The sequence below is a fragment of the Achromobacter pulmonis genome (assembly GCF_021733725.1).
Lineage (GTDB): Bacteria > Pseudomonadota > Gammaproteobacteria > Burkholderiales > Burkholderiaceae_B > Achromobacter > Achromobacter pulmonis.
Map to the genome: position 1 here is coordinate 2,263,038 of NZ_JAIFOT010000001.1, position 57,671 is coordinate 2,320,708.

Sequence of the window (57,671 nt, forward strand, 5' to 3'; positions counted from 1 at the left end):
CGCCGGCGACGAGGGGCGTACCAACTTTCAGTTGGTCGCCTTCGCCCACGGACAGCACTTGATCCAGGGTGATTTCTTGCCCAATGTCAGCCGGTATCTGTTCTACCTTGAGTTTTTCGCCAATGGCAACACGGTACTGCTTGCCACCGGTTTTTACGACCGCGTACATGGGGTATTCCTTAAATGGGTAAATGGGTTCATTCGCTTGCCAGCCCTGCGGGGCTGGCGGTACTTGCCTGGCGTTGGAAACCTGCCGGACAACGGCCCTGGATGTTCGGGGCCGCGTCGCATGTGGGCTGGCGCCCTACGGGAATTGCCCCGGAACCCGGGTGCCCATAGCGGTTGCCGCCACATCGGTTGCGCAAGGCGCGTAGTGCGTAATTCACCGACGTAATTCGGCCATCACTGACCGAATCCGGAATATTAGCCCGGGGTTGGGGAAAAGTCAAAAAGCGCTTGCGGTTTAAGGGCTTAGCTGTCGCCTGGGGGGCGCGCCGGACCGCCGGGCGGCGTGTCCGGGTCCCGGGCGCCACCGCGCCCGGCTTTCGTTCCTGACAGCCCGTATAATCGCTGGTCGAATCCCTCCGCCCTGCCGGCGGCCCAGCGGTAAGAGCCGTCACGAATGGCTCGTTTCACACTCCGGATACGTCTTGAATCTCCCCGCGCTCATTGCTCCCATAGTTGACGATATGAAGGCCGTCGATGCGGTTATCCGCGAGCGGCTGAATTCCGATGTGGTGCTGATCCGTACGATCGGCGACTACATCATTGGCGCGGGCGGCAAGCGCATGCGCCCGGCGATGGTGCTGATGGTGGCGCGCGCGCTTGGCTATCAAGGGACGCATCACCAACTGCTGGCCGCCGTGGTGGAGTTCATCCACACCGCGACGCTGCTGCATGACGACGTGGTCGACGAGTCCGACCTGCGCCGCGGCCGCGAGACCGCCAACGCGGTGTTCGGCAACGCCGCCAGCGTGCTGGTGGGCGACTACCTGTATTCGCGTTCGTTCGAGATGATGGTCGAGGCCGACTCGATGCGCATCATGAGCATCCTGTCCGAGGCCACCACCGTGATCGCCGAAGGCGAGGTGCTGCAGCTGCTGAACGTGCACGATCCGGATGTCTCGCAGGAACGCTACCTGCAGGTGGTGCGCTACAAGACCGCCAAGCTGTTCGAGGCCGCCGCCCAGGTGGGGGCGGTGCTGGCCGGCGCCACGCCCGAGCAGGAAGCCGCGGCGGCTGCCTATGGCCGCCATGTGGGCACGGCCTTCCAGTTGGTGGACGACGTGCTCGACTACAGCGGCGATGCCGCCGCGCTGGGCAAGAACGTGGGCGACGACCTGCGCGAGGGCAAGCCCACGCTGCCGCTGATCCGCGTGATGGAAGTGGGCACGCCGCAGCAGCAGCAATTGATCCGCGACGCCATCAAGACGGGCGACGCCGACTTCGCCGCCGTGGCCGCCGCCATCCAGGCGACGGACGCACTGGAACACGCCCGGCTGGCCGCCGTGGCCGAGGCGGACCGGGCGCGCGAAGCGCTTTCTGCTTATCCCATTTCCCCTTTTCTAAATTCTCTGTTAGAATTCTGCGCTTTCGCGGTGAATAGAGATCGCTAGCTGAAAACGGTGCTTGAAAACGGTATCGCAGCAGTGTTGAAGTTCACCAGGCAGGTAGGTCAGACCTTCAAGGTCAAACCCTTCAGGCCGAAGCGGAAAGATGATTTGGTTGCACTGAGCGCAACGAAGTCAGCAGTTGTAGGGCGTGGGGTCGCGCAAGCCATAAACCCCCCATGTCCAGACTCGGGGCGTAGCTCAGCCTGGTAGAGTACTGCGTTCGGGACGCAGGAGTCGGAGGTTCGAATCCTCTCGCCCCGACCACTTATCTGTGGTCGAATTCTTGAAGGTGTTTCCCGACACCTTTGGCTGAAAGCCGGTATCGCGCAAGCGCTGCCGGCTTTTTTGCGTCTGTACGCCTTGAGGCCCGTACGCTTTGAGGTCTGCACGCGTTGGAGTCTGTACGCTTTGAGCCTGGATTGCTTTGGGTCTGGATTCTTTGCATGCGCGGCTTCGCGCAAAAAAAAGCGCGGACATGACAAGCATGTCCGCGCCTTCGGGCGATAGTGCGTCAGGCCGTCGCGGCGACTTCGCGGGCGGCGATGCCGGGGTTGCGTTCGAGCAGCAGCCGGATCATCTTCAGCTGGGTTTCCAGGGCCTGCAGGCGCGCGTCCTGGTGCGCATCCACGGCCTGGTTCCACGCCTGCAATGTCTCCAGGATCGCCGGCGCCTGGGCCAGCCCCTGCACGCAGCGGTCGAGCGCCTCGCGCTGCGTACCCTGCGTCTCGCACAGGTTGGCCAGCAGGCCGGACGTTTGCTGCAGCGTGGTCACGCTGGTGGCCGAGGAATCCGTCAGCACCTGCATGGCCTGGATGGCGGCGTCGCCGCGCTCGAACAAGGCCATCAGCGTGTTCTGCATCGACGCCGCGCGTTCCTTGGCGTCCTGGACCTGCGCGATGGTGGCGTCCTGCCAGTCGCCGATCTGCTCGAAGCGCGCGTCAAGCTGGGCGCGGTTGCGCGCTTCCTGTTCGCTCGCCTGGGCAAGCTGCTGCCGCAGCGCGTCGTGCGCGCGGATCGAATCGGCCTGGCGTTCGCCCAGCCGCTCGACCAGTTCGCCCAGGTGGTGCACCTGGCGCGCCAGCATGTCTTCGTTCACGCTTTCCGAGGCCGTCAGGCTGAGCCGGTTATTGCGCACATCCAGGCGCTGCAGCATGAACTTGCGCACGACGCGCATGTAGTCCTCGACCTGGTTGCGCAGCAAGACCATCATCAGGCCCAGCAGGATCGATCCCACCAAGCCGAACAGCGAGGCCGCGAAGGCGGTGCCCATGGCGGTGAGCGGGCTCTGCAACTGGGCCACCAGCCGGCCGAACACCTGCTCGACCTCGGCCCCATCGACGGAGCCGGAGTTCAGTTGCGACAGCATCGTGCCGACGTCGCCCAGTGTGTAGATCAGGCCGACGAAGGTGCCGACCAGCCCCAGGGCCACCATCAGACCGACCAGGAATTCCGGCAGGATCTGCTGCTGGTAGACCCGGATACGCAGGTTTTCCACATCGCGCTCGATGGCCTCCTGGCTCAGGCCCAGCGACTCCTGGCGCAGCATCACCTGGCCCAGGGTGGTTCGCACGTAGCCCAGCGAGCGCCAATCGCGCCCCTCGACGTTGGCTTCGGCAATGAAGGCGGCCAGCGCCTCCCAGCGCGAGTTGACGCGCAGGCTTTGCCAGATGATGAGCGCGGAGCCGACGCCCAGGCCAACCAGGATCACGAAGGAGATCGCATGGCCGGAGCCGAGCGCCAGCTTGAAGAAGCCCGGCCAGAGGACCACCGCGGCGGCCGCCGCGATCAGGGGAGAAACGACTTTCAGAACGTTCCAGCGCACGGATCGAAATAACGTCATGGCAGTTCCTCAGCGCTCGACGGACATGGAGACCGTCATGTCGTTCTGCCCGGCGGGCGCCGGGTCCATGTGCATCTGGATGCGTTCGGGAGACACGTTTTTCTTCATCAGATAGTCCTTGATTGAGATCAGGTAGAACAATGCGGTGCGCTTGTTCTCGGTCAGCGCGTAGTTGGGAACATGGATCGCCACGTGGATCATGGCGGCGCTGTCGTGCAGGGCGTCGAGCTCCTTGAGCACGCGCTGCAGGTCGGCGTCGATGTGCCGCTGCAGCTTCGGATCGCCGCCGGGCATCATCGGCCCGAACGGGTCCTGCGGCCGGGGCGCGTCCGGCGGCACGGTGGCGCTGTCGATTTTCGAGCCGGCCTCCGCCGCGGGCGACGGCGACGGGGTGGCCTGCTTGCGGCGCAGGGCCGCCAGTTCCTGCCGCAAGGCGTCGTTTTCCTTGCGCAGTTCGGCCTGGACCGCCAGGTCCGGCGCCTTGGGCGCGGCCGGCGCGGCGGCCGCATGCGTCGCATCTGGCGCCGGTGTCCAGGCGTCGTCCGGTTCCGCGGGCGGCGCCATGGCGGTGGCCGTGTCGTGGCGCGGCACGGGGGCGCTGTCCTGCGTGACGGCAAGGTCCTGCGTCGGGTCCGCGCCGGCCTGGCCGGCCTCGTCCGCGTCGTCCTGATCGACCGCGTCCGCTGGGTCGGGCGTTCCGGCCGCGGCGGCCGGCGCCGCCTGCGACTCCTTGAGGCGTTGCTCGACCAGGGCGCGTTGAATCGCCATCTTGGCCATCAGGCCGCTGAACATACCCAGCGACATGGCCAGGATAACGATCACGAACACCAGCGCCAGCACCAGGTTGGAGAAGGCATCCACGAAGCCCGGCCAGTAGTTGATTTTTCCCGAAGAATTGTCCATGCGTGTTTCCTCAGATAACCGGATGGGCCGTCGAACGCAGCACGCCGTTCAGGTCGAGCGCGATGTCGGTCTGGACAATCAACTGCAAGGCCTGGTCGGGCGCGGTGAATACCGTGTACGCGGGCGTGTCCGTCGACGCCGCGATCGTGCCGCTTTCCTGCCACGCCGTGGCGTTGGCGGCATCCGCGAGCCGCAGCACATCGTGCTGGCCGCCCTGCACGATCAACTGGTGGAACGCGGCATTGAGCAGATCGCTGTGCAGATCGGCGGCCGCGCCGATATCGGCCTGGCGCACGTCATTGGCACCGATGACGAGGGTGTTGCCCTGCGTATGGGTGGCATGGTCGGCATCCAGGTCGATCCGGTTGATGGCGCCATGCACCGCCGCGAAGTCCACGGTCTGCCCGTCTCCGGTGACCGCGACCGCCTTGTCGACGATGCCGAACGCGCCGTTGGCCAGGAACACCCTGCTTTCGCTCGCGTCTTCCGGGGCCACGTGGGCGCCGTTGTTGTCGACCACGGCCACCAGGGTATGGCTGCCGCCGTCGTCCACCGTGGTGTCGAAGGAGTAGGCAGTCGGCTGCGCCGCATCGGCAAGGGAAGCATTCCCCAGCACGCCGGCCTCGAACTGGGCGAAGTCGGTCAGCAGCCCATATGCGTTGTCGCCTGGCCGCAGCACGCTGATTCGCCAATCGATGGCGGTATCGGAACCCTGGAACAGGATGGAATCCAGGTGATGCCAACCGGCTTCCAGGTGAGTGGTGGCGTACTGCGCGTGCGCCAATGCTTCGCCCGGCGCTTGCAGGGTATGGCCGTCGATCTTGAGCTGCACCTGGGAGCTGGACAAGGTGGTGCGGAACAGCCAAGTGCCGGCCTGATTCTGCGCCACGTGGAACCAGCCCGAGGCATGCCCCAGCATCGACGCCGCCGACGTGATCACGCCGGTGTCGAACGGATGCTGTCTGTCGTACAGCAGGCTGTCGGCCATGCGCGACACGGCGGCCGGGGTCTGCGCCATCAACGCCAGGGCGGCGTCGAAGCCGCGGTTGGCATCGGCCGGCAGGTTCCAGAACTGCAGCCGCAGGCCGTCGCCGACGCGGTGCGCGGTCAGGTCGATCACCTGCAACTGCTCGTCCTTGCCCAGCGGCGCGCTCAGCGCGAAGTTCAGCTTGACATGATGCGACTTGTCCGTCGGTCCCAGTGCCAGCGCGTGTTCGGTGGGGCCGGTGTAAACCTCGCGGGCCACGGTGTAGTCCGTTTCCCCCGGGCGGCGCCACTGCAGCCGCCAGTAGCCTGACGCCCCGGTATTGCCGACCTCCATGCGCAGATAGTGCCAGCCTGGCGCCAGCTCGGTGCTGCCGCCGCGGCCATTGGCATAGAAGCCGGCGGCGGTAAACACTTCCTGGCCATCGACACTGAGCGTGGCGAAATCGTCGGAGACCGGCGTGCGGAAGGACCACATGCCCGCCTGCTGCGCATCGACGTGGAACCAGCCGCCGCCCAGGTAGTTGGCGATGACCTGGTAGGGAACGCCGGGAATGAACGCGCTGTTGTAGTTGGCGAAATTGAGCGCCGGCACCTGTCCGCTCCCAGTGGGCACCATGTCCGCCGTATTGCGCAATTGGTTGATGTCCCAATACACGCGGGTGGTGTTCCACGCGAACGCCGAGAATCCGTGGGTATCCACGCCCACGGCGCTGCCCAGAGGCGCGCCTTCCTCGATGCCGCTGGTCAACGTGACGAGCTGGCCGGGCGACTGTGCCGCCATATTCAGCGCGAACGCCCCGGAATGCGTCCCGCTGCGGCCGGCGTTGTTCTCGACCACGGCCGTCAGGTTATGGGCACCATTGTTCATGCCGGTGAAGACGTAGGTCCAGTTGCGGCCCGAAGCGCCCAGCGTGGCGTAGCCGACACGAAGGTCGCCGTCATACAGCGCCACCCGCTCGCTGCCGACCAGGTCGCGATCGAGCGTGCCGCTCACCACCACTGCCGCGTTGCTCACCGACGCGCCGGGTTCGACGCCCGCCAGGCCGTCGGCGCGCGGCGTGGCCACCGACAGGATCGCCGTGACCGCGTCGATGGCGTCCTTGTCCAGGGATACGGTGGCCGATTGCGAGGCCGCGACGCGAGTGTGCGTCGCGCCTTCGACTTGCAGCGTCAGCGTCTGTTCGCCCAGGCCCAGGCCGAGCCCGGCGGTGGGCGTGAACGACCAGCCGATGCGCCCTTCGGCATCCGCGGCCTGTTGCACCGTGGCGTCGCCCAGGCGGACCTTCTCGCCGTTCAGGGTGCGATACACGCCCAGCACCTCGTCGCGCCCCAGGGCATGCTGCAACGAGCCGCTCAAGGCCTGGGTCCGGTCGGTCTGGCTGGTGAGGGCGTCAATCCGGATCGCGTCGGCGTCGAACACCTCGATCGGGTAGACGGCGTCGTGGACCGAATCGGGGGGCGGCACCGGCATCCCGTTGATGGTCAGGGTGAGGCGATGTTCGCCAGCAGGCAAGGGCTTGTCAGCGTTGTACCACCAGCGCAGCCCCGACACGCTGGCGGTGCCCAGCAATGTGTCGTTGTCATAGACCTGCACCTGGTCTCCGGCGCGCGGCGCCACGGCCAGCGAGCCGAAGATGCCGATCCGTGCGCCGTCCACGCTCTGGCCGGGCCGGACACTATTGCCAGCCCAGGTATCGAAGGGACTGTTGCCGAGCAGCACTTGGGTTCCCGGCAGGGCGATCACGGCCTCGATCAGGCCCGCCTGCAACGGATCGGACGCCGCTTCGTAGACGTTGATCGAAACAAATTGGAACACCAGTGGCACATTGGCGGGGTTGCCGTTGCCCAGGATCGAGATCTTGAAGACGTGCTGGCCGTTGGTCAGCGATTCACCGATGGGGAAGTGCCAGTTCAAGCCCGCGTCGACGGTGGCGCGTCCCAAGATCGAGGTGCCGTCCCGGATTTCGATGTATTCGCCTTTGACCAGGGGCGTGGCCAGCTTGCCGCTCAGCGTGAACTGGCGCGAACTGGTGCTCGCGTCCACCTCCTTGCCGTCGGCGCCGAGCGCTTGGACGTCTTGGATGTCCTGCAGGCGGAAACTGAATGGCGCCGACGGTCGGCCATGGATAACGCCTTCCTCGTTATAGACCACGCCACTCTTGGCGGCGTTGTCGACCGTGGCAAACAGCCGGACCGAACCAAAGTCCATGTCGGTATCGCTGCGCCACGTCCAATTGGTGCCATTGACCGTGGCCTGGCCCAGATAAGCCACGTTTCCGGCGCCGTCGTCACCCCAGATGCGCACGACCTGCGCATTGGACAGCGCCGCGCTGACCGTGCCGGACACCAGCGGCCGCTGGTACGCGATTGCGCCGTTGGCGGCCACATTGCCCACCACCGGGCCGTCATCGTCACGCACCCGCGTGATCTGCACCGTGTGCCCCGGCGTGCTGCCGTCCATCATGATGGACACGCTGGCGCCGGCCTGCACCCTGTCGTTATTGGTGCCAACCATCTCGACCGAGATCGTATGGCTGCCGTTGGCCAGCGGCGCCGTCGGCTGGAAGCGCCATGCCAGGGGATTGCGCGGGTCGGCGATCTCGGCGCGGCCCAGCACCGTGGTCACTCCGCCCACCGTGTCGGACACGCGCAGGTACTGCTCGCCTTCGCGCACCGGCGCGCTGAGCCTGCCGCTGATGGTGGGCAGGCCGTCATCGGTCAGGTGCCCGGGGGTGTCGAGCACATTGCCACGCTGCGTGCCGACCGCGTCGGTCAGCGATACGATCGTCACATCCTGAAGCTGGATATCCGTGGCGGCGCTGCCGATCTCGTTGGCCACGTGCGTCAGGCGATTCTCGGGCTTGGCGATCAGGGTATAGCCGCCTTGCGGCAAGGGGGTTTTGACCTGGAATTCCCAGGTGGTGGCGGTCAGCATCCGGGCCTCGCCGAGCCGGGTCTGCTGACCGTCGCGGCCGCGGCCATACACCACGATCTGATCCAGCGGATCGAGGGCCTGGCTGATGGTGCCGCGCAGCGCCGGCAAGGGATTGTGGATCGTCGCGTTGGTAGCCGGGACGTTCACGCCCTGGTCGTCGGTCAGGCTGGTGAGCGCCACGTAAAGTTGGGCGTCCGGCCCGCTGTGCATATCGGTAAAGTTCAGCCGCGCCTGGGCCCGCATGAAGGACACGGCTTGTGCATCGGAGACGTCGACATCGGACGGCAAGGCCAGGACGCTGTATCGATGCAGGCCGATAGCCTGCTGATCCGGCTTGATGGCGTAGTGCCAATTGCCGTCTTCGGTGATTTCGGCCTTCCCGAGCACAACGTCATCGCGCCGCACTTGCAGCCAATAGCCCGTCGGCAGCGCGTTGGTTAATCGGCCCGCAAGCGCCACATCCTTGTCGCTGTCGGCCAACATCGCCAAAATCCCGCCGGACAAGGCCAGCGCCCCGGCCGGCGTGTCGATGGTCATCTGGTTCTGGAAGATGGAGGTATGCGCGGCGCCGTCCTCGAAAGCAACGAGCGTGCCGAGGTTGATCGGTCGCGCGGCAACGGCGTGCTGTCCCGGCGACTGCGCCCACAAGGTGTATGACCAGTTCTCGCCGCTGGCATCCACGCCCGCCAGGCCGACATCCTTGTTATCGACCGAAATCATGATGCCCATGCCCGCGGGCACCGGCGAGGAGGCCGTGCCGGACAGCACGACCAGGCCCTGGTCGGTCAGGATCGGCTGGCCGTCGCCGGCCAGGGTCACCGAGAACGACGGCGCTTCGGCGCTGCTTACCGTGAAGACGCGGGGCGCCTCGGTCTGTACCGCGTCGACCGGCGTGCCGTTGTTCAGCAGCACATATTCGACCTGGTGCGTGCCCGCCGTCAGCGGAAAGACCGGTTGGAAGGTCCAGCTCCCGCCGGCCTCCACCGTGGCCGTGCCGGCGTCCACCCCGTCGATGAGGATGCGCACCGACAGGTTCTCGATGGCATCGGTGTTCACCGAACCGTGCATCGTCGGGCGCCCCGACGGCACCGCGCCCCACGCCGACATATCGTCCAGCTCGATGCCGGAGGGGGACACCACATTGACCTTGACCGGCGCCGACAGCACGGCGTCGTTGCGGTCGGTGCTGTTCTCGATCGCGGCCTGCAACGTGTTCATGCCGGCCGGCAGGGAAATCGCCGGGGTCAGCGACCAGTTGCTTCCCGTCGTCGTCGCGACACCGAGGTCATGCTTGCCGCCCTGACTGTCGATGGCATAGACATGGACCGTCTCGGTCGTGGCCAAGGGCCGGTCCAGCGTACCCGACAGGATCGGGCGGGAGTCATCGAGCACGCCATCGGCCAGCACATTGACCGGCGCCGTACTGATTACCTTGTCGACCATGACCGGCCGGTTGTTGGCGTCCTGCACGGCCGTGATCGTGATGGTGTGGTCGGCGCCCAGCCTGGCGATGGTGACATCCGGGGTTCGCGCCGATATCAGCGAGCGGCCGGCAAAGTCGAACAGCGCCGCGCTGAAGGGCGCCGTGCCCTGCGCCACATCCGCGGGCGGCGTGAACGACCACGACAGGCCGTCCGAATCGAACACGGCCTCGCCCAGCTTGGCGTTGCCGCGGAACAGCGACAGCACCTCGCCTGCCTTGAGCGCCACCGCCACGCGGCCGTACAGCGTCGGACGCAGGTCATCGGTGTTCAGCAAGGCGATGCCGCGGCCGGGCGCATGCGCCTGGGCCTGGAACAGGTCCCCGGTCACGGCGCCGTGGTGGTCGACCAGCGCGGTGATGCTCACCGCCTGCTCGTGCACGACGAACTCTGGCGAGCTGGCGCCCTGCAGATGCTGCGGATCGGCCCGGTTGACCGCCCTGGCGGTGAACACCGTGTCGCCGAAGGGCAGTTCGCGGTCCACCTGGAAGGTCCAGGTCGCGTCCGCCGCCACGGTGGCGAAGCCCAGGAACACGGGCGCGTCCTGCCCCGGCATCTGGCCGTACACCGCCACGGCCGCGCCGCCGGAAAGCGGCGCGGAGACGGTCCCTTGCAAGCGCGGCAGCGGGTCGTCGGACGCAACGCCCGACACATTTTCGCCGGTGAACGACAGCCCGCCGGCGCCCTGGTTGTCGCGCGCCGAGCTGATGATCACCGTTTCGACGGGCGCGTTGTCGTCGATATAGACGGTGCGGGCGGTCGAGCCCACCCGTATCTCGGCGCCTTCGGCGCCAACCACCTGCGCGACGATGGTGTGGCTGCCCTGGGCCAGCGGGGTGTCCGCCGGCAGCGTGAACGACCAGTCCAGGCTTTCGGTCACCGTGGCCGTGCCTGCCTGTTCCTCGCCATCGATGAAGATCCTGACTTCCTCGCCCGGGGCCAGCGCCGCGCCCAGGCGGCCGCCGACCACCAGAGCGCCGTGCTTGGCGGCGCCGTTGAATGCCGGCGCGAGGATGTTGACATCCGGCGCGGCCGAGTCTGTGATGGACGCCACGCTCACCTGCTGCACGCGCACGTCGAATGGCTCGGATGAGGCGCCCACGCCGCCTGTCGCGATATTCTCGACCCGCGCCACCAGTGTGTGCAGGCCCGGCACAAAGTGCTGCACGGCCTGAAACTTCCAGTCGGTGTCCGTGACCCCGGCTTCGCCCAGCAGCACCAGGCCGCCATCGGCGGCACGGGCGTACACCATCACGCGGCGGGTATGGGTGTCGATCGGCGCGCTGAGCGTGCCCTGGACCACCCCGCGGGTCTCGTCGGTGCTGACCCCTTCGGTCAGCACGCCTTGCGATGTGCCTACGCCATCCACGTAGCCGGTGATCGACGCGGTCTGGGTCGGCGGCTGGGAGTCCACCGTGAAGTCGGTGATGGCCAGCGCGTACGCGACACGCGAGGCCGTGTCTTCGATGCGCACCGAGAGTTCATGGCGCCCTTCACGCCAGGTTTGCGCCGTGCCCTGGCGTTCAGGCAGACGGAAAGTCCAATCGATCCCATTGCTGGCGACGGTCGCAAGCCCGATCGGCGAGAACAAGGTGGCGTCGCCATCCTTGGCGTAGACGGCCACGCGCTCGGTCGATACCAGCAGCGGGGCGGACAGCCGGCCGCGCAGGGTCACGTCGTTCAGGCCCGTGCCATGGCCGTCGCGGTCCAGCACATTCAGGCCGGTGGAGGTCTCGGCGATTTCCGTCAGCGTGATGCCATTGATGTTGACGGTGGTGAACAGCGTGTTGCTGGTCAGGCCTGAATTGGCGGCCACCACCCGCGCCAGGATCGTGGACGGCCCGAACGGCAGATTCTGCCCGACCCGATAGGTCCAGTTGACGCCGTTCATGTCCGCCGTGCCGAGCAGGCGCTCGGCGTTGCCGGCGGACGATGCGAACACCTGCACCTGCAGCCCCGCCGTGAGCGGCGCGCTGAGCCTGCCGCTGACGACCGGCCGGGCATCGTCGGTACTGCCGCGGAACGTCACGATGCCGGTCTGCGAACCATTGGCCCCGTTGTTGTCGCTGACCCGCAGCTCCAACATGGTCTGCGTGACCGGCACGGCGGTGCCGTCGATGGTGATCGAGGGTGTCGAGGCCGACAGCAAGACCTGCGGCGCGCTGCCCGGCTGGGTACGTTCGAGCCGCGCCTGGAAGGTGTGGACGCCGTCGCTCAGTACGCTTTCAGGGGTGAATACCCAAGAGGTACCCGTCACCGTGGCCACGCCCAGCCGGGTCGCAGGCCCGCCGGCGAGGGAATCGTAGATCGCCACGCGCTCGTCCGGCCCCAGCCCCACGCCCAGTTCGCCGGACATGCTGGGCCGGCTATCGTCGGTGGAGACCGGCTGGGCGAAGATGCGGGCGTCGAGCAGGTTGCCCTGCAACGCGCCGACATGGTCCAGGACGGAAGCGAACGACAAGCGGTTTTCGCGCACGGCGATGCTGGCGCTTTCCGGTCCCAGCTCGCCGTTGGCAATATTGATGACGCGGGCGGAGAAGGCGTGCGAGCCAATCGCCAGGTTCTCCGGCGGCGTGAACGTCCATGTGCCGTCCTCGCCTTCGTCCATGGTCGCCAGGCCGAGCACCTGCTCGGTCACGGCGCCGGAGGGCGAGGTCATGCGGTCGATGATCTGCACCGCGCGCGAGAGCGGCATCGTGGTGGCTCCAAGCAGCATGCCCGAGATCAGCGGGCGCGTGTCGTCGGTGCTCTGGCCAGCGGCCAGCGGGCCGACGAAACCGTTGCTGCCGGCTACCTGGTCGCGCACCTCGGTGATAGCGACAGCGGTATCGGGGATGGCGGTATCGACGACGATTTCGCGGTCGACCGCCAGGCGCACTTCATCGCTGTCGACGTTGACGATGCGCGCCGACAAGGTCGACTGGCCATCCTCCAGTTGCAGGCCCTGGCTGCTGTCCAACGCCAGGTACCAGGTCAGGCCGCCCTCGTCGTCGGCGCTGATGATGGCGTTGCCCAGCACGGTTTCCTTGTCGTCGTGGCGCGCCACGACCTGCACCACTTCGCCATCGGCCAGCGCCACGCCGAGCTGGCCGCCGAACACCGGCGCGCGGTCATCGGTGACGAACGGCTCGCCGTTGGCGAACACGTTGCCGACGATGGGGCCGGCCGCATCGTCCAGGTTGGTGAAGGTCAGGCTATTGATCAGCAGATCGAAGTGCGCGCTGCGCGCGCCCATTGCGCCGCCGCCATTGACCACGCCCGCGGCCAGGTGGTAGTGGCCTACCGGCAGCGCGGGGCTCACCGCCAGCGACCAGTTCAGGCTGTCCTGGTCAAGCTCGGGTTCGTAGGTGAATACCTGTTCAGGGTCGGTGACGTCGGTGACGCGCACCTGCAGCGTCTGCCCCGGCCGCAGGGCCGCGGAAACCGTGCCCGTCAACGAAGGGGTGGTGTCGTCGGTGGACGTGCCGCTGGTGATTTCGCCGGTGTAGATGCCGACGTCGTCCATGACGCGGGCGATGGTTACCTCCTGCTCGGGCAGCTCGGTGCTGACGATGACGGGGGGCGTGCCGGCGCTCAGCAGGGAACGCGGCACGCCGTTGTCGTCATCCGGCTGCTGGATCACGGCGCGCAGCGTGTGGGCGCCATCCCGCAGTTGCGCATCGTCGCGGAACTCGAAGCGCCAGCGCGCGCCGGCGCCGTTCTGCTCCGGCAGGATGTCGGCGGCGCCCAACAGCATGGTCCGGCCGTTGTCGGCCGTGTCGTAGATCATCACGCTCTCGTCCGGCCCGAGCAAGCTGCCCAGCATGCCGGTCAGGATCGGCTGGGTGCTTTCGGTGACCAGGCTCGGCGCGGTCAACAGGTTCAGCGGATCCACGCCGGGGATGATGACGCCATCGAACGTGATGGACTGCACGTTCACGTCCCAGGCGCCCCAGTTGGACTTAGCGTCGGGGGTGTTTGCGTCGACGCCTTCGGGATAGGGCGCCGACCACGCGTTCTGGCTGGGCGAGAACACTTTGACCAACACCTGGTGGCGCCCCACCGCCATGTCCGCCACCGGCGTGAACGACCATTGCGGCAGTTGCCCGTCCTCGCCGGGCGCTACGTTGGCGTAGCCCAGCAGGCGTTCGGGGCCGCCATTGATGCTGTCGACCAGCACCAGCACCTGGTCGCCCTCCAGGTCGGCGCTGACCGTGCCGGTGAAGGTGGGGCGGCGGTCATCCGTGCTCATGCCGGGACGCAGTTCGCCCATGAAATCGTAGGGGTCGGCTTGCGAATCGCCGATGTGGTCGGTGACGGCCTGCACGTCCACCGCCTGGGTCGGTATCACGCCCTCCAGCGAGGCCTCGGTGAATTGATAGGGGTGTGTCTGCGCGGCCGTGACATTGCCGGCCATGTCGCTGACGCGCGCCAGGATCTCGCCCGGCCCGTGCTTGGAGAAGCCGACCGTGACCTGCCAATTGGCGCCATCCGCTTCGCCGGCGATCCACGTGTTGCCGCCGTCGATCGACACCACCACCCGCTCATCGGCCGCCAGCGTGCCGTCGACCGTGCCGCGGATGGTCTGCGAGGCCTGCGAGAACAGGAAGCCGTCGAGGGCGCCCGGCAGGGGCGCGCTGATGCTGTCGATGGACGCCACCACCGCTTCCGGCGGCGTCACGTCCAGCACGAAGTCGTGCGAGGCGCCGGCCAGCGTCAAGGCCTGCTCGCCATCGCCGCCAGACACGCTCACGCGCGTCAGCAGGCGCGCGTCCTCGTCTTGTGCGGTGGCGTCCAGGCGCAGCGACTCCGACACCCAGGTGCCGCCGGCGCCGTCCGCGCCGGCAGTGACGCGGGTGGCGACCCAGGTGCGGCCGCCGTCGGCCGACACTTCGATGTGGGTGTTCTCGCCCAGCGTGCCGCGATAGGTGCCGGACACCGCCTGCACCGGTTGATTGGTGATGAAATCGGAGTTCGACAGGCCGGTGTCCGCGCTCAGGCCAGTGATGGCGTCAACCTCGGCGCTGACCAGGCCGTAGGTATGCAGTTCGGAACGCGCTATCAGCAGGCCGGCGTCGTCGGCCACGGTGACGAACAACCGCTTGACGCCATCGGCGCCCAGAGCCTGTTCGCCGTAATCGGGCGCGTTCAGCGTCAGGTGGCCGGCGGCGATGTCTTCGTCCGACAGCGTGTGCGCCGCGACCTGGCGGCCGTCGAGCAGGTACAGCGCCACCGTCTGCCCGGCGGCGAGGCGGGCGCCGCCGTCGGCATCCCACGATACCGTGACCGACGGCTGCGTCGCCGAGCCCAGCGCGTCGATGCCGCTGACCTCGGACGGGGCGGCATCGGCGAAGGTGGCCGTGACCGTGCTCCACGGCACCTCGGGCAAGACGAAGGCGTCGAACAGCGAGTGGTCGTCCAGCCCGGCCAACAGCGTATTGGCCTGTTGCATCGCGCTCAGCAGGATCGCGCCCTCGACCGACTGCGCCACCCGCAGCGTGCCGTCGTCGGCGCGCTCCAGGCCGCGCGTCAACAGCCGCAGGGTCTGTTCCAGCGCGCCCGATACCGCGTCCAGGCCGGCCAGGCCCGCCAGCGCCCGGCCATAGGCTTGCGCGTCGGCGGCGCCGGCGCCGAAGTTGTCGGCGTTGATGGCGATGACCGGGCCGAGGATATCGTTGATCTGCGTATCGCCGGTGAATGTCTTGGCGAAATCGGCGACGGCGGCGGCCATCGCGGCCACCTGCTCGGCCGTCACGCCATCGAGCGCTTGCGTGGGGTCGGCCGGCGCTTGCAGCAGCCGTGCCGCCAGTTCGGTCAGCGGCGTCACCGAGACGCGCATGTCCATTTGGCCTTCCGCCCGCCAGGCGATGGCGCTCAGGGGCGCGAAGTCGGCGCTGGCGAAGCGTTCAGCCTGCTCCGCCGTCATGCCCTGCCCGAGGGCCATGGCCTGACGGTATTCATCGATGAAGCCGAGGCCGTCGCGCGCGCCGTCGGTGACCACGACCCGCACCGGCCCGACATAGTCGGCCGGCAGTTCGGCGCGGTAGGACAGCACCTGCCCGTTCGGGCCGACCACCAGTTCGCCGCGCGCCAGTTCCTGGCCCTGGGCGCCGTACAGCGTCACGGAGAGCGTTTCGGCGTGGTTGAAGACGCCGGCGGCGATGCCGCCGGTGACGGTCACTGCGGGCTTTTCGCCCTCGGCCTCGGGCGGCGTATTGCTGTCGTCGGGCGCGGCGGGGGTGTCGCCCGCGGGCGCGTCCGGCCGCGCCGCTTCGGCCGGTTTGTCTTCGTCCTTGTTTTTTTTCTTGCTGCTGGACAGGCCCAGCGCCAGTCCGGCCAGGCCCACCAGGCCCAGGATCCAGCCATATTCCTGGTACCAGGCCTGTGGTTCGTCGCCGCTCTTGTCGCTTTCGCCCTTGGATGCGTCGCCGGTATCCAGGCCGTCCACGGCGCCGGCCGACAGGTCGCCCGTGCCTTCTCCGGCCGCCGCGTCGCCGGCCTTGCCGTCTTCTTCCGTCGCGCCGTGCGCGTTGCCGACGTTATCGGATGAGGTCGGCTCGGACACCGGCACCTGCAAGGCCTCGGTGGCGTCCTTGAGCGCGGTGCTGTCGATATCGACCTTGGTGAACAGGTCGGCGCCGGACAGTTGCTGGTCCAGGAACTGCAACGTGGGCGACGGCCGTTCGAGAATCCTGACGGCCAGCCCCGGCAACAGCAACCGGGTGCCGTCCCGCATCAGGGCGACCAGGTCGACGCCGACGATCGCCATGCTCTGGACATCGGCCAGCTTTAGATTCAACGAGATGGTTCCGTTCTTGATGGTGACGGGTATGGTCCTGAGCGCGTTTTTCATTGAGAAGTCTCGGCAGGTTGAAGAATGGCCCCGAGGCACGGCGGCCCCGGTATGTAGGAATCAGCGTTCGCCCAGCGACTGCTGCAATCCCTTGGTGATGGGTTTGGCGAGGTACTGCAGCACCGTGCGTTCGCGCGCCTTGATGTCGACGCTGGCGGTCATGCCCGGGCGTAGCAGGATCTGCTCGGCCGAATGGTGTTTGAATTCCGCCTCGCGGATCAGGATGCGCACGCGGTAGTAATGCGCCGGTCCCTGGCGGGTTTCTTCCTGGAGCACGTCGGGGCTGATGTAGCTGACCTCGCCCTGCATGGCCCCGAAGATGGAGGCGTCGTAGGCGTCGATGCGGACGTTGGCGCGCTGGCCCACCTTGACGAAGGCGATGTCGGCCGGGCTGACGCGCGCTTCGGCCAGCAGGTCGCCGCGGGTCGGCAGGATTTCCATGACCGTCTCGCCGGGACGCACCACGCCGCCGATGGTGTTGACGCGGATGTTGTTGACGATGCCGTCGGCGGTGGCGGTCAGGCGCGTCTGCTCCAGCACCTGGCTGCGGTCGCGCAACTGCTCGGTCTGGGTGGTCAGGTCTTCCTGCGCTTTGGTCATTTCGGCCTGGGCATCCTGGAAGTACTTGTTGCGGCGGTTGGTCATCTGCGCCTGGATGTCGGCCACGGCCCGCTGCAGCCGCAGGATCTCGGCCTGGCTGACGTCGCCGGTGGCCACCAGCTTGCGGTTGATGGCCAGTTCCTGGCGCGACAGCTTCAGCATGTTGCCCAGCGCGGCCAGGTCGCCTTCGATCGCGGTGCGGCGCTTCTTGTAGAGATCGCGCTGGTTGCGGATGTAGTCGTCGTAGCCGCGCAGGTCGTCGGGAAACACCAGCGGCTTGCCGTAGACCTCGGCGTGCAGGCGCGCCAGGGTGATGCGCAGCGCCGCCACCTTGGCGTTGCTGTCGGACACCGCGGCGCGGGCGCGCGCTTCCTGCAAGGTCACCAGCACGTCGCCGGCGCGCACGGTGTCGCCCTCGTGCACATGCAGCTCGGTCACGATGCCGCCGTCGGGCGACTGGATGACCTGGGTGCGCGCCGCCGCGATGATCTGCGCCGGCGCGCGCGTGACCTGGTCGATCTTGCCCACCGCGGCCCAGGCCACCAGCACGCACAGCCCGGCGAACATGGCGCGCAGGCACCAGCGCGCGCGCTGCCGCGGCGGCAGCAGCGACAGCGCCTGCCAGACTTCGCCCACGATCACCGGCGTGCCGCCGGCTTTGGGCCGGGACGGCACCATGGCTGCGCGCTTCATGACGATGCTCCCGCGATGCCGGGCGCGACAGCGGTCACGCGCGGCTCGCCCTGGCGCCTGACGCCCAGGCCCGCCAGCACCGCGTCGCGCGGCCCGTCCTTGACGATGCCGTGGCCGACCATGACCACGATGCGGTCGGCCAGCGACAGCACGGTGGGTTTGTGCGTCACCATCACCAGCGTGGCGCCGGCCTGCGCCTCTTCGGCCAGCACGCCCAGGCAACGGCGCTCCTGGTCGTCATCCATGGAGGCGGTCGGTTCGTCCAGCAGGATGATGCCGGGCTTGCACAGCAGCAGGCGGGTGAACGCGACCAACTGGCGCTGCCCGCCGCTCAGGCCGCGGCCGCCTTCGACGATGGGCCGCTCCAGGCCCTTGGGGTGGGCCGCGACGATGCGATCCATGCCGGTGCGGCGCATGGCGCGCAGGATTTCCTCGTCGCCCGGATCGGGCAGGCCGATCAGCAGGTTCTCGCGCAGCGAGCCCTGGAACAGGCGATGATCCTGTTGCAGGTAGCCGATCCGGCGGCTCAGCACCTGGCGGCTGATGTGCGACAGATCGAGGTCGTCCAGCAGCACCCGGCCCGATTGCGGCAGGTACATGCCGGTCAGCAGGCGCAGCAGTGTCGATTTGCCCGAGCCGATGGGGCCGATCACGGCGATGCGCTCGCCGGGCGTGATGAGCAGGCGCGGCACGCGCAGCGCGGGCGGATTGTCGCCATAGGCAAACGATACGTCTTCGAGCAGGAAGCGGCCTTCGAGCCGCTCGGGCACCAGCGGCCGCCGCACGCCGTGGTTGTCGGTCTGCAATTGATAGAGGCGTTCCAGCCCCTCTTCGGCGGCCAGCGCGTGGGCGCGTTGCACCAACAGGCCGGGCACCTGCAGGATCGGGGTCAGGATGCGGCCGCTGAGAATGGAGCAGGCGATCAGCGCGCCGGTGGTCATCTCGCCATGCATGACGGCCAGGGCGCCCGCGACGATCAGGCAGGCGTAGCTGAGCTGCTGCACCGATGCGCCGAGGTAGCCGACGTTTTCGCTGAGATGGCGCAGCTTGAGATCGTTGACGATGGTCTGCGCGCTGACTTCGAGCCAGCGCGACAGGAAGCGCCAGCCGCCGGCGCCGGCCTTGATGGTCTCGGCGCCTTCGACCGCTTCCACCAGCAGCCCGGTCTTGAGGTTGGCATAGCCGGCGCCTTCCTTGGCCTGGCGCGCCACGCGGCGCTGCGACGACAGGCCGATGAACAGCGCGGCCAGCGCGAAGGCCAGCAGCACCAGGCCCACCAGCGGCGTGGCCAGCGCCATCACGATGGCGATGAACACCAGCGCCATGGGCAGGTCCACCAGCGCGAACAGCGAGGACGCCGTGTAGAAGGCGCGCACCTGTTCATAGCCGCGGATCTGCGCGGCCAACGACCCCACCGAGGCCGGCATCTGGTCGATGCGCACCTGCATCAGGCGATGGAAGATGTCGCGCGACAGCATGCCATCGACGCCGACAACCACGTGGTCCATGACCCGGGCGCGGGCGATCTTGACGGCCAGTTCGATGAGCACGCTGACCAGCACGCCGCAGGCCAGCACGAACAGCGTGTATTCGCCGCGCGTGGGGATGACCCGGTCGTAGACCTGCATCGAGAACATGGAGGTAGCCAGCGCCAGCAGGCCGATCATGACCGACCCCGCGCAGGCCTCGATCAGCGCGCCGCGATGCGGCCGGATGGCCGCGTTGCGGCGCGCGCCGAAGGAGGCCGCCGACGCGTTGCCGGCGGGGCCGGCATGCACGCCTGCGGCCTCGGCGCCGGACGGCGCTTCGGCCAGCCGCAGCCGCATGCAGCGGTCGGCCAGGGCCGGGCCCGCGACCATCACGGCGCCCGTGCCGCAATCGACGGTCCAATCGCCGCCGGGCGCCAGTTCCGTCACGATGCCCCAGCGGTCGTCCTGCAGGTGGCACAGCAGCGGCAGGTGCGCCGGATCGGGCGCGGCCAGCAGCTGCGGCGCGTCCACGCCGAGATGCCGGCACAGCAGTTCAAGCTGGCCGATCGCCAGCGGCGCGGCCTCGCACAGCCGCAGGCCGGATCGCAGCCGCATGGGATCGAGCGCCGTGCCCTGCATTGCGGCCAGCCGGCTCAAGGCCCAGGCGAGCGAGTCGAGGGCGGTTTTTACCTGCGCGGGTCGGCTCAAGGCTGCAACTCCGTTTCGCCCAGGCGCACCTGCAGGCGATAGATCGAGGCGGCAAGCGCAGCCTGGGAGTCGGCCGCGGCGTACTGGTTCTGCGCCAGCTCGCGCACGGCATTGAGCAGGTCGATCCAGGATTTGCGGCCGGCGGTGAATTGCCGGGAATAGGAGTCCAGCACGTGGCGCGAGCCCGCGACCGCGCTTTGCAGCGCCGTCAGCTGGCGTTGCGCTGACAGGTATTGGTCGACGTCGCCGTACATGGCCTCGCGCTGCTCCAGCCAGGCCGCCTCGACCGACTGGCCGGCCGCGGCCACGCGTTCGTTGATCGCATCGGCCTCGATGCCGGTTGCGAAGCCCGCGCCGGGTGTATAGCGGATGCCCACGAATACCGAGGTGCCGCGATCGGTGCCGGCGCCGGGGTAGGAATCGCCCAAGGGCTTGTTGACGCGCAGGTAGGCGGTGGGCCAGCGCTGCGCGTGTTTGGCTTCGAGCTGGGCCTGCATCGCCGCCACGTCGCTGCGCGCCATCTGCACGGCGGCGCTGTCACGCGCCAGGGTGGCGAGGTCCTGGGCGTGCAGGCGCGCCGCGACCGCCTTGACCGTGGCCGGGTCGGGCCAGTGGGGCAAGGCGTCGGCGTCTTCGTCCAGTGCCGGCAAGCCGGTCAATTGTTCCAGGCGTTGCGCGGCCAGGCGCAAGCTGGAGCGCGCGGCCGCCAGGTCGACTTCCGTCTGCCGCAGGCGCGACAAGGCCAGTTCGACGTCCACGGCAGGCGATGCGTCGGCCGCGACACGGCGGCGGATCTGTGCTTCGTAGCCATGCAGCAGGGCGATGGTTTCGCGCGCCACCGCGACCTTGTCGCGGGCGCTGATCAGGGCCTGCCAGGCGCCGATCACCTGCAGCGCCAGTTGCTGACGCTGCCACAAGATGCGCGCTTCGCTCTTGCTGGCGTCGGCCAGCGCGCGGTCGATGTTGGCGTTGAGCTGGCCGCCGTCCCACAGGGTCTGTTCGAGCTGGAGTCCGCGCGCGGCGGGGGAATTAGGCGAGGTGGAGTGCGATTCCATGACCACGGAAGCCGCCGGCCACCAGTGGCGCCGTGCGGCATCCACATCGACGTTGGCGGCCGCCACTTCCTGCGCGGCGGCGCGTGCCAGCGGATGGCCGGTGACGGCGGCGTTGACCAGGGCCTGCAAGGTAACGGCGGGCTTGGATGCCGTGGCTGTCGCGGCGTGGGCCGCGGGCGCCGGTTGCGTGGCGTGGACGGCGCACGCGCCGGCCGACGCGGACAGCGCCGCCAGAATGCGCGCGCAGCACGCCAACTTGCACAGCCGGTCGCCAGGCCGGCGGGGCCGGGCGGGGCGCGGCGCGTGATCCATCAGGGACTCAGAGCGCGAGACATCATCACGACGCCGATATGGGACCGCTTTTTTTTCCTGGTTGCATCCAGGTATTTTTCTATTGGCTTGATGCATGTGCCGGTCCACCTTCTGACGGACAAAGTGATCTTTTTTGGTTGGGTGGATTTGATCATCCACGGTTGGACATTTGCCGCTCAGCCATTGAAGTGGTTTTTGTCTGGCGAGGTCGCCGAACGGCAATTGGCGCCGATGGCCGGGCGCGTTCAACGTTGCTGAAGAACGGCCAGGATTTTTCGGCAGAAGTGAGTCTATGCTCATTAATGCACGGAAAATCCGCAGATCAGTCCGATACTGAATCGATCTTGATGCGAACCCATAGCAGCGGGCTCTATTGAAACTTTCAGCCGCACTTTTTGCTGCGTATTGCACGCTTGCGTTATGTCGGACGGAGTGAGCGGGAATGTCGGGCGCATTGTTGTCAAACATATTGATTTCGCCGCGCCGGGTCGGCAAACATGGTCCCCCACGTCTGTTGAGAATCAATGGGGGAACGCAATGAAAGGCATACGCAAGGTGAAGTACATCGGCAAGCGGGGACTGTTCAGACTGTCGCCCGCGCTGGCCGAACGCTGCGGGGTCGACTTCCGGCTGGATGCGCCCAACCGGGTATTTCTGGAACAGCGCATCTTCGGCTACCTGAACCGGTTGGCCGAAGGCGCGGGCGGATCACAGGACCTGCTGTTCCTCGGCCTGGACAAGCACAACTGGCACTACCCGCGGCTGCTGCGCGCGAACTTCCATTCGCTCGACATCCTGCCGCGCAACGCCGTCTACGGGCGCCCTGGGCGGCATTGGGTCGGCGATGCGCTGGAGATGGCGGCGCACTACGGCGCGGAACGCTTCGACGTGGTGATCGCCAACGGTGTGCTGGGCGCGGGCATTGACGGCGAGGCGGGCCTACGCCGCCTGCTGGCGCAATGCCATACGGTGCTCAAGCCCGGCGGCGTGCTGCTGCTGGGCTACAACGATCTACCCGAGCGCACGCCCTTTCCGGTGGTGGTGGATGGCGGGTTCGAGGAGTTCGTGCCCGACATCGAGGGGGTGCACGCGTCGCGCCATATGGTGGACGACCCTTTCCGGCATATCTATTGCTTTTGCCGCAAGGTTGGCTGACGGGGGGGCCAGCGGTCCGTCGAGCGGACGCGCCGCGCGCGGGCGCGGCGGCCGGCGTCGAATCAACCGGGGTAGAGATCCATGCGCCGGTGTTCCCAGGCCGGCAGGGCGGCGCGCAGCGTGGCCACCCGCTGCGGATCGAGGTCGGCCGTGATGTGGCCGGCGCGGTCCGGCATGCAGGCCAGCACTGTGCCCCAGGGGTCGATGATCATGCTGCGGCCCAGGCACGGCAGGCCCGGTCCGTCGCCACCGATCTGCGCGGCGGCGATCACGTAGCACTGGTTCTCGATGGCGCGGGCGCGCAGCAGCGGTTCCCAATGGTCGCGGCCGGTGTGCAGGTTGAAGGCTGCCGGCACCACCAGCACATTGGCGCCGCGCGTGCGCAGGGCGCGGTAGAGCTCGGCAAAGCGCAGGTCGTAGCAGATGCTCAGGCCCAGCGTCAGTCCGGCCGCGGCGACCGTTTGCAGGTGCGCGCCGGGCGCGAAGTCGGCGGACTCGCGGTAGGGCGTGCCATCGACCACCGCGTCGTACAGATGCACCTTGCGGTAGGTGGCGGCGATGGCGCCGTCCGGCGCGAAGGTGACACCGGTGTTGCCGAGCCGGTCCTCGCCGGCCAAGCGCTCATGCATCGAACCCAGGTGGATCCAGCAGGCGTGGCGTTGCGCCAGCGCCGCAATGCGCGCGGTGACTTCGCCGGGGATCGGGCTGGCGGCGGCGCGCAGCGTGGGCGTGGCGCCGCGCACGTCGCTGTATTCGGGCGTGACGATGAGCTGCGCGCCGTCGTCGGCCGCGGCGGCAATTGCGCGTTCCAGCGCGGCCAGATTGGCCGCGCGATCCTGGCGGCTGTCGAGCTGGAGGGCTGCGACTCGGATGGACATGCGGGTTCCTTGTCAGTGTGCCTGCGCCTGGGCCTTCAGCCCCAGCGCGACCGCGCGCGCGATCTGGCCCAGCAGGGCGGCGCCCGCGCCGCCGTGGAGCGTGTGCGCGGTTTGCCAGTCGGTGAAGCCGTCGGCCAGGACCGCCAACACCACGCTGCAGTCATCGACGGTGAGGATGCCGGCGTCATGGCGCAGGCCGGGCAATTGGCCGGCCTTGCTGGCCAGATGGGCCGCGGCGGGGAGCGCGGCGCCGAAGTGGGCGCGTTCGCGCTGGTCGGCCAGGACATCGAGCGCGAAGGCGCGCAAGGGCGCGGGCAGCGCGCCGTCGCGCAGCAACCAGCAGAGCGCGGCGGTGGCATCGCCGGCACTGGTGAAATTGTCGCGGCCGGCTTCGCGCGCAGCGGCGTCCATCATGCGGCGCTGCAGGCGGCTGGCCGTGAGCCCGGCGGCCGGGTTCCATTGATTGACCGCGTCGAATCCCAGCAGATCGATGAGCGCGTTGGTGGCGACGTTGTCGCTGAGCACGATCATCAGGCGCGCCAGTTCAGCCAGCGACAGGGCGGTGACGCCGGGCAACTGGGCAAGAATGCCGGTGCCGCCGGCGCGGTCGGCGCGCGCGGGCAGGGCCAGCGGTTGTTCGAGCGTGTAGCGGCCTTCGGCCACCGCCGCGAGCAGCGTCAGCAGGATGGGCACCTTGATGATGCTGGCTGCCGGTTGCGCGCGCTCGGCGTGATGCGCGAGCACGACGCCGCCGTCCAGATCGCGCAGGCTCAGCGAGACCCGCGCGGGCGTGGCCGCGAGCAAGGGCGTCAGCGTCGCGTCGAGATGCTGGCGCAAGGCGTCGTGGTCCAGCGGCTGCGATCCCAAGGGGAACATGGTTGATCTCCTCAGACCAGGAAGAAGAACAGCGACGAGAACAGGCAGAGGTTCACCAGGATCACCGCCCAGCCGTTGTAGAGCATGTATTTGAGTTCGCCGGAGCGCGCCAGGCCCATCTGGCCGAACATGTCGGAAGTGGGGAAGGGGCCGAACCAATCGATCTGCGAGCTGCCGAGAATGACCGCCGTGGTGGCCGCGGGGCCGACGCCGGCGGCCGCCAGCAGCGGGCCGAAGATCTTGGCGGTAAAGGTCATCTGCGCGACCGCCGCGCCGGGGATGTGGCCGATGACGTTGAACCACAGCACGATGACGCACAGCATGGCGCCGCTGATGCCGGCCAGGTACGGCGTCGCGAGGTCCAGCACGGCGTGATAGGCGTTGAGTTGGTCCACCAGCACCAGCACCGGGTTGAATAGCCAGAACAGGAAGAAGATCCAGATCAGCTTGCCGGCGCCCGCGTACATGGCTTGCAGTATCGCGCGCGGGCCCATGCCGCCGGCCAGTCCGGTGGTGGTGGCCAGCGCCACCATGACGATGATGGCGAAGGCATAGCCCGCCTTGGCGAGCACGCCGACGACCGCCAGGAGGATGATGGTCAGGCAGAATGCCCACGCCGCCCGCAGGGCGCCGCGCGAGGGCGCGGCATCGAGGTCGAAGGCGGCCGCGCCGGCGCCGGCCTCCTCGTATTGGTGGCGGGCCTCGGTCTTTTTCTGGATGCGGCCCGACATGAACCAGCCGGCCAGCAGCGTGGCCACGGCCATCGGGATGCCGGCCACCATCAGGTACTGCGGGTAGCTCAGTCCGGTCAGGCCGGTGACCGTGACCACGTTGGGCGTGAAGGGGCCGAGTACCAGTCCGGCGGAACCGGCGGTCTGGAACAAGGCGGCAACCGTGGGCGGCGACAGGCGCACGGCGGCGGCGATGGGGATGACCACCGCGGCGATGATGGCGTTGCCGCCGGCCAGGGTGCCCAGCGCGCCGCAGATCAGGGTCGAGGTCACCATGATGCCCAGGCGCACGCGCACCTGGTTCGACAGGCCGATGCGGCGCACGATGGCGCGCACCATCTGTTCGGCGGCGCCGGTGCGCGAGGCGACTTCGCCCACGCCCGCGCCCAGTACGATGATCAGGCCGACCACCGCGATGAAGGAGCCCAGCGATTCGGCCAGCAGCTTGCTCATGGCGATGGGCGTGGTGCCCGTCATGATGGCGCCGAGCACGATGGCGGCAATGGTGGACAGCACGATGTCCACGCCCAGCAGCGCGATGATGGCGAACACCAGCACTGGCGTCAGGCCCCACAGGCTGGTCTGGCCGGGCAGGGCATAGTGGGTGTACAGCGCGATGGCCAGCCCCACGAGGAATACCGCGATGGCGGCATTGCGTCGGCGCGGGTGCAGCGGGTTGCCGGCGGGCGGGCGTGGCGCCGCCGCCGTCTGTGCCAATGAGGTCATGTCTTCTCCGTCCCTATCGTCTCTGTGGCCTGGCCGTGGCGCGCTGCGCGTCCGGCGGGTGTTGGCCTATTGTTGTGACCCCGCCTTGCGATTGCTGCAGGCGTGGGTTTCCAGCGGTTGCCGTCCGAGCGGCCGGGCGTGTAATGGATGGCCTGGCGCGGACGGTGAGAGTGTGGGCGCGAGGCGGGGCGGGTTCAAATGCATGGTCGGGGTGCGGGCATAACCTTTGGTTATGGCCTTCAGGTCCGTCGTATCGACCTGGCCGCGATCGGGCGCGGGCCGGCTTAACCGCCAGAGGGTCGAGCGGGCCGTTTGACGGACCGGGTGGGGATGTCGCCCGGCGTGCTGCTTTCGTCGTCCACCGTGAGGCCGCCGCCGGACATGATGCCGCGGGCGATCTCGTCGGCGGATTTGCCGGCAAAGCCGTGTTGGCCCGCGACGATGCGGAAGCTATCGCCTTCGAGCGGGCTTTGCAGCGTGGCCGAGGACAGCAGCACGCCATTGGAGCGCAGCTGGATGCGTTTGCCGACACGATCGCGGGTGAAGTCGGCCAGGGCCTGGCGGCTGTCGGGGTGCAGCACCACGTCGACATAGCGTGTGGACGTTTGCGGGTCCACGCCGGCGGTGGCCTTCTCCGCCCGCAGGGCCACGCTTTCGGCGTGGGACGCGGCGGCGGCCAGCAGCAGGACGGCACATGCGAAGGATCGGAAGGTGGACATGGGCGGGCTCCGGTTGGCGGACGGATCGATGATGGCATCCTAGCCCGAGCGGGGCGGGCGCATATTACGACTTGTATGCGAACGCTGGCATTGTCTGCCGCCGGCCAGGAAGTGACTCGCTCAAGGCGCCCTTGCGCTGCGATTCCCGCTACGCGCCATGAGCGTCCGTCCCGGGGGAACGGCGCATCGTCTTACCGGGTAATCCCGCTACCGGGAATTTCGGCAAAATTTGTATGATGACCCGATGAATATTTCCAGGGAGATTCGCATGCCGCAAGTTCCTTCCATTGCCCATGAGCGTGTCGCGGGCGGTGCGCGATGACGCCGGAAGCCCGTATCCGCGAGGAAATCTGCACCGTCGGCGCCAGCCTTTACCAGCGCGGCTACACCGTCGGCGCGGCTGGCAACATCAGCGCCCGGCTCGATGACGGCTGGCTGATCACCCCGACCGACGCCTGCCTGGGCCGGCTCGATCCGGCCGAGCTGGCCAAGGTCGATCTGGCCGGCAACCCGGTCTCGGGCGGCAAGCCATCCAAGACGCTGGCGCTGCACCAGGGCATCTACCAGGCCGATCCGGCCGCGCGCGGCGTGGTGCATACGCATTCGACGCATCTGGTGGCGCTGACGCTGGCCGGTGTCTGGCGCCAGGACGAGGTGCTGCCGCCGATCACGCCCTATCAGGTGATGAAGGTGGGCCGCATTCCGCTGATAGCCTATCGCCGCCCCGGCGATCCCGCGGCGGCCGCGCAGGTGGCGGCGCTGGCCGGCCAGGTGCGCGGGGTGTTGTTCGAGCGCCTGGGGCCAGTGGTGTGGGAACGCTCGGTGTCGCACGCCGCTTACGCGCTGGAGGAACTGGAAGAAACCGCGCGCTTGTGGCTGATGTCCGAGCCGCGCCCGGCGCCCTTGTCCGAGACCGCCATCGAGGAATTGCGCGCCGTGTTCGGGGCGCGCTACTGACCCGCGCCCCGCGCAACCTGAAGGAGCCGACATGCCGCGCCTGGCCGCCAACCTGAGCATGATGTATGCGGAACACCCATTCCTGGACCGCTTCGCCGCCGCCGCGCGCGATGGCTTCCAGGGCGTGGAGTTCCTGTTTCCCTACGACCATCCGGCCGCCGAGATCCGCGCGCGCCTGGACAGCCATGGACTGACGCAGGCGCTGTTCAATGCGCCGCCGGGCGACTGGGCCGGCGGCGAGCGCGGGATCGCGTCATTGCCGGGCCGCGAAGACGAGTTCCAGCGCGGCCTGGACCAGGCGCTGGCGTATGCGGCGGCACTGGGCAACCGCAGCCTGCATGTGATGGCGGGCCTGGTTGCGGCCGGGCAGGACCGCGCCGCGCACCGCCAGGTCTATCTGCGCAACCTGGAACGCGCGGCTCGCGCCGCCGCCACGGCCGGCGTGACCATCGTGATCGAGCCGATCAATCCACGCGACATGCCCGGCTACTTCCTGACCCGCCAGGACGAGGCGCAGACCATCCGCGCCGAGGTTGGCGCCGACAATCTGCGAGTGCAATTCGATTGCTACCACTGCCAGATCGTCGAGGGTGACCTGGCGGTGAAGCTGCGGCGCGATATGCCGGGCATCGGCCATATCCAGATCGCCGGCGTGCCGGACCGCCACGAGCCCGACCTGGGCGAACTGAATTACCCCTATCTGCTGGCGCTGATCGACGCGCTGGGTTATGCGGGCTGGATCGGCTGCGAATACCGGCCCCGGGGCGCCACCACGGCGGGGCTGGGCTGGGCCAAACCCTATCTCGCGGGAGGCGAGCGATGAAGATACTGATCACCGGCGGCGCCGGCTTCCTGGGACAGCGCCTGGCGCGCAAGCTGCTGGAGCAGGGGCGCCTGGCGCTGGCGGGCGGGCCCGCGCCCATCACCCAGATCGACCTGCTCGATGTGGCCCGGACCGATGCCCTGAACGACACGCGGGTGCGGTCGATCGAGGGCGACGTCGCGGACCCGGCCTGCCTGCAAGCGCTGATCGGCGCCGACACGGCGGTGATCTTCCACCTGGCGGCCATCGTCAGCGGCCAGGCCGAGGCCGATTTCGACCTGGGCATGCGCATCAACCTGGATGCTTCGCGCGCATTGCTGGAAGCCTGCCGCCAGCGCGGCCACCGGCCGCGCGTGGTGTTCACCAGTTCGGTGGCGGTGTACGGCGGCGCCCTGCCGGAAACGGTGCGCGACGACACCGCGCTCAATCCGCAATCCTCCTATGGCACGCAGAAGGCGATGGCCGAACTGCTGCTGGCCGACTACACGCGGCGCGGCTTCGTCGATGGCCGCGCGCTGCGGCTGCCCACCATCAGCGTGCGGCCGGGCCGGCCCAACGCGGCGGCTTCGTCGTTCGCCAGCGGCATCATCCGCGAACCGCTCAACGGCGAGCCGGCGGCGTGCCCGGTGGATGCGGATACGCGCCTGTGGTTGTTGTCGCCGCGCCGCGCGGTGCAGGCGCTGATCGCCGGCTGCGAGCTGGACGCGGCGGCGGTGGCGGACCGCCGGCCCATCAACCTGCCGGGGGTGTCGGTGACGGCGGCCGAAATGGTGCAGGCCTTGCGCGAGATCGCGGGCGATGCGGTGGCCGACCGTGTCGGCTGGCAGGCGGACGCGCGGGTGCAGGCCATCGTCGGCAGCTGGCCGGGGCGCTGGGACACGGCGCGCGCGGCGCGCCTGGGGCTGGCGGGCGACGGCGATTTCGCCGAGATCATCCGCGCCTATATCGCTGACGACTTGCGGGGGAAGGTATGAGCCAGGACAACGAAGCGCGCGCGGTCGGGGTGATCGGCCTGGGCGCGATGGGCGCGGGCATCGCGCAGAGCCTGCGGCGCGCCGGCTGCCGGGTGCATGCCTACGACATCCGGCCCGGCGTGGCGGCGGCGTTCGCCGGGCAGGGCGGCGTGGCCTGCGCAACGCTGGCGGACATGGCCGGCGCCTGCGACGTGGTGGTCAGCGTGGTGGTGAACGCGCAGCAGACCGAGAGCGTGCTGTTCGGCGAGGGCGGCATTGCCGCCGCCCTGCGGCCCGGCAGCGTGTTCGTGATGTGCTCGACGGTGGACCCGGCCTGGTCGAGCGCGCTGGAGGCGCGCTTGGCGGCGCTGGGCATCCACTACCTGGATGCGCCCATTTCCGGCGGCGCGGCCAAGGCCGCGGCGGGCCAGATGACCATGATGACCGCCGGCACCCCGGCTGCCTATGCCGCCTGCGGCAACGTGCTGGAGGCCATGGCGGGCAAGGTCTACCGGCTGGGCGAGCGAGCCGGCGCGGGCAGCAAGGTCAAGATCATCAACCAGCTGCTGGCCGGCGTGCACATCGCCGTGGCCGCCGAGGCCATGGCGCTGGGCCTGCGCGAAGGGGTCGACGCCGACGCCTTGTATGAAGTCATCACCCACAGCGCCGGCAATAGCTGGATGTTCGAGAACCGTATGGCTCACGTGCTGGCGGGCGACTACACGCCGCTGTCGGCGGTGGACATTTTCGTGAAGGACCTGGGGCTGGTGCTGGACACGGCGCGCCACAGCAAGTTTCCGTTGCCACTGGCGTCCACGGCGCACCAGATGTTCATGCAGGCGTCTGCCGCCGGCCACGGCCGCGAGGACGACAGCGCGGTCATCAAGATCTTTCCCGGAATCACTTTGCCGGAGTCCGCATGACGATCAAACTGGGGTGCATCGCCGACGACTTCACCGGCGCCACCGACCTGGCCAACAACCTGGTGCGCGCCGGCATGCGTAGCGTGCAGACCATTGGCGTGCCGGACGGGGCGCTTGAGACGCCGGCGGACGCGGTGGTGGTGGCGCTCAAGACCCGCACGCTGCCCGCCGCCGAGGCGGTGGCGCAATCGCTGGCGGCGCTGGCCTGGCTGCGGGCGCAGGGCGCCGGGCAGATCTATTTCAAGTATTGCTCGACCTTCGACAGCACGGCGCAGGGCAATATCGGCCCGGTCGCCGATGCGCTGATGACGGCGCTGGACACGGATTTCACCATTGCCACGCCGGCCTTTCCCGACAACAAGCGCACGGTGTTCAAGGGCTATCTGTTCGCCGGCGACGTGCTGCTGAACGAGTCGGGCATGCAGCATCATCCCCTGACGCCGATGACCGATCCGAACCTGGTGCGTGTGTTGGCGGCGCAGACCCGGCGCAAGGTCGGCCTGATCGACTACGCGGTGGTGGCGCGCGGCAGCCGCGCGATACGCGGGCGCATCGACGCGCTGCGGCGGGAGGGGGTGGAGATCGCCATCGTCGACGCTATCTCCAATGACGACCTGCTGGCGCTGGGGCCGGCGCTCAAGGACATGCCGCTGGTGACGGCGGGGTCGGGCGTGGCGATCGGCCTGCCCGGAAACTGGGGCCTGGCGCCGGGCGCGGCCGCCGCATTGCCGCGCGAGCCGGGCGCCCAGGCGGTGGTGGCGGGCAGCTGCTCGAGCGCGACCCAGGGCCAGGTGGCGGCGTTCATCGCGCAGGGCCGGCCGGCGCTGGCGCTCGATCCCTTGCGCATCGCCGCGGGCGAGGACGTCGTGGCGCAGGCGCTGGCCTGGGCCGCGCCGCGCCTGTCCGGCGGCCCGCTGCTGATCTATTCGACGGCCCGGCCCGACGCAGTGCAGGCGGCGCAGGCCAGCCTGGGCGCGGCGCGCGTCGGCGCCCTGGTCGAGGACGCCATCGCGCGGATCGCGGCGGGCCTGGCGCGGCTCGGGGTGCGGCAGCTGATCGTCGCCGGGGGCGAGACCTCGGGCGCGGTGGTGCAGGCGTTGGGCTTGACGCAACTGGCGATCGGCGAGCAGATCGACCCGGGGGTGCCGTGGTGCGCCGGCGATGCGCAGGCGGTGCAAGCGCGTATGAGCATCGCCTTGAAGTCAGGCAACTTCGGCGGCGTCGATTTCTTCACGCGGGCGTTCCTTCAGGACGCCTGACGATCGACCGCTGGTCCGGACGCCGCGCCTGCGCGGGCCGGCGTGTTCAGCGATGCGCCTGGCGCAGTCGCTTGGCGGCGTTGACCATGTGGATGCGGGCGGCTTCGCGCGCCGCTTCCGCGTCCTGGCGCCGGATGGCGTCGACAATGGCTTCGTGCTCACGCAGCACCGCGCGCATCTGGTCGGCGTGACGCGCCTCGTTGCCGCGCGTGACGCGGGTGGCGGCTTCGAGATACTGGCTGACGAAGGCCAGGGTGGCGAGGAAATACGGATTGCCGGTGGCGCGGGCGATGCTGCGGTGGAAGGCCACGTCTTCAGTGACGCCGTCGCCGCCGTTGTCGACCGCCGTGGTGATGGCGGCCAGCGCCTGGTCGATGGCCGCCATGTCGCGTTTGCCGCGGTGCGCCGCCGCCTGCGCCGCGATTTCGGTTTCCAGCGCGCGGCGCAGATCGACGATGTGCAGTACCGCGTCCAGCGAGTCGAGTTCCGCCGCGTCGATGCGCAGCGCGCGGTTGCCGCCTTGGCCGGTGACGAACACGCCGCTGCCTTGGCGCGCCTCGACGATGCCGTCCTGGCGCAGCCGTGACACCGCTTCGCGGATGACGGTGCGGCTGACGCCGAACTGCTCGGCCAGGCGGGTTTCGGTGGGCAGTTTTTCGCCAGGCTGCACGCGGCCCGCGTCGATCTCGGCGAGCAACTGCTTGGCCACCGTGTCGGTCAGCGTGGGGGGGGTGTGGAGTCGGGGAAAGGCCATGGCATGGGGCCGTGAAAGCGGGGCGCGGCGCCGCCTCGGAACAGGGGCTTCATGATAACCCGCCGGTTCCGGCCGCCGCGCGCGCGCGGTTCAGGCAGTCGATGAAAAACTGCGCGGCCGGCGTCGGCGGCGAATCGGCCCGCGTCAGGATCGACACCCGCGCCGCCGGCAGCGGGTGCGCCAGCGGCAGGATGCACAAGGACGTGGGCGCGAGCACGCGGTGCAGGCCATTGCGCACGAAAAAACCCACGGCGTCGCTCTGCCCCAGGATCGCCAGGGCGATGGCGATGGACTGGCAAGGGATCACGTCTGCGGGCGGCGGCAGGCCGCGTTCCGTGTAGGCCAGGCGCAGCAGGTTGGTGGGCGTCTGCGTATTGCCGGGCATCAACCACAGCAGGTCGCGCAGTTCGGCCAGATCGGTGGCATGGCGCAGGGGGTGGTCGGCACGCGCGCCCACCGCCAGCGGCAAGGTGAACAGGGTGGTGCGGGCAAAGCCGTCGTAGATGTCGCCGTCGTATTCGGTCTGCACCACCAGGTCGTAGCGGCCTGTTTCCAGCTGTTCGTGGCTGTAGGGCGGCGCGACCTCATGGAAGGCCACCGCGACGCGCGGCATGCGGGCGCGGAACGCCGCCAGCGCGGCCGGCAGGATCGGCAGCACCGACGAGCTGATGGCCAGGTTGAGCGTGCCGCCTTCGCCGTCGCGCATCTGGTCGATGTCTTCCTGCGCGCGCCGCGCTTCCTGCAGGATCAGCACGGCGCGTTTGTGCAGGGCCTGGCCGTAGGACGTCAGCTCGACGCCCTTGGCGCTGCGCCGCACAAGTTCGGCGCCCAGGCTCTGTTCCAGTTCGCGCAGGCTGCGCGTGGCCGCCGGCTGAGTCACGCACAGGGCGCGCGCGGCGGCGCGGATGCTGCCGTGTTCGGCGATCAGCACGAAGGCGCGCAACTGGCGCAGGTTCATGGGCGCGGGCAAGGGGTATAAGCAAAAGTCATCACCGCAGCAAAAATACTGTCTTTCGCGTTTCGGCGGCCATCCGTATATTCACTAGCACCCGCCGCTTCCGGCTGCGGCGCGCCGGCCGCGCCCGCTCCGGAATGGGCGGGCCTGGCACGGCTTCCGGAAACACGGGCCGGCATACAGATCCGACATCAAGGGGAACACATGTCCATCGCCATCGCGGCCGGCGCCAGCGCGCGCAGCCTGCATACGCCATCCATGCGCCGGCGGGTCATCGCCGGCACCACCATCGGCAACGCGCTGGAGTTCTTCGACTTCACCGTCTTCACCTTCCTGATGCTGGTCATCGGGCCGCTGTTCTTTCCGGCGGCCTCCAGCTACGGGCAATTGCTGCTGACCACGGCCACCTTCGGCGTCGGCTTCCTGATGCGGCCGGTGGGCGGCATGCTGATCGGCTCCTACGCCGACCGCCACGGCCGCCGCGCCGCCATGACCTTGACGTTGTGGCTGATGGGGCTGGGCTGCGCGCTGATCGCGGCGGCGCCGACCCATGCGCAAATGGGGGCGCTGGGGCCGGTGATGATGGTGCTGGCGCGGCTGATCCAGGGCTTTGCCGCCGGCGGCGAGGTGGGCGCCTCGACCACGCTGTTGGTCGAGCATGCGCCGCCGTCGCGGCGCGGGTTCTATTCCAGCTGGCAGTTCGGCAGCCAGTCGCTTGGCGTGGCGCTGGGCGCCGTCGTGGTGGGGACGTTGACCGCCGCGCTGACCGCCGAGCAGATGCAGGCCTGGGGCTGGCGCGTGCCGTTCGTGATCGGCATCCTGACGGTGCCGGTGGGCGCCTATATCCGCCGCAATCTGGAAGAGACGCTGCACGCCGATGAGCCGGATGCGCGCCGGCCGCGCGCCGCCGGCCACCAGCCGCTGCGCCGCATCTTCGCCGAACACAAGACCGAAGTCGCCAAAGGCATCCTGCTGATGATCGGCGGCATGGTGTGCGCGCAGATCATCGGCTTCTACATGCCGTCGTACGCGCACCGCGAACTGGGGCTGCCGGCGACCTCGACCCTGTCGGCCAGCGTGGTGGTGGGGGCGGTGGGCTTCCTGTTCGCGCCGCTGGTCGGCAAGCTGGCCGACCGGGTGGGACGCAAGCGCGTGATCTTCTGGTCGAGGGTGACGACGGTGGCGGTGCTGCTGCCGTGTTTCGAATGGCTGATCGCCGCGCCCAGCAGCGCGCGGCTGATGCTGGTGGTGGCGCTGCTGTCGATCCTGCTGGCGCTGCAATCGGCGCCCGGCATCACCATGTTGCCTGAATTGTTCCCGAAATCCGTGCGCACCACCGGCATGTCGGTGGTGTACGGCCTGGGGATTTCCGTGTTCGGCGGCTTTGCCCAGTTCTTCGTGACCTGGTTGCTGCACGTGACCGGCAATCCCATGGCGCCCGCCTGGTATCTGATGGTGGCGGTGGCGCTTTCCACAGTGGTGCTGTTCTGGATCCGCGACCGCACCGGCGACGATATCGACAACCAGGAGGCCTGATGCAATCCGCTACGCCCTATTTTTCCCGCAGCTACGCCGAGGCGCGGGCGCGCTTTGCCGCCGCGGCCCGGCCGCTGGCCACGCAGTTCGAGTCCTATCCGATCACGCCCAAGGGGCGCGAGGGCGAGGATCTTGCCACCGATGTGGCGCTGATCGGCGACCAGGATGCCACGCGGCTGCTGATCATGACGTCCGCGACCCACGGCGTGGAAGGCTTCTGTGGTTCGGGTTGCCAGCTGGCGCTGTTGGATGACGCCGAGATGCTGGAGCGCGCGCGCCTGGCCGGCGTGGCGCTGCTGCTGGTGCATGCGGTGAATCCGCATGGCTTCTCGTGGCTCGCGCGCACCGACGAAGGCAATGTCGACCTGAACCGCAACGCGCAGCCCTTTGACGGGCAGCCGTTGCCGGCCAATCCGGAGTACGGGCGCATCCACGAATTGCTGCTGCCCGAGCAGTGGCCGCCGTCGGACAGCAACCGCGAGCAGATCGCCGCCTACATCGCCGGAAACGGCCTGCCGGCCTTCAAGCAGGCCGTCACCCGCGGGCAATACACGCATGCCGATGGCCTGTTCTATGGCGGCGACCGCCCGGCCGCCTCGCTGTCGAACCTGCGCCGCATCCTCCAGGAGCATGCGGCCGCATACAGGCAGATCGGCTGGATCGACGTGCACACGGGGTTGGGGCCGCGCGGCCATGGCGAGAAGATCTACGCCGGCCGCCGCGACGAGGCCGAAGTGGCGCGCGCGCGCCAATGGTGGGGCGCCGACATCGCCGTGCCGTACCAGGGCACGTCGGCCTCGGTGGACATCACCGGGCACCTGGCGGGCCTGATGTACCAGGCCTGCCCGGACGCGGTGCCGACGCTGATGGCGCTGGAATACGGCACACAGCCGTCCGAGCAGGTGGTGGATGCGCTGCGGGGCCGCAATTGGCTGCGCGCGCATCCCGATGCCCCGCCGGCATTGCGTGACCAGATCCTGCGCGCCACGCTGGAGGCGTTCTATTGCGACGCGCCGGACTGGCATGGCGCGGTGCTCGGGCAGAGCCGCGTGGCGGTGCTGCAAGCCGTGCTGGGCCTGGCGGCGGACTGACGCCGGCCGGCAGGGCCGATCCGCCACGGATCGGCTTGCATTGTCATTGAGATGTTATATCATCTTTCAGTTTTTTGTAATGATATAACATCCAAGAGGTAAAAAATGGCAAGCAAGATGCAGGGAAAGCAGGGGTGGCGGGGAAGGCGTGGCACGGCGCGGGCAGGAGGGATGCGCGGCACGCGGGCGCTCAAGCCCCTGGTTTGTTCCCTGATGCTGGCCGCGCCGGTGGCGCAGGCCGAGACCGAAGCCGATGCATCGCGCAGCCGCACGCTGGCGCCGATCACGGTGTCGGCCAATCCGCTGGGCCTGGACCTGAACAGCACCATGCTGCCGGCTTCCGTGCTGGAAGGCGATGAACTGATCGAGCGCCGCGCCGGCACGCTGGGCGAGACCCTCAAGAGCCTGCCGGGCGTGAACAGCGATACCTTCGGCGGCGGCGCCAGCCGGCCCGTGATCCGTGGCCAGACCGCGCCGCGCGTCAAGGTGCTGTCCGACGGTTCCGAGGTGATGGACGCGTCCGGCATTTCGCCCGACCACGCGGTGACGGTGGAGCCGCTGCTGGCCGAGCGCATCGAGGTGCTGCGCGGCCCGGCCACGCTGCTGTACGGCGGCGGCGCGATCGGTGGCGTGGTGAACGTGGTGGACAAGAAGATTCCCACCGCCGTGCCGGAGAAGGGCGTGGAGATGGAAGCCGAGCTGCGCGGCGCCACCGGCACCAAGGAGCGCGCGGGCGCGGTCGGCATTACCGCCGGCCAAGGGCAGTTTGCGGTGCGGGTCGAGGGCATGAAGCGGCGCACCAGCGACTACGACGTGCCGGACTGGCCCGGCGGCAAACTGGCGGGGTCGTACAGCGAGTCCTCGCAGGGCACGGTCGGTATGTCGTGGATCACGCCGCGCGGCTATGTCGGCCTGGCCTTCACGCACCTGGAAAGCAAGTACGGCCTGCCCGGCCACAATCACGAATACGAAGGCTGCCATCCGCACGGCACGCACCTGCATTGCGGCGGCCATGACCATGATCATGACGAAGAAGGCGAGGAAGGCCACGACCATGACCACGATCACGAACATGGCGGTGTGCCCTACGTCAAACTGCGCAGCAACCGCCTGGACCTGCGCGCCGAATACCAGGACCCGTTCGCCGGTTTCGAGAAGATCCGCGTGCGCGGCGGCCTGACCGACTACCAGCACGACGAGATCGAGGGCGGCCAGGTCGGCACCCGCTTCAAGAACAAGGGCTACGACCTGCGCGTGGAATTGCAGCACAAGCCGGTGGCCGGCTGGCGCGGCGTAATCGGGCTGCAGAACGCCTACAGCGACTTCCGCGCCGACGGCGAGGAAGCCTTCCTGCCGCGCAGCCGCACGCGTTCGAACGGCCTGTTCGTGCTGGAGGAGTACCAGCTGAACGACTGGCGTTTCGAGGTCGGTGCGCGCCAGGACTGGCAGCGCATCGCGCCGTCCGGCGGCGCCTCGCGCAGCAGCCTGTCGGGCACCTCGCTGTCGGCTGCCGCCATCTGGGACTTCGCGCCGCAGTACTCCGTGGCCCTGTCGCTGTCGCGTTCGCAGCGCCTGCCGACCGCGCAGGAGCTGTACGCCGATGGCGTGCACTTGGCCACCAATACCTATGAACTGGGCAACTCGGGCCTGGGCCGCGAGACCTCGCACAATATCGACCTGACCCTGCGCAAGCATGCGGGCGACACGACCTTCTCGGCCAGCGTGTTCCACAACCGCGTCAAGAACTACATCTACGCCAATACGCTGGACCGCTACGAGGACTTCCGCCTGATCGAGTACACCCAGCGCGACGCCGAGTTCACCGGCGTCGAAGGCGAGCTGCGGCACCAGTTCACGCCGGTGTTCTCGGCGGCGGTGTTCGGCGACTACGTGCGCGGCAAGCTGACCGGCGGCGACGGCAACCTGCCGCGCATCCCGGCGGCGCGCGCCGGTCTGCGCGGCAACGTCAAGTGGCAGCAGTGGTCGGGCGGCGTCGAGTATGCGCGCGTGTTTTCGCAGAAGGATATCGCTGCCTATGAAAGCAGCACGCCGGGCTACAACATGGTCAATGCGGTGGTGGCCTATCGCGGCCGCTATGGCGCCACGGGCTACGAGGTCTACCTGCGCGGCACCAATCTGCTGAACAAGCTGGCCTACAACCACGCCTCGTTCATTTCGTCGGTGGCGCCGCTGCCCGGGCGCAGCGTGATGCTGGGTATGCGCCTGACCTATTGAGGCGGCGCGGCCGGACTGCGCGGGCCGAGGGATGTGCTAAGTTCCCGCCATCCCGCCCGCCCCGGAGTGCGCCATGCTGAAGTTCGCCGCCAATCTGTCGATGATGTACCAGGAACATGCGTTCCTGGACCGCTATGCGGCCGCGGCCGCCGATGGCTTCGCGGCGGTTGAATGCATGTTTCCCTACGAAGCGCCCGCCGCTTCCGTGCGCGCGCGCATGGATGACGCGGGGGTGTCGCAGGTATTGTTCAACGCGCCGCCCGGCGTGACCGCGCGCGGCGAGCGGGGCCTGGCCGCCTTGCCCGAGCGCCAGGCCGAATTTCGCGCCGGCATCGAGCAGGCGTTGGACTATGCCGCCGCGCTGGCCTGTGCCCAGGTGCATGTGATGGCCGGCGTGGCGCCCGAGGGCGCGGCGCGCGCGCCCATGCTGGACTGCTACCGCGAGAACCTGGACTGGGCCGCGCGCCAGGCGCGCCCGGCGGGCGTGACGCTGCTGATCGAACCCATCAACACGCGCGACATTCCCGGCTATTTCCTCAATCGTCAGGACGAGGCCCACCAGGTGGTGCAGGCGGTCAACGCGCCCAACCTGAAAGTGCAGATGGACCTGTACCACTGCCAGATCGTCGAGGGCGATGTCACCGCCCGCTTGCGTCAGTACCTGCCCACCGGGCGGGTTGGGCACCTGCAGATCGCCGGCGTGCCGCTGCGCCAGGAACCCGATCGGGGCGAGCTGGATTACGGCTGGATTTTCCAGGTGCTGCGCGAGCTGGACTACACCGGCTGGATCGGCTGCGAGTACCGTCCCGCCGCCGGCACCCGCGCCGGCCTGGGCTGGCTGGCCGCGGCGCGCGCCTGAGCGCGTGGGTTCCGGTCGCTTTCGTGCCGGCGCGTCATGACCGTGATCGCGGCTGTCGCGTCGCGCCGAAAATATAGTTAATATGTTAATTAAATCAAGAACACCAGGAGACAACCCCATGTCCAGAAGAGGCTTCATGCGCCGCGTGCTGGGCGCCGCGGCCGTGGCGGCATTCGCCGCGCACGCCGCGCCCGCGCTGGCCGGCGAATTCCCCGACCGTCCGATCCGCTGGCTGGTGCCATTCAGCGCCGGCGGCGGCAGCGATCTGGCCACCCGCATCGTCGCCAAACATGTGAGCCAGACGCTGGGCCAGCCGGTGGTGGTGGAGAACCGGCCCGGGGCGGCCACCATCGTGGCGGCCCAGGAAACCGCGCGCGCCGCGCCCGATGGCTATACGCTGATGACTGCGGGCATGAGCACGCTGGCCTTGAACCCGTGGCTGTACAAGCAACTGCCTTATGACCCCTGGAAGGATCTGAGGCCGGTCTCGACGCTGGTGGCACTGCCGATCGTGCTGGTGGCCTCGCCGGCTTCCGATCTGAAGAACCTGCCGGAGGTGATGGCGTACCTGTCGGACGACAAGTCGGCCAGCTACGCCTCGCTGGGCGTGGGCAGCCCGCACCACCTGGCGATGGAGCTGTTCCTGTCGCTGTTCGGCGCCAAGGCCACCGCGATTCCGTACAAAGGCACGCCGCCGGCCTTGCAGGACGTGGCGGCGGGCGTGGTGCCGCTGATGATGGCCGACCTGGCGGCCGCGCGGCCTTTGATCCAGGCGGGCAAGCTGCGCGCCATCGCGGTGCCCGCGAACGCGCGTTCGGAACAGTTGCCGGATGTGCCGACTTTCGGCGAGGCCGGCGGGCCGCCGCTGGAGGCCACCGCCTGGCAGGGCGTGGTGGCGCCGGCGGGCACGCCGAAGGCGGTGGTCGACAAGCTCAGCGGCGCGATCCAGACGGCGCTGCGAGCGCCCGAGGTGGCCCGGCAGCTCAGGCTGCAAGGCATGCAGCCGATGGGCAGTTCCTCGAACGACTTCTACGATTACGCGCGCCGCGAGTACGAGAACTGGGGCGTGGTCATCCGCAAGAAGAATATCTCGGTGGATTGAGACCGCGCGCGCCGCTTCGCCTGCCGGGCCAAGGCCGCCGGTGGCGGGGCTTGGCGTGACGGAGGCGCGGTCTACGCCGAGGCGGCGCGGTTCTGGCGGCGCGCGGTGGCGGCGCAGCCGGCCGAGGCGATGATGATGCCGCAGATCGCCAGCCACTGCGTGCCGGACAGGTGCTCGTGCAGCACGATGACGCCGGCCAGCGCGCCCATGGCGGGCTCCATGCTCAGCAACACGCCGAAGGTCTTCTGCGGCAGGCGCCGCAGGGCGACCATTTCCAGGGAATAGGGCAGGGCGCTGGACAGGATGCCGACGGCGATGCCGGCCAGGATCAGCTTCGGGTCCAGCAGCGCCATGCCGGCGTGGGCCGCGCCCACCGGCAGCGCCACCATGGTGGCCGCCAGCAACCCCAGCGAGGTGGCCTGGCCGCCATGCACGTTGCCGGCCTTCTTGCCGAAGATGATGTACAACGCCCAGCACACCGCCGCGCCCAGCGCGTAGGCGATGCCGACGGGGTCGAGGTCGTGCATGGACTGGCCGGTCGGGATCAGCAGCAGCAGCCCGGCCAGGGCGCAGGCGATCCAGACGAAGTCGATGGCGCGCCGCGACAGCGCCACCGCCAGGGTCAGCGGCCCGGTGAATTCGATGGCGATGGCCACGCCCAGCGGCAGGGTGCGCAGCGCCATGTAGAACAGCAGGTTCATGCAGGCCAGCGTCACGCCGTACAGCGCGATCTTGGCGGCGTTGCGCCGCGTCAGCGGAAAGCGCCACGGGCGCCAGAACGCGATCAGGATGATGGCGCCGATGACGATGCGATAGGCCGTCGTACCCTGGGCGCCCACTTCGGGAAACAGCGACTTGGCGAACGAGGTGCCGATGCACAGCGAGGCCATGGCGCCGATCAGCGACAGGGTCGGCATCAGGGTGGAGACGGAGGCGTCGCGTGCGGAGGGCAGGGCGGTGGCGGTCATGGTGTTGCGGCTACAGGAAAATCAGGGGCGACGGCTTCCCAGTGTAAGCAAGGCGCCTGATTATTTTCTGCGGTGAGGGGGCTGCAAATGAAGTTTCCCGTCAAGTTCGGGGGGCGGATCGCGGCGCGGGACGTTTAGAATCGTTCAACCGGCCCATCGGGCCTGGCCCGCCGCAGTCCGAGACACCCCATGGAACTAGACGATTTCGATCTTCAGATCCTGCAGAGCCTGCAGGAAGACAACCAGCGCACCAGCCAGGAGGTGGCCGAGCGCGTCAACCTGTCGCCGGTATCGTGCCTGCGCCGCATGAAGCGCCTGCGTGAATCCGGCGCGGTGCTGGGCGACGTGTCGGTAGTGGACCCGGCGGCGGTGGGACGCGACATCATGATGATGGTGCTGGTGTCGCTCGAAAGCGAGCGCGCCGACAAGCTGGACAGCTTCAAGCGCGCCATGCGCGGCGCGCCGGAGATCATGCAGTGCCTGGCGGTGACGGGCGAAGTGGATTTCGTGGTCACCATGACCGTGCGCGACATGGCGGAGTACGATGCCTTCGCGCAGCGCCACTTCTGGGGTGATCCGAATGTGAAGCGCTTCTCGACGCTGGTGGTGATGAACCGCGTGAAATACGGGCTGGCCGTGCCGACGGCGCGGCCGGACGAAGAATAGAAAGGAAACCACATGGCCTTGCATAGCTGGCTCATCTATCTGGTTGCCGTGATCGGCCTGTCGATCACGCCCGGCCCCAACACCTTGCTGGCGCTGACCCATGGCGCGCTGCACGGGCATCGCAAGGCGCTGTGCACCATCGCCGGCGGCGCGGTCGGTTTCATCGCCCTGATCGCCCTGTCGATGCTGGGCATCAGCGCGCTGCTCAAGGCCTGGGGGCCGGCGCTGACGGTATTGAAATGGGCCGGCGGCGCCTACCTGATCTGGCTCGGCGTCCAGCTGTGGCGCTCGCCCGGCGTGCAGTTGCGTCCGGCGCCCGACATGCCGCGCCTGCGCGGCACGCGCATGTTCAGCCAGGGCTTCCTGTCGGCGATCGCCAATCCCAAGGCGCTGCTGTTCTACGGCGCCTTCCTGCCGCAGTTCATCGATCCGGCGCGCAGCCTGTTCACGCAGTTCATGATCATGGCCGCCACCTTCGTGGCCATCGAGTTCCTGGTGGAGTACGTGCTGGCGCGTCTGGCGCACCGCGTGCGTCCGTGGCTGGAACGCGCGGGACGGCGCTTCAACAAGGTGTGCGGGGGATTGTTCGCGGCGATGGGGGCGGCGTTGCCGGGGTCTTGAGGCGCGTGGGCTTGAGCCACCGCCTGGGTTTGGCCCCCACTTTCTGACCCATCCATGCAAAAGCCCGGCTCCTAGGAGCCGGGCTTTTTAATTCTGGTGGCCTGGGGCGGAATCGAACCACCGACACGCGGATTTTCAATCCGCTGCTCTACCAACTGAGCTACCAGGCCAACGAAGTCCGCAACTATACACAATTTTTTGGACTTGTGCCAGTCGCGCCGAAAAAGTCTGAAGAATTTTCGGTGCGCCTTTCCATGCGGCAAGGGGCAAGGCGCGCATACTACCGCAAACGGCTGTTGCATGGGGTGCGACGCAAGGTCGCGGCCGGGGTCCCGGATGGCGTGGGGATAACCCGCGGGAGTATAATCATGGCCGGTCCGCTGTTACATGCACGCTGTACAACGTGGTGCTTGGCGGGGACCACAGCTCTAATACTCACGGCCTTGTCCTTACATGTCGGTAGCTGTTCTAGCCTTCGGTCTGAATCACACGTCCGCGCCGGTGTCGGTCCGCGAACGCGTGTCCATGCCCGTCGATCTGGTCAAGCCGGCGCTGGAAGGCCTGCGTTCGGCGTTCGGCGGATCGGTGCGCGAAGCCGCCATCCTGTCGACCTGCAACCGCACCGAAATCTATTGCGCCGCCGACGGCCACGTGGCCGACAAGCTGCCCGCGTGGCTGGCCGAACACAACCGCCTGGATGCCGGCACGCTGCACCCGCACCTGTACCGCCACCAGCAGGACGACGCCGTGCGCCACGCCTTCCGCGTGGCCAGCGGGCTCGACTCCATGGTGCTGGGCGAAACCCAGATCGTCGGCCAGATGAAAGACGCGGTGCGCGCGGCTGGCGAGGCCGGTTCGCTCGGCACGCTGCTGCACCAGATGTTCCAGCGCACCTTCTCGGTGGCCAAGGAAGTCCGCTCGCAGACCGCCATCGGCGCGCAGTCGGTGTCGATGGCCGCCGCCGCGGTGCGCCTGGCCGAACGCGTGTTCGGCAACCTGGACCAGGCCCGCACGCTGTTCATCGGCGCGGGCGAAATGATCGAACTGTGCGCCACCCACTTCGCCGCGCAGCGTCCGCGCAGCATGGTGGTGGCCAATCGCACGGCTGAACGCGCCGAGCTGCTGGCCAACCGGTTCTCGGCCAGCACCATGAAGCTGTCGGACCTGACCGACCGCCTGTCCGAATTCGACGTGGTCGTCTCCTGTACGGCCAGCTCCCTGCCCATCCTCGGGTTGGGGATGGTGGAACGGGCCACGCGCCTGCGCCGTCACCGCCCCATGGTGATGATCGACCTGGCCGTGCCGCGCGACATCGAACCCGAGGTCGGCCGCCTGGACGACGTCTACCTGTATTCCGTCGATGACCTGGGCCGCCTGGTCCAGACCGGCACCGATGCGCGCCGCGCCGCCGTGGTGCAGGCCGAGGCCATCATCGAGACCCGCGTCCAGGGCTTCATGCACTGGATGCAATCGCGTGAAGTGGTGCCCGTCATCCGCGACCTGCACCAGGCCGCCGAGGATGTCCGCGCCGCCGAACTCGAACGCGCCCGCCGCCTGCTGGCGCGCGGCGAATCGCCGGAAGCCGTGCTCGAACAACTGGCGCACGGCCTGACCCAGAAATACCTGCATGGCCCGCTGGCGGCGCTGAACCGCAGCGAAGGCGACGACCGCAAGCAACTGCTTGCCTGGATGCCGCGCCTGTTCCCCGGCCGCGACTCGCGCCGTTAGCGGCGCTGCCTCCGCCCCGCCTTGCGGCGGGCGCTCGGTCCGGGCGCCCGCCATCCCTGTTTTCCTTTGCTGAATCCCCATCATGAAATCTTCCATGCGCAGCCGGCTGGAGCATCTGTGTCACCGCCTGATCGAGGTGGACGCGCTGCTGGCCGAACCGGAAACCGCGGGCGACATGGATCGCTTTCGCAAGCTGTCGCGCGAGCGCGCCGAGCTGGAGCCGGTGGTGGAGGCGTTCACCGCGTTCGTGCGCAGCGAGGAAGACCTGGCGACCGCGCAGGAGATGCTGGCCGATCCCGAGCTGAAGGCGATGGCCGAGGATGAGATCAAGACCGGCCGGGCAAGGCTGGAATCGCTGGAGGCGGCGTTGCAGGTGCTGCTGCTGCCGCGCGATCCCAACGACGGCCGCAGCGTGTTCCTGGAAATCCGCGCCGGCACCGGCGGCGACGAAAGCGCGCTGTTCTCGGGCGACCTGCTGCGCATGTACACGCGCTACGCCGAACAGCGCGGCTGGCGCGTCGAATTGATGTCGGAGAGTCCGTCGGAGCTGGGTGGCTACAAGGAAGTGATCGCGCGCATCGAGGGCGATGGCGCCTATGGTCGGCTGAAGTTCGAATCCGGCGCGCATCGCGTGCAGCGGGTGCCCGCCACCGAGGCGCAGGGGCGCATCCACACCTCGGCCTGCACGGTGGCCGTCATGGCCGAAGCCGACGAGATGTCGGAGATCGTCATCAACCCGAGCGACCTGCGCATCGACACCTTCCGCGCCAGCGGCGCGGGCGGCCAGCACATCAACAAGACCGATTCGGCCGTGCGCATCACGCACTTGCCGACCGGACTGGTGGTGGAGTGCCAGGACGACCGTTCTCAGCACCGCAACAAGGACAAGGCCATGCAGGTGCTGGCCGCGCGCCTGAAGGACAAGGAAACCCGCGAGCGCCAGAGCAAGGAGGCGGCCGAGCGCAAGAGCCTGATCGGTTCGGGCGACCGTTCCGAGCGCATCCGCACCTACAACTTCCCGCAGGGCCGGGTCACCGACCATCGCATCAACCTGACGTTGTACAAGTTGCAGCAGATCATGGAAGGCGATCTGGAAGAACTGACCGGCGCCCTGATCGCCGAGCACCAGGCCGAGCAGTTGGCGGCGCTGGGCGACGACGTCTGAGTCGCGGGCGACTCCCAGGCATCCGATTGTCGAGCTTTCCGCGCCCATGACCGCCCAGATCAAGAACCTGCTGCTGGATACGCGCCTGCCGCGGCTCGAGGTGCGCATGCTGCTCGAACACGTGCTGGGCAAGCCGCGCGCCTGGCTGCTGGCGCACGACACCGACCCGCTGGCGCCGGAAGTGGCCACGGCCTACGAGGCGCTGGCGCAGCGCCGCCTGGCCGGCGAGCCGATGGCTTATCTGCTGGGGCAGCGCGAGTTCATGGGGCATGTGTTTCGCGTGACGCCCGACGTGCTGATCCCGCGGCCGGACACCGAGGTGCTGGTGGAAACGGCGCTGGAATGCGTGGCGGGGCAATCCGCGCCTGCGGTGCTGGACCTGGGCACCGGCAGCGGCGCCATCGCCATTTCGATCGCCCTGGCGCGCCGTGACGCCCGCGTGATGGCCAGCGACGTCAGCGCCGCGGCGCTGGCCGTGGCGGCGGGCAATGCCTGGGCCTTGACCGCTTCGGTGCGCTTTGTCGAAGGCAGCTGGTACGGCGCGGTGCCGGCTGGCGAGGGTTTCGACCTGATCGTGTCCAATCCCCCGTATGTCGCCAGCGACGACCCGCACCTGGGCCGGGGCGACGTGCGCTTCGAGCCGCGCGGCGCGCTGACCGATGGCGCCGACGGCCTCGAAGACCTGCGCCGCATCGTGGCCGGCGCCCCTGGCCACCTGAAGGCGGGGGCCGCGTTGTGGATGGAACATGGCTGGGATCAGGCCGAGGCGGTGCGCGGCCTGCTGGCCGCCGCGGGCTTCGCCGACGTCCACAGCCGGCGCGATCTGGCCGGCATCGAACGCGTTTCCGGCGGGCGCTGGCCGGGGCGCGGCTGACGCCGGGTCAACGATTTGTAACCGGCCGATTCCCCGGAACGGCCACGGGGAATCCGGGACGAAATCCCGCCTGTACCTATAATTGGCGTATTCCGTTATGCCTCCTGTCCAAGAGACCACCATGAGCGACGTTCAAGAATTCATCCGCGAAACCGTGACCCAGCACCCCGTCGTGCTGTTCATGAAGGGCACCGCCCAATTCCCGCAGTGCGGCTTTTCCGGCAAGGCCATCCAGATCCTCAAGGGCTGTGGCGTCAAGAAGCTGGTCACCGTGAATGTGCTGGAGGACGACGAGGTCCGCCAGGGCATCAAGGAATTCTCGAATTGGCCGACGATTCCGCAGCTGTACGTGGCCGGCGAGTTCATCGGCGGCTCGGACATCATGAACGAGATGAACGAGTCCGGCGAACTGAAGACCCTGCTGGAGCAATCCGGCGCCACGGCCTGATTCCATGCGGCGACTGGTCATCGGCATCACGGGCGCCACCGGCTCCCTGTACGCGGTGCGCATGCTGCAGGCGCTGCGCGGCGTGGACGATGTCGAGACGCACCTGGTGGTGTCGGCCTCGGGCGTGCTGAACATCAAGCACGAGCTCGATGTCGGCCGCCATGATGTCTACGCGCTGGCCGATCATGTGCACAGCGTGCGCGATGTCGGCGCCACGCTGGCCAGCGGCGCGTTCCAGACGGCCGGCATGGTCATCGTGCCGTGCTCGATGCGCACGCTGGCGGCGGTGGCCCATGGCCTGTCCGACAATCTCATCACGCGCGCGGCCGACGTCACGCTCAAGGAGCGCCGCCGCCTGGTCATGCTGGTGCGCGAAACGCCCTTCAATCTGGCGCACCTGCGCAACATGACCGCCGTCACCGAGATGGGCGGCATCGTGTTTCCGCCGTTGCCGGCGTTCTATCACCGGCCGGCCAGCATCGAGGAAATGGTGGACCACACCGTGGCCCGGGTGCTGGAGCTGTTCGACATCCACGTCCCCGGCCCGCACTGGGAAGGCATGTAATAGGCGCGGTCACGGCCCGGGGGCCATGACCGCCGGGCCGAGGCCCTTACGCATACTTGCCCGTCAGCCCGCCATCGACCAGCAGTTCCGTGCCGGTGATGTACGACGCTTCATCCGACGCCAGGAACGCCACCGCGTTCGCCACTTCCCAGGGCGTGCCCATGCGGCCCATCGGCACCTGCCGGTCGCGCGCGGCGCGCGCCGCCTCCAGATCATCCTTGGCAAACATGCCCGCCACGTTCCTGGCGACGCGCGGCGTGTCGATCAGGCCCGGGATCACCGTGTTCACGCGGATGCCGTCGGGCGCATACTGCTGCGCCGCCATGCGCGCGAAGTGGATCACCGCGGCCTTGCTGACGCTGTAGGCCAGATGGGGATAACCGGTATAGCGGATGCCGGCGATCGACGACACCGTGACGATGGCGCCGCCGCCCTGCGCGCGCATCAGCGGCGCCAGCAGGCGCGTGGCGATCAGCAGGCTGGTGACGTTGACGCGCTGGATGCGGTCCCAGTCAGCCAGGTCGATGTCTTCGGGGCCGCCGACCTTGCCGATGCCGGCATTGGCCTGCAGCACGTCGATGCGGCCGTAGTGGCCCCGCGCGGTGTCCACGGCGGCCTGCATGGCGTCAGCGTCGGCGACGTCGGCCTGCACGGGCAGCGCCTTGCCGCCGGCCCGTTCGACTTCATGCGCGGCATCCTCGGCCGCCGCCAGGTCGGCGTCCAGCGCGATGATGGCCGCGCCTTGGCGCGCCAGCGTCACGCAGCTGGCCTTGCCGATGCTCCAGCCGGCGGCCGACGAGCCGGCGCCGGCCACCAGCACGACCTTGCCGGCCAGCCGCGCGCCCGGCACGGGCGGAATCACGACGGTTCTCCGTCGCGCTGGTGCGATTTGCCCTTGCCGACGTAGGGAATGGCGTGGTCGATGGTTTCCCAGATGAAGCGGCCGCTTGGGCTCTGCTGTTCCTCGGCCACGTGCGACACCAGCCCGGCGGCGCGCGAGATGACGGCGAAGCCGCGCATCAGCGCCGTGGGCACGCCGATCTCGCTGAGCAGCGCGGCGACCGCGCCGGTGGCGTTGATGGTGATGTGCTTGCCGTAGGTTTCGTCGATGGCCGCCGCCAGCAGGCGCAGCGCCTTGAGTGAATCGCCGGGCAGGTCGGGCTCGGCCTCGGCCAGCGCCAGCAGCTTGATCGAACGCGGGTCGTCGGGCTTGTGCAGGTGGTGGCCGAAGCCCGGCAGCGCCTGGCGGCCGGCGCGGAATTCGCGCGCGATCGCCAGCGCTTCGGCGCGGCCGTCGGCGGCCTGGCGGATGCGGTCCAGCAGGCGCGAGCAGTTTTCCATGGTGCCGACGAACTGGCTGCCGACCGCCATCAGGCCGGACGCCACCGCGCCCTGCAGGTTCTCGGGCGCGCTCATGTAGATCAGGCGGGTGGCGATGGCGCTGGGCGTCAGGCCGTGCTCCATCAGCGTCACCAGCACGGCGTCGACGATGCGCATGTCCACCGGGCGCGCCTCGCGGCCCAGGATCTGCATGATCATGACTTCGGTGAAGGTCTTCTTGCCGATCAGGTCATCGACCAGGTCGACGTCGCGGTACGACATGCCGGTGAGGTGATGGGCGCAGAGACGGGTTTCGGGCGTGTTCATGGGGATTCCTTGAGGGCCGCGTCGCGCACGGCGTTCTTGAGCACCTTGCCGACGGGCGAGCGCGGCAGGCTGTCGTGGATATGGATCTGCTTGGGCGTGGCGACCGGGCCGAGCAGGCCGCGCACATGGGCCTTGAGCGCTTCCGCATCCGCGGCCATGCCGGGATGCAGTTGCACGGCGGCGTGCACCGCCTCGCCCCATTTGTCGTCGGGCAGGCCGAAGACCGAGCATTCGTACACCGCCGGGTGGGCCGACAACGCGTTCTCGACGTCCACGGGGTACACGTTGAAGCCGCCGGTGATGATGACGTCGCGCAGCCGGTCTTTCAGGAACAGATAGCCGCGGGTGTCGATCAGGCCGGTGTCGCCGGTGTGCAGCCAGCCGTCGACGATGGTCTCGGCGGTCTTCTCGGGCAGGCGCCAGTAGCCCGACATCACCAGGTCGCCGCGCACCACCACTTCGCCGATGGCGCCGCGCGGCAGCAGGGCGCCGGCCGGGTCCATGATGGCGACGTCCGACAGCCAGGTGACGCGCCCGACCGAGGCGCGGTTCTCGGGGGATTCCAGATCGCCGGGGCGCAGCACCGTGACGATCTGCGGCGCTTCGGTCTGGCCGTAGGTGGTGCCCAGCACCGGGCCGAAGAAGGCGCGGGCGCGGTCGATCTTCTCGGGCGGCATGGGCGCGCCGCCGTAGATCAGGTTGCGCAGGGTCGGGAAATCGGCGCGCGACACGCCGGGCTGGGCCATGATCATGTAGATCAGGGTCGGCGGCATGAAGCTGAGCGTGCCGCCGCGCTCGCGGAAGGCGGCGGTGATGCTGGCCGGCGTGGCGCTGTCGAGCAGCACGTGCGCGCCGCCGCGCGCCAGTACCGGCAGCAGGTAGGTGCCGGTGCCATGCGTCACCGGGGCGGCGACCACGTAGCGGTCCTCGTGCGTCAGGCCCCAGCTGTGGATTTGGTTGATGATGGCGGCGTTCCAGGCGTGATAGGGCTGCATCACGCCCTTGGGCAGGCCGGTGGTGCCGCCGGTGAATTTGATGGCCTGGGTGGCGTCGCGCGGCAGCGCGTGGCGCACCGGTTCGCGTCCGGCGCCGCGCTGCAACAGGCGCTCGACCTGCAGCCCGGCGGCCTCGGCCGACAGGCTGACGCGGTGCGGCGCGCCCGCCGCCACCAGCGCGTCGCCGGCGCCGTCCACCATGACGATGGACGGCTCGGTGGCCTCCAGGATGCGCCCGATCTCGCGCGCGGTGCTGCGGGTATTGAGCGGCACCCAGACCTTGCCGCTGGCCAGCACCGCCAGCAGCGCCAGGATGTGGCGGCGGGTGTTGCCGGCGCAGAGCGCGACGCGGGTCTGCGGCGCCGGGTCCAGGTCCTGCAGCGCCGCGGCCAGCGCGCGCACGTCCGCGGCCAGTTGCGCATAAGTGACCTGGCCCTCGGGCGCGTCCAGCGCCACCCGGTCCGGATACTGCTCGGCGGCGCGGAAAAAGAAATCGATCGGGTACACCCTGTGGCTCCTCAGTTGGCCTTGATATCGGCGCGTTTGACTACCGCGCCCCACTTGTCGATTTCGCTGGCGATCTTCTTGGAGAAGGTCGCCGGCGTGTTGGGCGGTTTGGGCGCGTAGAAGCCGGCCTGTTTGTAGGACGCCTGCAAGGCGGCGCTGGCCAGCGCTTTGTTCATGGCCTGGTTCAGGCGGTCAATGACGGCTTGCGGCGTGCCCGCGGGCGCCATCAAGCCGAACCAGGATTCGACGTCGAAGCCGGGCAGCCCGGATTCGGCCAGCGTCGGCACATCGGGCAGCACCGCCAGGCGCTGCGGCGAGGTCACGCCGATGGGGCGCAGCTTGCCGCCTTGCACGTGCGGCAGCGACGAGGGCAGGTTGTCGAACATGGAGTCCACCTGGCCGCCCAGCAGGTCCGCCACCGCCGGGCCGCTGCCGCGATACGGCACATGCAGGATGTCGGTGCCGGTGCGCATTTTGAACAGCTCGCACGACAAGTGGATGGATGAGCCGGTGCCGGACGAGGCGCAGGTCAGCTTGCCCGGATGGGCCTTGGCGTAGTCGATGTACTCCTGCACCGTCTTGACCGGCAGCTTGGGGTTGACCACCAGGATGTTCGGGATGGTCGCCAGCAGGCCGATGGGCTTGAAGTCTTTGACGAAGTCGTAGTTCAGCTTGCTGTAGAGCGAGCGATTGATGGTGTTGGCGATCGAGCCGACGTACAAGGTGTAGCCGTCGGGCGCGGCGCGCGAGACGATTTCGGCGCCGATATTGCTGTTGGCGCCGGTCTTGTTCTCGACCACGAAGGTCTGCCCCAGTTCCTCGGCCAGCGACTTGGCCACCAGTCGCGCGACGATGTCGGTGGCGCCGCCCGCGGCATAGCCGACCACCAGGGTCACCGGGCGGTCGGGGTAGGCCCCGGCGGCATGGCCGGGGGTGCTGAAGGCCAGGGCGCTCGCCAGGGCCGCGACGCTCGCGGCCAGCCGCTTGCTGAATGTCTGCATGGTTGTCTCCGTCCTGTTTGTCTAATATTTGGACAGATCTATGCCTGCCCGACTTCATATTGGGCTTTGATAAGCGCCTCATCAATGCAAGGTGTCCAGAAAATGAACAAGCCGGAAAACGACGATGGCGGCCCGCGGGTGCTGCGGCGCGGGTTGCGGGTCCTGGGCGTGCTGCGCCGGGCGGGCGCGGCCGGCATGCATGTCACCGACATCGCGCGCGCCGCCGGCATGCAGCGTTCCACCGTGTACCGCTACCTGGATGTGCTGGCGCAGGAAGGCTATGCGCTGCGTGAGCCGGACGCGCCGCACTGGCGCATGGCGGAATTGGGCGTGATGCTGGCCGGCGATCCGCATGCCGAGGCGGTGCGCAGCCTGCGCCCGGTGCTGCGGCAGATCAGCGACGTGAGCGGCGATTCGGCGTTCCTGATCTGCCGCGCCGGCGGCGATTCGCTCTGCCTGCACCGCGAGGTGGGCAATTACCCGGTGCAGGTGCTGGCGGTGACGATCGGCCATCGCCAGCCGCTGGGGGTGGGCGCGGCCGGCCTGGCGCTGCTGGGCGCCTTGCCGACGGCCGAGGCCGACGAGGTGATCGCGCAGAACGAACAGGCCTTGCGCGCCTATGGCGGCATGACGGTGGCGCAGATGCGGCGGCTGGCGGAGAACACGCGTGACCGAGGGTGGGCGGTGGTGGGCAACGCCGCCGTGCCGGGGGTGTTGGGCGTGGGCGTGGCGCTGTGCGACGCTGGCGGTTACCCGCGGCTGGCGGTCAGCGTATCGAGCCTGATCGACCGCATGCAGGCGCCGCGCCAGCGCGCGATCGCCGAATTGATCCGCGGCCAGCTGGCGCAGGACGAGGTCAGGCGCCAGCGTTGGAGCCTGCCGGGCGCGGCGGACGAGGCGGATTGAGGGAACGCGCCGGCCCCGATCGCATCGAGGCCGGCGCTGCGCGTCAGGCCTGGGCCGGCGCCGGCGCGCGGTAGGTTTTCTGGTAATGCACGGTGAAGGTCTTGAACGCGTCCAGCGCCTTGCGCGGATCGTGGCCCGGCTTGACCAGGAAGCTGTCGAAGCCGACGCGCGCCTGGTAGTGGATGGTGTCGATCATCACGTCGCCAACGGCGCGCAGTTCGCCGGTCCACTGGTAGCGGGTGCGCAGCAGTTGCGCCAGCGAATAGCCGCGGCCGTCGGTGTAGACCGGGAAGTCTACCGCGATGAAGGCGATGCCGGCCGGGTCGAGCGTGCCGTCGGCTTCCAGCAGGTCGCGCAGGTCGGCGTCCGGCTCCAGCAGGATTGCGACCGGGTGGCGATGGCGGCGCAGCGTGGCGTGCGAGGCTTTCCAGGTGGCCAGCGGCACGATCCAGCCGGGCGCGTCGGCAGGCACCTGGCCTTCAGCGGCGACTTCCGGGTCGGGCACGAAGGGGCGCGCATCGTCGGCTTCGAGCCGGCCGTTGCGGATCAGGTGCGGGCCGGGGGCGTCGTGGGCATAGGGCTCAGACATGGGCGGCCTCCTGCGCCTGGGGTTTGGCGAAGGCCGGATCGGCGTACACGTCTTGCTTGAAGGGCTCGATGCCGACGCGGTCGACCACGTCGATGAAGCGTTCCTCCTCGCTGTCGCGCATGCCCAGGTAGGTGCGGATCAGGCGGTCGACCACGCCCGGCACCTGGTCGCGCGCGAACGAGGGGCCGATGATGCGGCCGATGGCCGCGCCGCCGCCGCGCGTCGATTCGATGTCGGGCAGCGGCTTGGCGGCGCCGTTCTGGCGCCCGCCGATGGTGACCTGGTACCACTCCTCGCCGGCCTTGTCCACGCCCAGGATGCCGATGTGGCCGACGTGGTGGTGGCCGCAGGAGTTGATGCAGCCGGAGATGTTCAGGTCCAGTTCACCGATCTCGAACAGGTAGTCGAGGTTGTCGAACTGGCGCTGGATGGCCTCGGCCACGGGGATCGACACGGCGTTGGCGAGCGCGCAGAAATCCCCGCCCGGACAGGCGATGATGTTGGTCAGCAGGCCGACGTTGGGCGTGGCCAGGTTCAGCGCTTCGAGCTTGCCCCACAGTTCGTGCAGGCGGGCGCGGCGCACGTCGGCCAGGATCAGGTTCTGCTCGTGCGACACGCGCAGTTCGCCGAAGCCGTATTCATCGGCCAGCGCGGCCACCGCGTCCATCTGGTCGGCGGTGATGTCGCCCGGCGGCACGCCGGTGGCCTTGAGCGAGACGGTGACGGCGGCATAGCCCGGCACCTTGTGGGCGTGCACGTTGGTGCGGAGCCAGCGCGCGAAACGTGGATCGGCCGCGGCCAGGGCGGCGGTGTTGTCGTTGTCATTGGTCGCGGCCGGATCGTATTGCGGCCAGACGAAGCGGGCGGCGATGGTGTCGACGAATTCCTGGGTGATGGTGTCCGGGCCGCCCTTGATCAGCTGCCACTGTTCATCGACCTGCTGCGCGTAGACTTCCGGCGTCAGGTCCTTCACCAGGATCTTGATGCGCGCTTTGTACTTGTTGTCGCGGCGGCCATGCAGGTTGTAGACGCGCAGCGCGGCCTGCAGGTAGGTCAGCAGGTCCTGCCACTGCACGAAGGGGTTGATCAGCTTGCCGACGATCGGCGTGCGGCCCATGCCGCCGCCGACCCAGACGCGAAAGCCCAGCTTGCCGTCGCGCTCGACCGCCTGCAGGCCGATGTCGTGCACGCCGACCGCGGCGCGGTCCTGCACGGCGCCGCTGACGGCAATCTTGAACTTGCGCGGCAGGAACGCGAATTCGGGGTGCAGCGTGGACCACTGGCGGATGATCTCGCACCACACCAGCGGGTCGATCAGTTCGTCCGGCGCAACGCCGGCGAAGTGGTCAGTGGTGGTGTTGCGGATACAGTTGCCGCTGGTCTGGATGGCGTGCATCTGCACCGTGGCCAGTTCGGCCAGGATGTCCGGCACGTCTTCCAGCCTGGGCCAATTGAACTGGATGTTCTGGCGCGTGCTGAAGTGGCCGTAGCCGCGGTCCCACTTGCGCGCGATGTGCGCCAGGGTGCGCAGCTGGCGCGAGGCCAGGATGCCGTAGGGGATGGCCACCCGCAGCATCGGCGCGTGGCGCTGGATGTACAGGCCGTTCTGCAGGCGCAGGACGCGGAATTCATCTTCGGTGAGCTGGCCGTCGAGAAAGCGGCGCGTCTGGTCGGCGAACTGCGCCACGCGCTGCTCGACGAGCTGCTGGTCGACGGGGTCATACACGTACATGTCTACTGCCCTTGAGGTCTTCTCGGTCTGGTCCCGGGAGCACGGTCCACCGCGGACGGGGACGGGGGATTCATAACCGTAACAGGCAGCCGTTGCGACCGTCTAAGTCATTCTGGTAATAACGGTATGCCCCCGCGGCGCCTACAGGGCCGCAGTGACCGCCCAGCGGGCCACCAGCACCAGGATTGCCACAAGGCAGGCGGCCATCAACAGGCCGGTGAGAATCAGCGGGGCGGGCTTGTTGTGGGCGATGTCGGCGTCGTAGCCACGGCCGCGGCGCACGCCGAAAAAGCCCCACAGGACGGATTTGACCGTGCGCAGGAAGCTGAGCATGGCGAAGGTCTCCTGACAGGGGATGGGACCACTGTAGCCGGCCCGGCGCGGCCGGGGCAGATGCAGTTTGGTCCCGCGCGACCGTATCAGATGGCGCCGCTCCCGGGCGTGCCGATGCCGCGCACGATGTGGTCCAGCAGTTCGCGCGCGGCCGGCGAAATATGGCGGCCGGCGCGGCTGAGCACGTGCAGGCTGCCCTGGTTGAGGATCGGGTTGGCCAGCGGCAGGCTGGCCAGGCGCATCGCGGCCATGTCGGCGGTGACGGCGATGGGAGGCGTCAGGGCGTAACCGATGCCGGTGGCGGCGAACTGCCACAGCGCTTTGAACGAGGAGGTGGTCAGCACGTTGCGCAGGCGCACTTGTTCGCTGATCTCGGCGGCCTGGATATGCTGGCGCACGCCGAAGCCTTCCTGCATCGAGGCGCCGGGATACTCGACCAGGTCGGTCAGCAGCAGCGGCCGTTGCAGGCGCGTCAGCGGATGGTCCTGGCGCACGATGGCGCGGATCGGCTCCGGCCGCGAGTAGTGCGTGCGCAGCCGGGCGTCGTTGGGCGGCTGGAACACCAGTCCGATATAGGCCAGGTCGTCGACGATGCGCTGCACGATCTCCGAGGTGCGGGCCACGTCGATGTCCAGCGTCACCTCGGGATGGTGGCGCCAATAGCCGGGCAGCACCTGGTCGAACATCATTTCGACGAAGCCCTCGCCCAGCACCAGGTCGATGTGGCCGCGTTCGGCCTTGCGCAGGCTGTCGATTTCCGAGAAGAAGCTTTCCTGGATGTTCTGCTGGCGCTTGACGTAGCGCGCCAGGATGTGGCCGGCGTCGGTCGGCACCACCCCGCGGCCGCGCCGCTCGAACAGGGCCATGCCGCAGTCGCGTTCCAGCGCGGCAATGGCGCGGCTGACGGCGGACGGATCCATGTTCAGCACTTCGGCGGCGCCGCGCACCGAACCCCGGCTCATGACCTGCATGAAGTAATGGGTGCGGCGGGCGTCGAGTTTTTCGTCCATGGCGGTGGCTCCGTGGCGCAGAAGCGTCGATTCGGCTTGCAATAGATAAAGGGTTTACCCTGGTGGACGGTCGGTTCTTGCAAAAAATTCCCCGTCCAGGGGCATCTGTTGCATTTTACGCAACACATTAGCCCCAGCGCTGTCATGGTTGGCGCGCCGGCCCCCGGGCGAAAATCGCCGCTGCCGCCCGCCCGCCCGCGCCGCGAGCCGTCCCGCACTGGCCCTGCCGCCGGAGGCGGCCGCCGTGGATGCGACGAGAGGGCCGCGCCTAATACCTATTCACGCACTCAGGGGAATCCGATGTCTCATGCCAGCGCCAGCCTGGCCATGCCCGCCATGTCGTTGTCCAGCCGCATCCGCATGCTTGTCGCCATCTTGCTGGTGGTACTCGTGTCCGAAGCGATAGGCAGCGCCACCTTCGCGGTGGGCCCGGGCAAGATCGTTCTGCAACCCATGCTCTGGGCCATCTTCATCGGCGCGGTGGTGGCCGCCGTCGGTCAGCGCATGCCGGCCGGCGCTGGCATCGACACCGCCATGCAGACCCGCATCAGCGGCTACCTGCAATACGCGCTGCTGCCGTTCCTGGCCAAGCTGGGCCTGATGGTCGGCGGTTCGCTGCCGCAGGTGCGCGAGGCCGGCTGGGCGCTGGTGTTCCAGGAATTCGGCCACTTCTTCGGCACCATGGCCATCGGCCTGCCGCTGGCGCTGCTGTTGGGCATCAAGCGCGAAGCCATTGGCGCGACGTTCTCGGTGGGCCGCGAGCCCAGCCTGGCGATCATCGGCGAGCGCTACGGCATGAATTCGCCCGAAGGCCGTGGCGTGATGGCCGAGTACATCACCGGCACCGTGATCGGCGCGCTGTTCGTGGCGCTGATGGCCGGCTTCATCACCAGCCTGAACATCTTCGACCCGCGTTCGCTCGCCATGGGCGCCGGCGTGGGCTCGGGCAGCATGATGGCCGCTGGCGTGGGCGCGATCGCTTCGCAGCAGACGCCGGAAGTGGCGCACCAGGTGGCCGCGCTGGCCGCCGCCGCCAACCTGCTGACCACGGTGGTGGGCGTGTACTTCACGCTGTTCATTTCGCTGCCGACCACGGTCTTCCTGTATGGCAAGCTGGAGCCGGTGCTGGGCCGCTTCACGCGCGGCAAGGCCGACGCCGCCGCCGAGCCTTCGGCGGCGACCGATGCGCCGTCGCACGCGGTGAAGATGGGTTTCGGCGACCGCCTGACGGCCTATGCCGTGTGCGGCCTGTTCGCGCTGGTTGGCAACCAGTTCGGCTACAAGGTGCCGATCCTGGACGCGCTGCCCGGCATGCTCATCATCATCCTGCTGGTCGTCATTGCCGACCTGCTGCTGCGCGTGGTGCCCAAGTTGCCGGCCGTGGCGGTGCTGTCGCTGATCGCGATGACCGTGGGCTGCCCTGGCGTGGTGCCGTATTCGGACCAGATCATCGCCGCCGTCAACAAGGTGAACTTCCTGCCGTTCACCACGGTGATCCTGGCGATGGCCGGCCTGTCGATCCTGAAGGACCTGCCGGCCTTCCGCAAGCTGGGTTGGAAGATCGTGGTGGTGTCGCTGGCGGCCAACGCCGGCACCTTCATGGGCGCGACGATGATCGCCGAGTTCTTCCACTGATCGGATGTCGCCGTCCGTCCAGCAAAAAGCCGCCCGTCTGGGCGGCTTTTTCATGGGATCGCGGCGGTGACGCAGCGTGCCGGATGCGCTTGCACGCCTGACCGGCGTATGCCGGCGCGGTTCAGGTGCGGGCGTTGGGCCGGTAGCGCGCGTTGTCGGTAGCGTTCTCGGTCGGGCCGATGTTCTCGACCTTGGGAATGCCGAGGCCGGCGGCTTTCATGGCCACGGCGGTCTGCAGTTCCTGCACCTGCGGATTGCCCATGGCCACGCGGTAGGGTTGCAGCGGCGTCAGGCCCTCGATGGTGCCAAGGTCGTTGGCGG

Annotated in this window: 45 protein-coding genes and 2 tRNA genes (2 of these 47 cut by a window edge); 23 read left to right on the forward strand and 24 right to left on the reverse strand. The window is 68.5% G+C overall.

Going from position 1 to position 57,671, the window contains the following annotated elements; genetic code table 11:
• Nucleotides 1–169, reverse strand: the 5' portion of a protein-coding gene (gene rplU, locus K2W61_RS10470; protein WP_175132805.1) for a 50S ribosomal protein L21. 143 nt of this gene lie to the left of the window's left edge; 169 of the gene's 312 nt are visible here — the first part of the coding sequence; the start codon lies at nt 167–169; its stop codon lies beyond the left edge, outside the window.
• Nucleotides 170–650: 481 nt separating this feature from the next.
• Between rplU and ispB the strand changes: the two genes are divergently transcribed.
• Both ispB and K2W61_RS10480 read left to right on the forward strand, forming a co-directional pair.
• Entirely contained in the window at nt 651–1,616 is a 966-nt protein-coding gene (ispB, locus tag K2W61_RS10475; RefSeq protein WP_175132804.1) for an octaprenyl diphosphate synthase, read from the forward strand.
• Between the two features lie 184 nt (nt 1,617–1,800).
• Nucleotides 1,801–1,877: transfer RNA gene (locus K2W61_RS10480), tRNA-Pro, on the forward strand.
• A gap of 247 nt (nt 1,878–2,124) precedes the next feature.
• On the opposite strand, the gene K2W61_RS10485 is transcribed toward K2W61_RS10480, so the two are convergent.
• The 6 genes from K2W61_RS10485 to K2W61_RS10510 are packed head-to-tail and all read right to left on the reverse strand — an operon-like array spanning nt 2,125 to nt 21,428.
• Complete coding sequence (locus K2W61_RS10485) at nt 2,125–3,453, reverse strand: hypothetical protein (RefSeq protein WP_236755556.1); 1,329 nt, start codon at nt 3,451–3,453, stop codon at nt 2,125–2,127.
• A gap of 9 nt (nt 3,454–3,462) precedes the next feature.
• The gene (locus K2W61_RS10490) at nt 3,463–4,356 is read right to left on the reverse strand and encodes a hypothetical protein (protein WP_236755557.1); all 894 of its coding nucleotides are present in this window, start codon (nt 4,354–4,356) and stop codon (nt 3,463–3,465) included.
• A gap of 10 nt (nt 4,357–4,366) precedes the next feature.
• On the reverse strand, nt 4,367–16,591 hold the full coding sequence (locus tag K2W61_RS10495) for a hypothetical protein (protein WP_236755558.1): 12,225 nt from the start codon (nt 16,589–16,591) through the stop codon (nt 4,367–4,369).
• 60 nt (nt 16,592–16,651) lie between these two features.
• The gene (locus K2W61_RS10500; protein WP_175132800.1) at nt 16,652–17,884 is read right to left on the reverse strand and encodes a beta-barrel domain-containing protein; all 1,233 of its coding nucleotides are present in this window, start codon (nt 17,882–17,884) and stop codon (nt 16,652–16,654) included.
• Nucleotides 17,881–20,061, reverse strand: coding sequence for an ATP-binding cassette domain-containing protein (locus K2W61_RS10505; protein ID WP_236755559.1), 2,181 nt, complete (start codon nt 20,059–20,061; stop codon nt 17,881–17,883). The genes K2W61_RS10500 and K2W61_RS10505 overlap by 4 nt, the downstream gene beginning before the upstream one ends.
• Nucleotides 20,058–21,428, reverse strand: a complete 1,371-nt coding sequence (locus K2W61_RS10510; protein WP_236755561.1) for a TolC family protein — start codon at nt 21,426–21,428, stop codon at nt 20,058–20,060. The genes K2W61_RS10505 and K2W61_RS10510 overlap by 4 nt, the downstream gene beginning before the upstream one ends.
• On the opposite strand from K2W61_RS10510, the gene K2W61_RS10515 reads away from it, so the two are divergent.
• Nucleotides 21,420–21,686: a hypothetical protein gene (locus tag K2W61_RS10515; RefSeq protein ID WP_175132798.1), complete on the forward strand. Its 267-nt coding sequence runs from the start codon at nt 21,420–21,422 to the stop codon at nt 21,684–21,686. The genes K2W61_RS10510 and K2W61_RS10515 overlap by 9 nt on opposite strands.
• Before the next feature lie 279 nt (nt 21,687–21,965).
• Nucleotides 21,966–22,583: a class I SAM-dependent methyltransferase gene (locus K2W61_RS10520; protein WP_175132797.1), complete on the forward strand. Its 618-nt coding sequence runs from the start codon at nt 21,966–21,968 to the stop codon at nt 22,581–22,583.
• A gap of 62 nt (nt 22,584–22,645) precedes the next feature.
• Here the strand turns inward: K2W61_RS10520 and K2W61_RS10525 are convergent, their stop codons facing one another.
• The 4 genes from K2W61_RS10525 to K2W61_RS10540 form a co-directional block, all read right to left on the reverse strand.
• Nucleotides 22,646–23,461 (reverse strand): carbon-nitrogen hydrolase family protein, encoded by an 816-nt coding sequence (locus K2W61_RS10525; protein ID WP_236755563.1) that lies wholly within the window; start codon nt 23,459–23,461, stop codon nt 22,646–22,648.
• A 12-nt stretch (nt 23,462–23,473) separates the two neighbouring features.
• Entirely contained in the window at nt 23,474–24,337 is an 864-nt protein-coding gene (locus K2W61_RS10530; protein WP_175141271.1) for a serine hydrolase, read from the reverse strand.
• An 11-nt stretch (nt 24,338–24,348) separates the two neighbouring features.
• A complete protein-coding gene (locus K2W61_RS10535) occupies nt 24,349–25,794 on the reverse strand; it encodes a gluconate:proton symporter (RefSeq protein ID WP_175132794.1) in 1,446 nt (481 codons plus the stop codon).
• Nucleotides 25,795–26,078: 284 nt separating this feature from the next.
• A complete protein-coding gene (locus K2W61_RS10540; RefSeq protein ID WP_175132793.1) occupies nt 26,079–26,513 on the reverse strand; it encodes a SecDF P1 head subdomain-containing protein in 435 nt (144 codons plus the stop codon).
• Between the two features lie 318 nt (nt 26,514–26,831).
• On the opposite strand from K2W61_RS10540, the gene otnC reads away from it, so the two are divergent.
• The 5 genes from otnC to otnK are packed head-to-tail and all read left to right on the forward strand — an operon-like array spanning nt 26,832 to nt 31,428.
• Complete coding sequence (gene otnC, locus K2W61_RS10545) at nt 26,832–27,470, forward strand: 3-oxo-tetronate 4-phosphate decarboxylase (RefSeq protein WP_175132792.1); 639 nt, start codon at nt 26,832–26,834, stop codon at nt 27,468–27,470.
• Nucleotides 27,471–27,501: 31 nt separating this feature from the next.
• Nucleotides 27,502–28,293, forward strand: a complete 792-nt coding sequence (gene otnI, locus K2W61_RS10550) for a 2-oxo-tetronate isomerase (RefSeq protein WP_236755564.1) — start codon at nt 27,502–27,504, stop codon at nt 28,291–28,293.
• Nucleotides 28,290–29,267: a D-erythronate dehydrogenase gene (denD, locus tag K2W61_RS10555; protein WP_175132790.1), complete on the forward strand. Its 978-nt coding sequence runs from the start codon at nt 28,290–28,292 to the stop codon at nt 29,265–29,267. Before otnI (K2W61_RS10550) ends, denD begins: the two co-directional genes overlap by 4 nt.
• The gene (gene ltnD, locus K2W61_RS10560) at nt 29,264–30,169 is read left to right on the forward strand and encodes an L-threonate dehydrogenase (protein WP_175132789.1); all 906 of its coding nucleotides are present in this window, start codon (nt 29,264–29,266) and stop codon (nt 30,167–30,169) included. Before denD ends, ltnD begins: the two co-directional genes overlap by 4 nt.
• Entirely contained in the window at nt 30,166–31,428 is a 1,263-nt protein-coding gene (otnK, locus tag K2W61_RS10565) for a 3-oxo-tetronate kinase (protein WP_175132788.1), read from the forward strand. Before ltnD ends, otnK begins: the two co-directional genes overlap by 4 nt.
• Before the next feature lie 46 nt (nt 31,429–31,474).
• On the opposite strand, the gene K2W61_RS10570 is transcribed toward otnK, so the two are convergent.
• Together K2W61_RS10570 and K2W61_RS10575 are read right to left on the reverse strand one after the other, a co-directional pair.
• Nucleotides 31,475–32,182 carry a FadR/GntR family transcriptional regulator gene (locus tag K2W61_RS10570; RefSeq protein ID WP_175141268.1) on the reverse strand — a complete coding sequence of 236 codons (708 nt, stop codon included), beginning with the start codon at nt 32,180–32,182 and terminating at the stop codon, nt 31,475–31,477.
• A gap of 49 nt (nt 32,183–32,231) precedes the next feature.
• Nucleotides 32,232–33,152 carry a LysR substrate-binding domain-containing protein gene (locus K2W61_RS10575; RefSeq protein ID WP_236755566.1) on the reverse strand — a complete coding sequence of 307 codons (921 nt, stop codon included), beginning with the start codon at nt 33,150–33,152 and terminating at the stop codon, nt 32,232–32,234.
• A 189-nt stretch (nt 33,153–33,341) separates the two neighbouring features.
• Here K2W61_RS10575 and K2W61_RS10580 point away from each other — a divergent pair, with 189 nt between their 5' ends.
• From K2W61_RS10580 to K2W61_RS10600, 5 genes are all read left to right on the forward strand, one after another.
• The gene (locus tag K2W61_RS10580; RefSeq protein WP_175132785.1) at nt 33,342–34,673 is read left to right on the forward strand and encodes an MFS transporter; all 1,332 of its coding nucleotides are present in this window, start codon (nt 33,342–33,344) and stop codon (nt 34,671–34,673) included.
• Nucleotides 34,673–35,764, forward strand: a complete 1,092-nt coding sequence (locus K2W61_RS10585) for a M14 family metallopeptidase (RefSeq protein ID WP_236755567.1) — start codon at nt 34,673–34,675, stop codon at nt 35,762–35,764. The genes K2W61_RS10580 and K2W61_RS10585 overlap by 1 nt, the downstream gene beginning before the upstream one ends.
• A gap of 117 nt (nt 35,765–35,881) precedes the next feature.
• On the forward strand, nt 35,882–37,999 hold the full coding sequence (locus K2W61_RS10590; RefSeq protein ID WP_175132876.1) for a TonB-dependent receptor domain-containing protein: 2,118 nt from the start codon (nt 35,882–35,884) through the stop codon (nt 37,997–37,999).
• A gap of 73 nt (nt 38,000–38,072) precedes the next feature.
• The gene (otnI, locus tag K2W61_RS10595) at nt 38,073–38,858 is read left to right on the forward strand and encodes a 2-oxo-tetronate isomerase (RefSeq protein WP_236755569.1); all 786 of its coding nucleotides are present in this window, start codon (nt 38,073–38,075) and stop codon (nt 38,856–38,858) included.
• Between the two features lie 118 nt (nt 38,859–38,976).
• Nucleotides 38,977–39,960: a Bug family tripartite tricarboxylate transporter substrate binding protein gene (locus K2W61_RS10600; protein ID WP_236755570.1), complete on the forward strand. Its 984-nt coding sequence runs from the start codon at nt 38,977–38,979 to the stop codon at nt 39,958–39,960.
• Nucleotides 39,961–40,031: 71 nt separating this feature from the next.
• On the opposite strand, the gene K2W61_RS10605 is transcribed toward K2W61_RS10600, so the two are convergent.
• Nucleotides 40,032–40,928 carry an EamA family transporter gene (locus tag K2W61_RS10605; protein WP_175132781.1) on the reverse strand — a complete coding sequence of 299 codons (897 nt, stop codon included), beginning with the start codon at nt 40,926–40,928 and terminating at the stop codon, nt 40,032–40,034.
• 189 nt (nt 40,929–41,117) lie between these two features.
• Between K2W61_RS10605 and K2W61_RS10610 the strand changes: the two genes are divergently transcribed.
• Nucleotides 41,118–41,594, forward strand: coding sequence for an Lrp/AsnC family transcriptional regulator (locus tag K2W61_RS10610; protein ID WP_175132780.1), 477 nt, complete (start codon nt 41,118–41,120; stop codon nt 41,592–41,594).
• A 12-nt stretch (nt 41,595–41,606) separates the two neighbouring features.
• Complete coding sequence (locus K2W61_RS10615) at nt 41,607–42,215, forward strand: LysE family translocator (protein WP_175132779.1); 609 nt, start codon at nt 41,607–41,609, stop codon at nt 42,213–42,215.
• Nucleotides 42,216–42,309: 94 nt separating this feature from the next.
• Here the strand turns inward: K2W61_RS10615 and K2W61_RS10620 are convergent.
• A tRNA-Phe gene (locus K2W61_RS10620) sits at nt 42,310–42,385 on the reverse strand.
• Nucleotides 42,386–42,668: 283 nt separating this feature from the next.
• Here K2W61_RS10620 and hemA point away from each other — a divergent pair.
• The 5 genes from hemA (at nt 42,669) to K2W61_RS10645 (ending at nt 46,995) form a co-directional block, all read left to right on the forward strand.
• A complete protein-coding gene (hemA, locus tag K2W61_RS10625; protein ID WP_175132778.1) occupies nt 42,669–43,943 on the forward strand; it encodes a glutamyl-tRNA reductase in 1,275 nt (424 codons plus the stop codon).
• Between the two features lie 82 nt (nt 43,944–44,025).
• On the forward strand, nt 44,026–45,108 hold the full coding sequence (gene prfA, locus K2W61_RS10630; RefSeq protein WP_175141264.1) for a peptide chain release factor 1: 1,083 nt from the start codon (nt 44,026–44,028) through the stop codon (nt 45,106–45,108).
• Nucleotides 45,109–45,154: 46 nt separating this feature from the next.
• A complete protein-coding gene (gene prmC / locus K2W61_RS10635; protein WP_175132776.1) occupies nt 45,155–45,982 on the forward strand; it encodes a peptide chain release factor N(5)-glutamine methyltransferase in 828 nt (275 codons plus the stop codon).
• Between the two features lie 121 nt (nt 45,983–46,103).
• The gene (gene grxD / locus K2W61_RS10640; RefSeq protein WP_006391696.1) at nt 46,104–46,430 is read left to right on the forward strand and encodes a Grx4 family monothiol glutaredoxin; all 327 of its coding nucleotides are present in this window, start codon (nt 46,104–46,106) and stop codon (nt 46,428–46,430) included.
• A 4-nt stretch (nt 46,431–46,434) separates the two neighbouring features.
• A complete protein-coding gene (locus K2W61_RS10645; protein ID WP_175132775.1) occupies nt 46,435–46,995 on the forward strand; it encodes a UbiX family flavin prenyltransferase in 561 nt (186 codons plus the stop codon).
• A gap of 46 nt (nt 46,996–47,041) precedes the next feature.
• Here the strand turns inward: K2W61_RS10645 and K2W61_RS10650 are convergent, their stop codons facing one another.
• From K2W61_RS10650 to K2W61_RS10665, 4 genes are read right to left on the reverse strand one after another with little or no spacing between them, the layout of a single operon-like run.
• Nucleotides 47,042–47,857 carry an SDR family NAD(P)-dependent oxidoreductase gene (locus tag K2W61_RS10650; RefSeq protein WP_175132774.1) on the reverse strand — a complete coding sequence of 272 codons (816 nt, stop codon included), beginning with the start codon at nt 47,855–47,857 and terminating at the stop codon, nt 47,042–47,044.
• A complete protein-coding gene (locus tag K2W61_RS10655) occupies nt 47,854–48,642 on the reverse strand; it encodes a citryl-CoA lyase (protein ID WP_175132773.1) in 789 nt (262 codons plus the stop codon). The genes K2W61_RS10650 and K2W61_RS10655 overlap by 4 nt, the downstream gene beginning before the upstream one ends.
• A complete protein-coding gene (locus K2W61_RS10660) occupies nt 48,639–50,144 on the reverse strand; it encodes a class I adenylate-forming enzyme family protein (protein WP_175141262.1) in 1,506 nt (501 codons plus the stop codon). The genes K2W61_RS10655 and K2W61_RS10660 overlap by 4 nt, the downstream gene beginning before the upstream one ends.
• Before the next feature lie 11 nt (nt 50,145–50,155).
• Complete coding sequence (locus tag K2W61_RS10665) at nt 50,156–51,145, reverse strand: Bug family tripartite tricarboxylate transporter substrate binding protein (protein ID WP_236755571.1); 990 nt, start codon at nt 51,143–51,145, stop codon at nt 50,156–50,158.
• A 102-nt stretch (nt 51,146–51,247) separates the two neighbouring features.
• Between K2W61_RS10665 and K2W61_RS10670 the strand changes: the two genes are divergently transcribed.
• A complete protein-coding gene (locus tag K2W61_RS10670) occupies nt 51,248–52,051 on the forward strand; it encodes an IclR family transcriptional regulator (protein WP_175132770.1) in 804 nt (267 codons plus the stop codon).
• Between the two features lie 43 nt (nt 52,052–52,094).
• On the opposite strand, the gene K2W61_RS10675 is transcribed toward K2W61_RS10670, so the two are convergent.
• The 4 genes from K2W61_RS10675 to K2W61_RS10690 form a co-directional block, all read right to left on the reverse strand.
• The gene (locus K2W61_RS10675) at nt 52,095–52,640 is read right to left on the reverse strand and encodes a DUF934 domain-containing protein (RefSeq protein WP_175132769.1); all 546 of its coding nucleotides are present in this window, start codon (nt 52,638–52,640) and stop codon (nt 52,095–52,097) included.
• Entirely contained in the window at nt 52,633–54,372 is a 1,740-nt protein-coding gene (locus K2W61_RS10680) for a nitrite/sulfite reductase (RefSeq protein WP_236755572.1), read from the reverse strand. Before K2W61_RS10680 ends, K2W61_RS10675 begins: the two co-directional genes overlap by 8 nt.
• 141 nt (nt 54,373–54,513) lie before the next feature.
• Nucleotides 54,514–54,705: a DUF2970 domain-containing protein gene (locus K2W61_RS10685; protein ID WP_175132767.1), complete on the reverse strand. Its 192-nt coding sequence runs from the start codon at nt 54,703–54,705 to the stop codon at nt 54,514–54,516.
• An 86-nt stretch (nt 54,706–54,791) separates the two neighbouring features.
• Entirely contained in the window at nt 54,792–55,715 is a 924-nt protein-coding gene (locus K2W61_RS10690) for a LysR family transcriptional regulator (protein ID WP_175132766.1), read from the reverse strand.
• 300 nt (nt 55,716–56,015) lie between these two features.
• Here K2W61_RS10690 and K2W61_RS10695 point away from each other — a divergent pair, with 300 nt between their 5' ends.
• The gene (locus K2W61_RS10695) at nt 56,016–57,350 is read left to right on the forward strand and encodes a DUF3100 domain-containing protein (protein ID WP_175132765.1); all 1,335 of its coding nucleotides are present in this window, start codon (nt 56,016–56,018) and stop codon (nt 57,348–57,350) included.
• Nucleotides 57,351–57,471: 121 nt separating this feature from the next.
• Here the strand turns inward: K2W61_RS10695 and K2W61_RS10700 are convergent, their stop codons facing one another.
• A protein-coding gene (locus K2W61_RS10700; RefSeq protein WP_236755574.1) for a hypothetical protein crosses the window boundary here: on the reverse strand, nt 57,472–57,671 show its 3' end. 385 nt of this gene lie beyond the right edge of the window; the window shows 200 of its 585 coding nt (coding positions 386–585); its start codon lies off the right edge, out of view; the stop codon is at nt 57,472–57,474.

What these genes read in the sequence shown, in the direction of transcription:
- K2W61_RS10485 (WP_236755556.1), bottom strand. Translation starts at nt 3,453, where the DNA reads ATGACGTTATTTCGATCCGTGCGCTGGAACGTTCTGAAAGTCGTTTCT.
- K2W61_RS10490 (WP_236755557.1), bottom strand. Translation starts at nt 4,356, where the DNA reads ATGGACAATTCTTCGGGAAAAATCAACTACTGGCCGGGCTTCGTGGAT.
- K2W61_RS10495 (WP_236755558.1), bottom strand. Translation starts at nt 16,591, where the DNA reads ATGAAAAACGCGCTCAGGACCATACCCGTCACCATCAAGAACGGAACC.
- K2W61_RS10500 (WP_175132800.1), bottom strand. Translation starts at nt 17,884, where the DNA reads ATGAAGCGCGCAGCCATGGTGCCGTCCCGGCCCAAAGCCGGCGGCACG.
- K2W61_RS10510 (WP_236755561.1), bottom strand. Translation starts at nt 21,428, where the DNA reads ATGGATCACGCGCCGCGCCCCGCCCGGCCCCGCCGGCCTGGCGACCGG.
- K2W61_RS10520 (WP_175132797.1), top strand. Translation starts at nt 21,966, where the DNA reads ATGAAAGGCATACGCAAGGTGAAGTACATCGGCAAGCGGGGACTGTTC.
- K2W61_RS10525 (WP_236755563.1), bottom strand. Translation starts at nt 23,461, where the DNA reads ATGTCCATCCGAGTCGCAGCCCTCCAGCTCGACAGCCGCCAGGATCGC.
- K2W61_RS10530 (WP_175141271.1), bottom strand. Translation starts at nt 24,337, where the DNA reads ATGTTCCCCTTGGGATCGCAGCCGCTGGACCACGACGCCTTGCGCCAG.
- K2W61_RS10535 (WP_175132794.1), bottom strand. Translation starts at nt 25,794, where the DNA reads ATGACCTCATTGGCACAGACGGCGGCGGCGCCACGCCCGCCCGCCGGC.
- K2W61_RS10540 (WP_175132793.1), bottom strand. Translation starts at nt 26,513, where the DNA reads ATGTCCACCTTCCGATCCTTCGCATGTGCCGTCCTGCTGCTGGCCGCC.
- otnC (WP_175132792.1), top strand. Translation starts at nt 26,832, where the DNA reads ATGACGCCGGAAGCCCGTATCCGCGAGGAAATCTGCACCGTCGGCGCC.
- otnI (WP_236755564.1), top strand. Translation starts at nt 27,502, where the DNA reads ATGCCGCGCCTGGCCGCCAACCTGAGCATGATGTATGCGGAACACCCA.
- denD (WP_175132790.1), top strand. Translation starts at nt 28,290, where the DNA reads ATGAAGATACTGATCACCGGCGGCGCCGGCTTCCTGGGACAGCGCCTG.
- ltnD (WP_175132789.1), top strand. Translation starts at nt 29,264, where the DNA reads ATGAGCCAGGACAACGAAGCGCGCGCGGTCGGGGTGATCGGCCTGGGC.
- otnK (WP_175132788.1), top strand. Translation starts at nt 30,166, where the DNA reads ATGACGATCAAACTGGGGTGCATCGCCGACGACTTCACCGGCGCCACC.
- K2W61_RS10570 (WP_175141268.1), bottom strand. Translation starts at nt 32,182, where the DNA reads ATGGCCTTTCCCCGACTCCACACCCCCCCCACGCTGACCGACACGGTG.
- K2W61_RS10580 (WP_175132785.1), top strand. Translation starts at nt 33,342, where the DNA reads ATGTCCATCGCCATCGCGGCCGGCGCCAGCGCGCGCAGCCTGCATACG.
- K2W61_RS10585 (WP_236755567.1), top strand. Translation starts at nt 34,673, where the DNA reads ATGCAATCCGCTACGCCCTATTTTTCCCGCAGCTACGCCGAGGCGCGG.
- K2W61_RS10590 (WP_175132876.1), top strand. Translation starts at nt 35,882, where the DNA reads ATGCAGGGAAAGCAGGGGTGGCGGGGAAGGCGTGGCACGGCGCGGGCA.
- otnI (WP_236755569.1), top strand. Translation starts at nt 38,073, where the DNA reads ATGCTGAAGTTCGCCGCCAATCTGTCGATGATGTACCAGGAACATGCG.
- K2W61_RS10600 (WP_236755570.1), top strand. Translation starts at nt 38,977, where the DNA reads ATGTCCAGAAGAGGCTTCATGCGCCGCGTGCTGGGCGCCGCGGCCGTG.
- K2W61_RS10605 (WP_175132781.1), bottom strand. Translation starts at nt 40,928, where the DNA reads ATGACCGCCACCGCCCTGCCCTCCGCACGCGACGCCTCCGTCTCCACC.
- K2W61_RS10610 (WP_175132780.1), top strand. Translation starts at nt 41,118, where the DNA reads ATGGAACTAGACGATTTCGATCTTCAGATCCTGCAGAGCCTGCAGGAA.
- K2W61_RS10615 (WP_175132779.1), top strand. Translation starts at nt 41,607, where the DNA reads ATGGCCTTGCATAGCTGGCTCATCTATCTGGTTGCCGTGATCGGCCTG.
- hemA (WP_175132778.1), top strand. Translation starts at nt 42,669, where the DNA reads ATGTCGGTAGCTGTTCTAGCCTTCGGTCTGAATCACACGTCCGCGCCG.
- prfA (WP_175141264.1), top strand. Translation starts at nt 44,026, where the DNA reads ATGAAATCTTCCATGCGCAGCCGGCTGGAGCATCTGTGTCACCGCCTG.
- prmC (WP_175132776.1), top strand. Translation starts at nt 45,155, where the DNA reads ATGACCGCCCAGATCAAGAACCTGCTGCTGGATACGCGCCTGCCGCGG.
- grxD (WP_006391696.1), top strand. Translation starts at nt 46,104, where the DNA reads ATGAGCGACGTTCAAGAATTCATCCGCGAAACCGTGACCCAGCACCCC.
- K2W61_RS10645 (WP_175132775.1), top strand. Translation starts at nt 46,435, where the DNA reads ATGCGGCGACTGGTCATCGGCATCACGGGCGCCACCGGCTCCCTGTAC.
- K2W61_RS10655 (WP_175132773.1), bottom strand. Translation starts at nt 48,642, where the DNA reads ATGAACACGCCCGAAACCCGTCTCTGCGCCCATCACCTCACCGGCATG.
- K2W61_RS10665 (WP_236755571.1), bottom strand. Translation starts at nt 51,145, where the DNA reads ATGCAGACATTCAGCAAGCGGCTGGCCGCGAGCGTCGCGGCCCTGGCG.
- K2W61_RS10670 (WP_175132770.1), top strand. Translation starts at nt 51,248, where the DNA reads ATGAACAAGCCGGAAAACGACGATGGCGGCCCGCGGGTGCTGCGGCGC.
- K2W61_RS10675 (WP_175132769.1), bottom strand. Translation starts at nt 52,640, where the DNA reads ATGTCTGAGCCCTATGCCCACGACGCCCCCGGCCCGCACCTGATCCGC.
- K2W61_RS10680 (WP_236755572.1), bottom strand. Translation starts at nt 54,372, where the DNA reads ATGTACGTGTATGACCCCGTCGACCAGCAGCTCGTCGAGCAGCGCGTG.
- K2W61_RS10685 (WP_175132767.1), bottom strand. Translation starts at nt 54,705, where the DNA reads ATGCTCAGCTTCCTGCGCACGGTCAAATCCGTCCTGTGGGGCTTTTTC.
- K2W61_RS10690 (WP_175132766.1), bottom strand. Translation starts at nt 55,715, where the DNA reads ATGGACGAAAAACTCGACGCCCGCCGCACCCATTACTTCATGCAGGTC.
- K2W61_RS10695 (WP_175132765.1), top strand. Translation starts at nt 56,016, where the DNA reads ATGTCTCATGCCAGCGCCAGCCTGGCCATGCCCGCCATGTCGTTGTCC.